General features: G+C 46.2%; 41 protein-coding genes (1 of these 41 running past the window's edge). 8 read left to right on the top strand and 33 right to left on the bottom strand.

Annotation, left to right across the window (positions count from 1 at the left end):
* The 24 genes from DFP83_RS11990 to DFP83_RS11875 form a co-directional block, all read right to left on the bottom strand.
* On the bottom strand, positions 1–1,368 hold the 5' portion of the coding sequence (locus tag DFP83_RS11990; RefSeq protein ID WP_126753160.1) for a hypothetical protein. 81 nt of this gene lie to the left of the window's left edge; only the first 1,368 of its 1,449 coding nucleotides appear in the window; the start codon lies at positions 1,366–1,368; its stop codon lies off the left edge, out of view.
* Between the two features lie 525 nt (positions 1,369–1,893).
* Positions 1,894–2,979 (bottom strand): alanine racemase, encoded by a 1,086-nt coding sequence (alr, locus tag DFP83_RS11985; RefSeq protein WP_110576052.1) that lies wholly within the window; start codon positions 2,977–2,979, stop codon positions 1,894–1,896.
* A gap of 215 nt (positions 2,980–3,194) precedes the next feature.
* The gene (locus tag DFP83_RS11980) at positions 3,195–3,428 is read right to left on the bottom strand and encodes a hypothetical protein (protein ID WP_110576051.1); all 234 of its coding nucleotides are present in this window, start codon (positions 3,426–3,428) and stop codon (positions 3,195–3,197) included.
* 135 nt (positions 3,429–3,563) lie between these two features.
* Positions 3,564–5,183, bottom strand: a complete 1,620-nt coding sequence (locus DFP83_RS11975) for a hypothetical protein (RefSeq protein ID WP_110576049.1) — start codon at positions 5,181–5,183, stop codon at positions 3,564–3,566.
* Positions 5,183–5,941, bottom strand: a complete 759-nt coding sequence (locus DFP83_RS11970; RefSeq protein ID WP_110576047.1) for a sulfotransferase family protein — start codon at positions 5,939–5,941, stop codon at positions 5,183–5,185. The genes DFP83_RS11975 and DFP83_RS11970 overlap by 1 nt, the downstream gene beginning before the upstream one ends.
* Complete coding sequence (locus DFP83_RS11965; RefSeq protein ID WP_110576044.1) at positions 5,934–7,571, bottom strand: heparinase II/III family protein; 1,638 nt, start codon at positions 7,569–7,571, stop codon at positions 5,934–5,936. The genes DFP83_RS11970 and DFP83_RS11965 overlap by 8 nt, the downstream gene beginning before the upstream one ends.
* Entirely contained in the window at positions 7,544–9,724 is a 2,181-nt protein-coding gene (locus tag DFP83_RS11960) for a glycosyltransferase family protein (protein WP_110576042.1), read from the bottom strand. The genes DFP83_RS11965 and DFP83_RS11960 overlap by 28 nt, the downstream gene beginning before the upstream one ends.
* Before the next feature lie 3 nt (positions 9,725–9,727).
* Positions 9,728–12,196, bottom strand: a complete 2,469-nt coding sequence (locus tag DFP83_RS11955; protein WP_110576040.1) for a glycosyltransferase — start codon at positions 12,194–12,196, stop codon at positions 9,728–9,730.
* Positions 12,197–12,224: 28 nt separating this feature from the next.
* Complete coding sequence (gene wecC / locus DFP83_RS11950) at positions 12,225–13,493, bottom strand: UDP-N-acetyl-D-mannosamine dehydrogenase (protein ID WP_110576038.1); 1,269 nt, start codon at positions 13,491–13,493, stop codon at positions 12,225–12,227.
* A gap of 154 nt (positions 13,494–13,647) precedes the next feature.
* The gene (gene wecB, locus DFP83_RS11945) at positions 13,648–14,763 is read right to left on the bottom strand and encodes a non-hydrolyzing UDP-N-acetylglucosamine 2-epimerase (RefSeq protein WP_110576036.1); all 1,116 of its coding nucleotides are present in this window, start codon (positions 14,761–14,763) and stop codon (positions 13,648–13,650) included.
* 26 nt (positions 14,764–14,789) lie between these two features.
* Positions 14,790–16,520: a hypothetical protein gene (locus DFP83_RS11940; protein ID WP_110576034.1), complete on the bottom strand. Its 1,731-nt coding sequence runs from the start codon at positions 16,518–16,520 to the stop codon at positions 14,790–14,792.
* A gap of 2 nt (positions 16,521–16,522) precedes the next feature.
* Entirely contained in the window at positions 16,523–18,292 is a 1,770-nt protein-coding gene (locus DFP83_RS11935; protein WP_126753161.1) for a coiled-coil domain-containing protein, read from the bottom strand.
* 227 nt (positions 18,293–18,519) lie between these two features.
* Positions 18,520–19,602, bottom strand: a complete 1,083-nt coding sequence (gene rfbB, locus DFP83_RS11930) for a dTDP-glucose 4,6-dehydratase (protein ID WP_110576030.1) — start codon at positions 19,600–19,602, stop codon at positions 18,520–18,522.
* Between the two features lie 15 nt (positions 19,603–19,617).
* Positions 19,618–20,742 (bottom strand): glycosyltransferase family 4 protein, encoded by a 1,125-nt coding sequence (locus tag DFP83_RS11925; RefSeq protein ID WP_157981566.1) that lies wholly within the window; start codon positions 20,740–20,742, stop codon positions 19,618–19,620.
* A gap of 1 nt (position 20,743) precedes the next feature.
* Positions 20,744–21,757 carry a capsular polysaccharide export protein, LipB/KpsS family gene (locus tag DFP83_RS11920; protein WP_110576098.1) on the bottom strand — a complete coding sequence of 338 codons (1,014 nt, stop codon included), beginning with the start codon at positions 21,755–21,757 and terminating at the stop codon, positions 20,744–20,746.
* 4 nt (positions 21,758–21,761) lie between these two features.
* Positions 21,762–22,847 carry a KpsE/RkpR family capsule polysaccharide export protein gene (locus tag DFP83_RS11915; protein WP_110576026.1) on the bottom strand — a complete coding sequence of 362 codons (1,086 nt, stop codon included), beginning with the start codon at positions 22,845–22,847 and terminating at the stop codon, positions 21,762–21,764.
* Between the two features lie 5 nt (positions 22,848–22,852).
* On the bottom strand, positions 22,853–23,563 hold the full coding sequence (locus DFP83_RS11910) for an ABC transporter ATP-binding protein (RefSeq protein ID WP_241971642.1): 711 nt from the start codon (positions 23,561–23,563) through the stop codon (positions 22,853–22,855).
* Positions 23,563–24,369, bottom strand: a complete 807-nt coding sequence (locus tag DFP83_RS11905; RefSeq protein ID WP_110576024.1) for an ABC transporter permease — start codon at positions 24,367–24,369, stop codon at positions 23,563–23,565. The genes DFP83_RS11910 and DFP83_RS11905 overlap by 1 nt, the downstream gene beginning before the upstream one ends.
* Positions 24,370–26,160 (bottom strand): polysaccharide biosynthesis/export family protein, encoded by a 1,791-nt coding sequence (locus DFP83_RS11900; protein ID WP_110576022.1) that lies wholly within the window; start codon positions 26,158–26,160, stop codon positions 24,370–24,372.
* A gap of 106 nt (positions 26,161–26,266) precedes the next feature.
* The gene (locus DFP83_RS11895) at positions 26,267–26,599 is read right to left on the bottom strand and encodes a hypothetical protein (RefSeq protein ID WP_110576020.1); all 333 of its coding nucleotides are present in this window, start codon (positions 26,597–26,599) and stop codon (positions 26,267–26,269) included.
* An 18-nt stretch (positions 26,600–26,617) separates the two neighbouring features.
* Positions 26,618–28,744, bottom strand: coding sequence for a YjbH domain-containing protein (locus DFP83_RS11890; RefSeq protein WP_110576018.1), 2,127 nt, complete (start codon positions 28,742–28,744; stop codon positions 26,618–26,620).
* Positions 28,741–29,574, bottom strand: a complete 834-nt coding sequence (locus tag DFP83_RS11885) for a capsule biosynthesis GfcC D2 domain-containing protein (protein ID WP_110576015.1) — start codon at positions 29,572–29,574, stop codon at positions 28,741–28,743. The genes DFP83_RS11890 and DFP83_RS11885 overlap by 4 nt, the downstream gene beginning before the upstream one ends.
* A complete protein-coding gene (locus DFP83_RS11880) occupies positions 29,574–30,314 on the bottom strand; it encodes a YjbF family lipoprotein (RefSeq protein WP_110576013.1) in 741 nt (246 codons plus the stop codon). The genes DFP83_RS11885 and DFP83_RS11880 overlap by 1 nt, the downstream gene beginning before the upstream one ends.
* Positions 30,315–30,410: 96 nt before the next feature.
* Complete coding sequence (locus DFP83_RS11875; protein WP_181416416.1) at positions 30,411–30,713, bottom strand: hypothetical protein; 303 nt, start codon at positions 30,711–30,713, stop codon at positions 30,411–30,413.
* 211 nt (positions 30,714–30,924) lie between these two features.
* Between DFP83_RS11875 and DFP83_RS11870 the strand changes: the two genes are divergently transcribed.
* On the top strand, positions 30,925–33,846 hold the full coding sequence (locus DFP83_RS11870; protein WP_110576011.1) for a zinc-dependent metalloprotease family protein: 2,922 nt from the start codon (positions 30,925–30,927) through the stop codon (positions 33,844–33,846).
* Positions 33,847–33,879: 33 nt separating this feature from the next.
* On the opposite strand, the gene DFP83_RS11865 is transcribed toward DFP83_RS11870, so the two are convergent.
* Both DFP83_RS11865 and purL read right to left on the bottom strand, forming a co-directional pair.
* Positions 33,880–34,383 carry a hypothetical protein gene (locus DFP83_RS11865; protein WP_241971643.1) on the bottom strand — a complete coding sequence of 168 codons (504 nt, stop codon included), beginning with the start codon at positions 34,381–34,383 and terminating at the stop codon, positions 33,880–33,882.
* A 138-nt stretch (positions 34,384–34,521) separates the two neighbouring features.
* The gene (gene purL / locus DFP83_RS11860) at positions 34,522–38,412 is read right to left on the bottom strand and encodes a phosphoribosylformylglycinamidine synthase (protein WP_110576090.1); all 3,891 of its coding nucleotides are present in this window, start codon (positions 38,410–38,412) and stop codon (positions 34,522–34,524) included.
* Between the two features lie 146 nt (positions 38,413–38,558).
* On the opposite strand from purL, the gene DFP83_RS13565 reads away from it, so the two are divergent.
* On the top strand, positions 38,559–38,702 hold the full coding sequence (locus DFP83_RS13565) for a hypothetical protein (protein WP_157981568.1): 144 nt from the start codon (positions 38,559–38,561) through the stop codon (positions 38,700–38,702).
* Between the two features lie 217 nt (positions 38,703–38,919).
* On the top strand, positions 38,920–39,417 hold the full coding sequence (gene rfaH, locus DFP83_RS11855) for a transcription/translation regulatory transformer protein RfaH (protein ID WP_110576009.1): 498 nt from the start codon (positions 38,920–38,922) through the stop codon (positions 39,415–39,417).
* A 5-nt stretch (positions 39,418–39,422) separates the two neighbouring features.
* On the opposite strand, the gene mltF is transcribed toward rfaH, so the two are convergent.
* Both mltF and DFP83_RS11845 read right to left on the bottom strand, forming a co-directional pair.
* Entirely contained in the window at positions 39,423–40,796 is a 1,374-nt protein-coding gene (mltF, locus tag DFP83_RS11850) for a membrane-bound lytic murein transglycosylase MltF (protein ID WP_110576007.1), read from the bottom strand.
* Positions 40,797–42,098, bottom strand: coding sequence for an amidohydrolase (locus DFP83_RS11845; RefSeq protein WP_110576005.1), 1,302 nt, complete (start codon positions 42,096–42,098; stop codon positions 40,797–40,799). It abuts the gene before it with no gap.
* A gap of 75 nt (positions 42,099–42,173) precedes the next feature.
* On the opposite strand from DFP83_RS11845, the gene tadA reads away from it, so the two are divergent.
* Positions 42,174–42,671, top strand: a complete 498-nt coding sequence (gene tadA / locus DFP83_RS11840; RefSeq protein ID WP_206750654.1) for a tRNA adenosine(34) deaminase TadA — start codon at positions 42,174–42,176, stop codon at positions 42,669–42,671.
* Here tadA and DFP83_RS11835 read toward each other — a convergent pair.
* The 3 genes from DFP83_RS11835 to DFP83_RS11825 form a co-directional block, all read right to left on the bottom strand.
* Complete coding sequence (locus DFP83_RS11835; RefSeq protein WP_110576001.1) at positions 42,630–44,021, bottom strand: Na+/H+ antiporter NhaC family protein; 1,392 nt, start codon at positions 44,019–44,021, stop codon at positions 42,630–42,632. The genes tadA and DFP83_RS11835 overlap by 42 nt on opposite strands.
* A gap of 118 nt (positions 44,022–44,139) precedes the next feature.
* The gene (locus DFP83_RS11830) at positions 44,140–47,295 is read right to left on the bottom strand and encodes a TonB-dependent receptor (protein ID WP_110575999.1); all 3,156 of its coding nucleotides are present in this window, start codon (positions 47,293–47,295) and stop codon (positions 44,140–44,142) included.
* Positions 47,296–47,424: 129 nt separating this feature from the next.
* Entirely contained in the window at positions 47,425–50,628 is a 3,204-nt protein-coding gene (locus tag DFP83_RS11825; protein WP_110575997.1) for a TonB-dependent receptor, read from the bottom strand.
* A gap of 473 nt (positions 50,629–51,101) precedes the next feature.
* On the opposite strand from DFP83_RS11825, the gene DFP83_RS11820 reads away from it, so the two are divergent.
* Positions 51,102–52,250, top strand: coding sequence for an endonuclease/exonuclease/phosphatase family protein (locus tag DFP83_RS11820; RefSeq protein WP_241971645.1), 1,149 nt, complete (start codon positions 51,102–51,104; stop codon positions 52,248–52,250).
* Positions 52,251–52,281: 31 nt separating this feature from the next.
* Here DFP83_RS11820 and DFP83_RS11815 read toward each other — a convergent pair whose 3' ends face one another.
* Together DFP83_RS11815 and DFP83_RS11810 are read right to left on the bottom strand one after the other, a co-directional pair.
* Complete coding sequence (locus DFP83_RS11815; protein WP_110575993.1) at positions 52,282–52,659, bottom strand: response regulator; 378 nt, start codon at positions 52,657–52,659, stop codon at positions 52,282–52,284.
* Positions 52,660–55,122, bottom strand: a complete 2,463-nt coding sequence (locus DFP83_RS11810) for an ATP-binding protein (protein WP_110575991.1) — start codon at positions 55,120–55,122, stop codon at positions 52,660–52,662. It lies immediately after the preceding gene.
* A 514-nt stretch (positions 55,123–55,636) separates the two neighbouring features.
* Between DFP83_RS11810 and DFP83_RS13560 the strand changes: the two genes are divergently transcribed.
* The 3 genes from DFP83_RS13560 to DFP83_RS11800 all read left to right on the top strand — a co-directional run bounded on the left by DFP83_RS13560 (position 55,637) and on the right by DFP83_RS11800 (position 57,637).
* The gene (locus DFP83_RS13560; protein ID WP_181416415.1) at positions 55,637–55,798 is read left to right on the top strand and encodes a hypothetical protein; all 162 of its coding nucleotides are present in this window, start codon (positions 55,637–55,639) and stop codon (positions 55,796–55,798) included.
* Between the two features lie 328 nt (positions 55,799–56,126).
* On the top strand, positions 56,127–57,197 hold the full coding sequence (locus DFP83_RS11805; protein WP_110575990.1) for a hypothetical protein: 1,071 nt from the start codon (positions 56,127–56,129) through the stop codon (positions 57,195–57,197).
* 2 nt (positions 57,198–57,199) lie between these two features.
* Entirely contained in the window at positions 57,200–57,637 is a 438-nt protein-coding gene (locus DFP83_RS11800; protein WP_110575988.1) for a hypothetical protein, read from the top strand.
* The last annotated feature ends 34 nt before the right edge of the window (positions 57,638–57,671 follow it).

The raw sequence follows: 57,671 nt of genomic DNA, 5'->3' as shown, positions 1-57,671 counted from the left end.
AAGCCTTTCGCTTAAATCTTGTCTTGCTATTGAATTTGGTATTTCTGCCATTAATGCCGCAACGTACTGATTTTTCTCTTCCGTCGAGCTCATGGTCTGCAGTTGTTTAACATATTGTAAGCGAGCGGCCGCAAAGTTCTCACGCAATTGAATTCGATCGTCTAGCTCGGCAATGCGCTCTAATCCCCGGCTTACTTCACTCAGATACTGTTCTTTAGCCGAATCGTAACTACGAGAAGCTTCATTGAGCTCAAAGAGCGCAACCCGAGCTTGCTTAGAGTACGACTTTGTTAAAACAATCCCCCTGAGCAGTGACCTCGCTTCATCAGTTCGGTTAAGCGACATTAGTTGTTTTGCCCTATCGAGGAGTAACGACTCCTGTAACGGTGAACTTTCAAGCAGTTTATCCGTTGCTGTTAATATAGCCTCAAGTTCTTCTCGTGTTAACACCTTGGGCACTTTCCAGTCAAAAGCATCAGGTGGAGTCCACCTTATTGGATTTAGACTTTTAGGGGGAGCAACCACGGTCGCAGACTTATGAAAAGACGGAGTTTTAGGACTGTAAAAAGAGACACTGGCATCAGCACCGCTATCACTTGCATAAGCGCGCAGTTCATCCCAGAGCGATGTGAGCTCGTTAACTAGTTTATGAGGTATCAGTTCAAGAACCCGACTACTGACGGTATTACTAAACTTCGTAGCATCGTAGCAGGTGAATGCATTGGCGGCACAACTCAAGCCAATGTTTTCTAGTTTTCGAGCGAGACATTTTGCGTCGGATAGCTGATCATGTGTTAATAAAACGACTTTATCGGGGTGCTTTTGTTTAAAGTTTAACAGCAACTCGTTATAAGTGAGCCACATCTTCGCAGCTAGTGTCGGCTGCAACCAGAAATTTAGGTGCTGACCTAAATGCCGAGATTTAATTTGTTCAGCTATGTGAAGGCTGTGTCGGGATAAAAGCGACTCCACACAGTTAGCCCAATGGCGAACCACAAAAACGTAGCGTACCTCGTCACCCAGCCTTCTCTCCCAATCCTCAAGAAACAGACAAGCTCTGGGGTCTTTTATAAGCAATGTGTCGGTCGGCCTCCGGTTTGCCATAAGGATCTCGACCAAGTGAGAGAACGCCACATCGTCAAAGCCAACGCGCTTTTCACGATACGGAAACTGCCAGGACAAATTGGCATCGGCAAGAAGTCGATCATGGAAGTTCTTTACTCGACGATCTTCAAAGTGTCCATCCGGATTTTTAATACTCGGGCCAATAAGGTCCGGGGACAAAGTGCACCCGCTCTCTCGCAATAGCTGAGTGAGCATTGACGTGCCACTACGGTGAAACCCTGCCACCATAATCATCCTTGGCATAACGTTTTCAGTTCCGTCTAGCTTTATGATTGGGTTGCTCCCCAGTTCAACTGAAAAACTTCAATTAATTTACCAAGTAGCACAATGAATTTTTGAAATTCATCTGAATTAAGTTGGCCACAAGCTTCTGAGAAACCGTTTTTATTTCCTCAGATTCCAAAGGCCTCAGTGTCTAACACGTATTCAAATTTAACGTTGTGTTGCTCCAAAACGTTGTCAGAGAAATAGTGCTGGATCACAAAATAGCCCTGAGCCTTAGAACCTTAACTCACCTTCAGTAATTAATATTAGCCTTTATTCATTAATTTCTACCTGATTGAAGACTAACGAAAAAATCTACTTTGACAGTGGGAAAGTCTTGGACATCAAGCGCTAACTTACCTTCATCTTTTACTTTTTAATTTAGATAAAAAAAATTCTCGGCCATTTCCCTTTGCACCAACCAATCTTTATGGGTGATGACCAACGCTTGCGTATCGTCATTTTTCTTTAAATCGTTCTTTTGTAGTGGCAGACTAAAATATCTCAATACAATTTAGGGACACGTTCCGTAACTCCAGTCATAAGAGTGTAGCTAATCGTGTCACAGTGGCGCGCAATTTCATCAATTGACAATGTTACACCATTATTCGCTCGGCCCCACAAGATTGCCTCACTACCTATCCGCACCCCATGCACATTTGTAACATCCACGGTTATCATATCCATAGATACCCTTCCAACAACTTCAGCCCGCTGACCATTTATTAAAATTGGAGTGCCATCTTTTGCATGTCTATCGTAGCCGTCGCCATAACCCGCAGCTACTACCGCTATAAGTACACATTTTTTGGCTTTCCAACGAACTCCGTAACCTATAGATTCACCTGGCTTAAGTTCACGAATAGCTATCACTTTAGAGCGAAGCGTCATAACTGGTTTCAAGTTGTTAGCTAGTTCATTTGGTGACTCTAATGGATCACTGCCATACAACATAACCCCCAACCGATTCCATTCTCCATGGGAAACCCGATGGTTTAATATTGCTGCTGAGTTAGCTAAACTCACCGGTGCTCCTAAGCGCTTTTTCAATTGTTTCATAATTTCCATCTGATAGCTAAAATAGCTAGAGCATACTGCGTCGGCAGTTGCGAAGTGACTCATCAAACAGACTTGTTCTATATGAGAGGAGTTACAGAACGCTGACCATACTTTTTCAGCCAGATTGGGTGAGAAACCAAGACGATGCATTCCAGAATCTACTTTTACCCAAACCTTAATCGTCCGTTTTGGCGCAAAAGATAACAGCGCAGACACTTGCCATTCGGAATGTACGGTAGTCCAAAATTGATGTTCATCGATTAGTGGTAGCTCAGAAACTTCATAAAAGCCTTCGAGCAGTAAAATCGGTGCCCTAATACCTGAATGACGTAAGTTTAAAGCCTCATCAATACACGAAACAGCAAATGCCGGAGCCATGTGTTCTAAAGCTTTTGCGCACTTTACCGCTCCGTGCCCATAAGCATCGGCTTTTATAACAGGCACGTTTTGGCTATTAGGAGCGAAGTTACACGCCAGTTGATAATTATGAAGTAAAGCATCGAGATTTATTTCTGCAACTAAGGGCCTCATAGATCCTCGATTATTTATAGAATATAGGTTGCAATAACTAACACCTTGTTTCTTTATTAAATCACACTTGGTTTATTCCGTATAAACCAATTTATCTTATCATAGAAATAAGGTAACGAACCGAATCAAGATTTATCTGATGCTTGTAGCTAACGCTTCGTCATGCAGCAAAAGGTCCACCAACTGCTTAGCCTTGGGATTTTCCTTAAATAGCTCTAGAGCTCACCAATTTTTCCTGCTGGACGCACACCATCCTTAGCATTGATCTTAGAAAACGTCTCGTAAAGCCCATTAAGACCGGGAATTTCTCTTTCTATGTCCATAACATCACTCTTCAACGAAGAATAATTAATCATAATGTCTAGTACCGACTTACCATTATTTTTAACGAGGTTATAATTATCAAAAATTATTTCTGGGTATCTAAATAAAAACTCTTTTAGTGTCATTTATCACCACAAATTCTACCAATGAATTCAATATTTAAATTCATTTAGATAAACCTCTTATATAATTATAAAAAGTTACACTGCCGACAGGCATACCGTGACTATCAACACCAGGTTAAATCTATCTACGGTTTGCTAGACTGAATCAACCAACTTTAAGAGTGTGTGCCAAGTAATGACTTCTATCGTCCCTTTTCGACCTACAGAGCTTGACCATTGTCCACTATTGTATAGCTCCCTGAAAGCGCAAGGAGTTTTATCAAATACGCCATACTCTACCAAAGAACTAAGCTCTCTTTTAATTTTCGACGGAAGGCTTTCTCCTTCGTTAATACTAAAGTTCTCTTTAATAGCCTCATTTTCATTTCCCTCTTCAATATAAACCAAATATTCTTTTTCAAGCCATTTGCTATTCTCAGAGGACGAAAAATTTAGAAAAGGTGATTTTTCAATAAACTCATTCTCAAAACTTTTATTCTTTTCATCATACGGGTGACTTATAAGATTTTTACCACCGCCAGCAAGAATGATATCACGATAAATTTCTTTACCATTCTGTCTTCCGGAAAAGTCATTTAAACCGACTAACACCTGATCTGTTAGGGGGGTAACCATATTGAACTTGAGATTCTCATAAGAGGTCCGTCCACCAATGAACCTTGACCTCAATTTGCGGTAATGGACCATCATCCCCGTTTTATCATCTTGTTCTATATTGAAATCAATAAACGAACGCCTTAATAAGTCGCAAACATCACTTTTATAACCAGATAAATACTTAGGCATTCCTTTTTCTATTTTTTTAAACCAGTCTGTTCCTGAACCATTATAGAAAGGTCTTATATTCTCCCCGCCAACGCCATTCACTTTTAATATATTTGAACAGGAATAATATAACGGGGGCGTGACAGGTAAGTTATAAAAACCGACATTACCTCTGCAATACTCCTCGTACTGGTAGTTTATCGGTAATCTTCTCCAATCGGGAGGAGAATCGGTTAGATTACAATTAAAACTCTCACACAGAGACTTAGCAACAGAAAGATCTTTTGCTTTATGGGGCTGACTGAAAAAACAAAATTTCTCCTTCACCGATGAAGTATTCACTAGCGAAAACATCATTCGAGAGTCTATCCCACCGCTCAAATCAACTGATATCATGTTATCTGAGTGAAGAGCTAGTGAAAACAATATCGAACGCCACTTAAAAAACCACTCACTTAATGCTTCTTCATAGTAAATATTTGTTTTACCAAAATCAGGAATTTTCCTTAAAGAAGCTGTTTTATCTAGCTTATTGCAACAAATATATTCATCCGGCGGTACAATACTAATTTGTGCCACTGGGGTTTGAGAAGATAGCAACTGACGGCCAATTGAACCAGATAAGAACATAGATGACATTACTTTAAAGTCTATAGTCAATGGCCAATTATTTTTCTTACAATGATTTATTAATTCTAAAAAAGAATTACTAAATGCCCAACTGTTACCATGCCTATAAAAAAATAAGGCATCTGAACCGAACCCATCAACTTTTGCTAAAATCTCATCCTTAAATGACTTTACATAAAAAAATCTTCCATCACTCAACTCTAAAAATTCAGATTTACTTAATGAGTTAGAATTAGAAAACTTTTCTAACCCCTTTTGTCCAATAACTATTGAGTCTTTTGTGATAAACATGCCTGATAGTATATCTTTGCACTGTAAGTTCTCGCTTACCAAATTGCTTATAACGTGAAAATCACTCACTATAAGACCTTTTGAATATCTGTGCTATAACCGAACTCTTCAAAATCTCCAAGGTATCTATCTATCACACGTTTAATAGTTCCTTTATCTACGAAATATTCAAGGAGTAGACTGCTTGACCCGGTTTTCATTGGAGAGGCATCTGCTTTTGTACTTTTAAGGTACCATTCCAGCCCTATTTCACCATATAGTACTTTTATTAGGTCTGCTAAATCGTTATTTATATTTTCAAGCTTTCCAACAAAATCATATTGAATATCGGTCACACATAGATCTTCTACCTGACAACGCCAATGTGCCTCTTGATCAATTGCATCCTGTGAACATATAAGCTCTACGAACTCATCGAAAGAAACATCTTCGCCACCTCTACCTCCTGTCAGACGCTTTACCGCAGCATTGGTCGCTGATCTTGGCTTTGCTACAACTCTGTGTAGGTAGCACGATAGGAGCCGAGTAAAAGGATTCCGTACAAACGTTGTTCGTTTACAGCTTTTCGAATAAAAAATACGATCCAGATCCTGAGTCGGCACTTGGTAAGGGCTTATATGTGGTGAGTAAAATTTGTTATTTACATCTATCACCTGCCATGGAGTCTTGGCGAATTCGAGAGACTGCAATGCCCACTTCACGCTACTGCTAGCTGCTTTACTTACTTGTACAAAGACGTAGTTATTTACGAGAGAAATATGTGAACTTATTTCGAAATCTTTTTTTGGCTTATTGAATAAAAAAACTTCTTCTGCACGACTAACCATCAATCTCTCCCAATCTGCACATGGATAACTTCATTCTTTGGTTTTTCCGATTACCGCCAGTGACAACTCTTACGGCTGGAATAAAATTCGAATAATTGTTTGACATTATTGCACTACCTGAGAAAGATTCATTATCCCAGCCCTTAAAAAGTTTTATGAATTGATTTTTAGCCATCTCAAACTTCAATGAAAAGCTAGGAGTGGACATGTCAAACCCTCGCTTGTTAAGCAGTACCGCATGGTCATTAAGAAACCAGTTTGAAGCAAGTGTGGACTTATCACAACTATCTTCAATTACAAGATTTCCGCTAGCTATATCAGAGTAATCAATAACCCTTGTCACATCTACTCCATAACCATTGCTGATACCTTTTACCAAGCAATTCAGTCTTTCAACCTTCAAAATTGGCTTAGCGGGGAGCTTTTCTTTATCCCTAATATACTTTCTATCTATAAGTGGAACTGAATGTGAGAGAGCAGATCTTAAGAATTTTCTTTTTGGATCTTTTTCTTGGTGTGTACCAAGCCCTCCATCACCGAGCACAACCTCTCCATCAATATAAAGAAAGAGCATTAAATCATCATCGTGCCGATGGTAATTAGATTCATGTGTATTTTTAAATAACAAAAAAATCTCTAAGCCATCGTTCGTCTGACCACGAATAATGACATATCCGGATGTTGAATAGTCAAGCACATCGATCTGTTCTTTCTGAACATAAACCAGACCTGCGTCTTCCCCACGCGTATCCCCAGTCATCGGTAAATAACCATCGGGTAACGTTATAGCGCGTAAGAAGGCTTCTGCCCTTTCAATATAACGCTCACCCATCCGAGCGACGTTCAGTTGTCCAAGAGGGCGCAATGTTCTCAACTGTTTGAGTCTGCCCAGCATCATTTTCTGATATCCGGGACTGTTTTCCTTGTGAACCCCTTCCTCGGTAAAAGCGAAAGTTATCTCATCTTTCAAGCGGTGACAATTAAGCTGACGATAGGCTTCAAATCCATCATCAGAAAACATTGAAGCAATAGTCAATGCGATCATCGCCTGATCGAAACCGTGATTAGTGTGCTGCGAATAGTGCTTATCTTGCTGAAGCCAATCTAAATGCTCTTTTATCAGCTCACCAAGCGGCTCGGCATAAAGCTCACCTAGCGAAATCTTCCTTAAGTAGCAAAAGACTAACCAGTTACTAATATTGCGCCCGCGAAAGGCTGCGGCGTGATCATGCCAAACAAGCGGAGACACACTATTTAAATTTGCTTGGTTTCCCCAGTTGCGAATACTATCCAAACACTTCGAAAAATAATGGCTTCGCTCCTCGTCATTTTGCAATGAAAAGCTGTTAACGAACCAGTTTAAGAATGGCAGAGCCTGGATTTGCCACCACCAGTTACGATCACGCTCTAAACTCCGCCAATCAAAAACTGTGATATCAAGTTCAGTATCTTCAAAGTTTTTCGCCTCGAAAAGCTGCTCATCAAAAAGTTTTTTCAGTTTTTGATAATCCGATTTGTTCTTAGTGTTGATTGTGTTCTGGATATATTCTTTGGCTCCTGCTGTAACACATGCCAATAGCTCATCTGTTGTCATTGGATTTATTAACTCTTCTGAATAACTTTTTGCCACTGCGCACTAACCTTTTGGGAGGACATCTTATCCATCAGTAAGCTGGCAGGCGTTTCGCTTCGATGGCCTTCCATAATATCTCTCTTTGCATCATTGAGGGTTTTGATTACCCAATGGTTACCCCAAATATCTGAAGCCCCTTTCCAGCTCCAGATGATAGGTCGGGCGCCTGTTAGAAACCCTTCTCCAACAGCCATGTGAAATGATTCAAAATCTGATGGCGATAGAATATAGCCTACCATTCTGAACCACTCATTCACATCATCACCCGGAGGGTCAAATATTACTTTATATCTTAATAGTTCTGAGCTGTTGATTCGCTCAAAAATTTCTTGATAGTAGCTTATTTCATCTGGCCTACGATGAAGCCAAGGGTAATCTAGAGGATTTTTTCCTTTCACACGCAAAATAAAACGTTCATCGTGCTGCAATAATGCCTCTAGAAGATCGATTGCTCTATCCAGACGTTTACTCTTCGGAGTAACTCCAACGATCCCTAATGTGTACGCCGCTTCACCTGTCTTTTTCAGAGGTTTAAATTTATCCTCATCTAATAAGTTATGGATAATCGATGTTTTCTCTAACGGGAGTTCAGGAAAGTTCTCCTTAGCTTCATCTCGTGTATGGTTGCTCACGAATGAAATATGATCAATACTTTCCCACTTAACCTCATTCATGAAATTTGCTCTGTTTTCCTGAGCATGAAAACGAGCGACTAAACGGTGATGAGCGTGCTTGTTATGGGAGTACCATTTAATGTTTCCTAGGCACCACTCGCAAAAGATCACATCCGCCCACTCAAGCAGTTTCCTACTCTGTTTCTCAGAGTGCTTATTATGGCCCTGCCACTGATCGATTTTGAATTCAAACAGACCGGTCTTCTCAAGTTTGTTTTGAAGCAAGGTGAAAAATTTTAGATCGTGCCCAGCAACTAGCACTTTTGTTTTTTTATAGCTGGCTCGAGTCGAATTTTTGCTTTCTACTTTTGTTAGCCAATCGCCGATGTCTTGCACTCGTTGGCTAAAGGTGTGCGCTTTAGCCAGTGTGATCAACTTGTCTGCTGCGATTTGCGTTTTCGCGTTGTCTGTGAGGGCGATCTTGAGTTTTTCTTTGAACTCTTCTTCACTGTTTGCGTAAAGGGGATAATCGGCTCCTAGTAAGCTTTCGTGCAGAGAGTTTCTGTTAAGGATCGCAGCACAGCCAGCTCCGCCGTACTCTAATATCTTGGTCGAATACTCAACCGTATCGTTCATGCTATCGGCACGCCAGGAAAGACCAACCTTTGCCTTTTTAAGATGGTTTTGTACCTCCTGACGCGGCAGCGCCCCTAACCATTGCAGCCCCTCTGTGTGCTCTAAAGCCTGACGCATTTTCTGTTCATAGTCAGGAATAGTCGGTTCTTGGTGAACTTTATCACCAATCATCAACAGGTTTGCTGCAGGTACATCGCGACTGACTTTTGGCCAGGAGGTTGACATCTCTAGCGTATTCCAGTCACCTTTAAATTTACCGGCGTATACTGCAATTTGTGATCGTTGTTCAATCGTTATTAAGTTGTCCTCAAAATCTGGAATAACCGGTGAGTAGATGAACACCTTACTGCTGTCCAACTTGGGCGTCGCTTTTTCCCATAGCTCAGCAAAGCCTTGGGTTTGACATAAAAGCGCCGCACAATGAGATGCTATCGTTGACATTATTAACTTTTGATCAGAGCCGAGTTCTTCAACCTTTTGCGGGATGTCTGTTAAATACATCCAGCAGCGAGCCAATACATTCAAATCACGAATTAAATGAGTGGCAATATCAAAGCCGCGAATAATGATGTGATCGTACTGGTTCTCTTTATGCAATTTTATGGTCAAATCACCCATCATTGGCATCGTCAAACGTTGCGGCTTTGAGCCTTGCCAATACTCGGGCTGAGTGCCGTCGATGATATTTATACTGCTATGATTCTGTAGTTCACTATAAAGCTCGAAGCGCTTAGGCGTGCTTTTTGCGACAAAGTCGACTTGAGCTCCCGGTATTTCCGCAAACACAAGGGCGATGGTCTGCGCCCAAATCGATGACCCATCGATATAGTTAAGGTCTGGGTTACCACAAACCAATATCTTCCGCGGATTTTGTTGCTGTGATTTCACTTGTTCGCTCATGGCTTATCCCTCAGCCTTTTTCTCGTTACACTGGTATTCATCACTGTCGATGACGAAGATATCGCTTGTGCCCGCTTGTAGACCTTCTGGCGATAAGCTCTGGAATTGCGCGTAATCGTCTTTTCTTACCATCAGCGCTGAATGCGTATACGATTTATTAAAGGCAAATTCATCTTCTGCATGGGATTTAGCCCAGCCAAAAGCTTCTGGTTTATAACGGGTGGCGTTGACTAAGTCCTGCACGAAATTGTCACCATATTGGCTACTCACATCTAGGTGAATAACAAAGTCAGCTTTTGCGTTTTTTATCGCTTCGTTAAGCGCCTTTTCGTTGTCCTCAACAATTAAGGTTGCCTTCGAGTACGTCTGTCGATTTTTAATTGCAGCGTATTCGTGCCTTCCTGCATCGCTGCTTGTGAGTGCAACAAGCGCGACAATTGGCTCTATCGAATCCGGAGCTTTAAGGCCTGCATATTCGTAGATGTCTTTCATACGATGGGCGTAGGTGTGTTTGGCAAATACTTCTCGAATGCCCAACAGGCTCCGGCGCCGCCACTCGTTGTCATCCGTCATTAGGGTCGTTAACGCCTGGTCTGCTTCCTCTGCACTGTTGATTAGCCAAACGGCGTCGCTTTCAAATAGCTCTTCGATGCCTTTAGCCGCAGTACTCACTACTGGCGTGCCGCTCGCCATTAATTCAAATACCCGTCTGCTAAACATCGTGGGCGAGTCGATAACCGAGTTCACATTGAGAAATACCCGATAATTGCGGTATTCGTCACATAGGTCTACGTAAGGTAAGCTGCCTTTAATACCCTCTGCGTACTTGTCCGGAAACGGGAAAATGCCCGTTCCGTGGTTGCGGTCATAAATTTCTAATCCGTGTTTGTGTGCGGCGTCTAACAACCAACCCATACTTTCCGCACGCGCTTTGTGACGATCCCCATACCAACTGCCGGCAAAACAAGATTTTTGTTTACGACCTTTTAGAGGAGCTGGCTTATGCAACGCGGGCTGTGCCGCAAAGGGCAATGCAAATGCCTTTTCATTACCTGTTTTTTCCTGATACGAACCGGTCATATTAGCATCTGTGGTTAGAATAACGTCCGCGAGCTTGGCAGAGCACATAAATTTTTGATGGTGGACTGGGTCTTCTTTATTCCAAAACACCATCGGAATATTATTCTGTTTGGCGTACTGAGCCATGTGGGACACTTCCTGACCGGGCTTATGCCCATAGTCAGCGACACGGTACTGCCAACTTCCAAGGTTTCCTTTCCACGCACTCTCGATAAAAATAAGCTCTGGTTTATACTTTTCGGCTAGGGCATACCAGTTATCAGGGCGAGGTTGTATCAGGTTCATTTCCTCGCTAAAGCAACCGGTTGTGAATTCATCCATAACCCCCAGAACATAAGGTTTTCCGTTCGGTGGATAATCAGGCCAACCCAATATGCTAATTTCCGCCGCTTGTTTGGAGGGAGGAATAAACGCCTCCGCGTCTTTTGGCGGTATATAGTCAATTTCTGCAGACTTAAGCTCGACAGACTCTTTTCCGTGGCAATTAAAGCTTCTAAAGCCAATTTTTATTTTTTCAGCGGTTGCCGGAACTTTAAAGCTATATAAAGCCTGCTGTTCGCCCTGTGTACAGGGCAAATACTTGAAATGAGATTTTAAGTGCTTTGAATACGCTAACCGGCCGTCCACAGAATCTAGTTGCTTTCCAGCCTTGTTAAAACACTGGACTAACACGACTGCTTTTCGGAGCTTATCTTTACAGTTGCTGTAAAATGAACTTGCACTAATGGTCACTTCGCCGTCGCCTGAAACGTCAAGGGTTTGCCATAACGGAGCTTGCGTTAAGGCAGGGCATGAGAGCGTTTTTTGTGATGCCTCCCCGATAGCTCCAGTTCTCAAAGCTTCCTTACTTGGGGCTGGGTGCGAAGCGTCGCCGGTAAAATAGTAGTCATGTTGGCTTGCAATCTGGTGCAGTCTATCTTGCAGACTCGATGGCCCCATAGAATACAGTATCTTCTGACTGTCTAAGTTCTCTTTTTCCAGAGCTGTTTTAACTGCCGACTTCGTTACCCAAACATAGTTCGCGTGTTTCAAAACACTAAGTTGTTCATCGTTGGGCATTGAAGGCACATAAACAGTTAGTGCAATATTCGCTTTAGATACCACTTTGTGAATGGCTTCTAACTCAGGGTGGCTCATATCAACAAGGAGATTACCGGGCTTGAATATTTTCAGTATCTCATCAGCTGACTGGCTAAACGTTTTTGTCAAGGATACTGTTGAGCAACTAACAAAACCTGCGATATCTTCCGGATTTTGTTTTACACTCAAACACAACACGTTGCGAGTAGTTTTATCAAGGACTTTGCTCAATGCACTATTATTGCAAAGGGCACCATCGTGTCCAACTACCAGTGTTCTTCCGTTTACGGTTAACCAACGTTGACTTTCCATTACTTCGTTATCCTTAACGTCTGTATTCTTAGATTCCGACGGCGTCAATAATACAACTGTGCTGTTTCAAGTATTCCGCTTGCTCAATAAACTGCTTATGCTTAACCAAAACCACGACTATATCGGCGTTCTCCAAGCCCTTACTGAGATCGTTCAGGCTGACATGGCTATGATCAATAGACTCTGGCAATTCATGAATATTGGGTTCAACAGCCGCTACCTGGCAGCCAATTTTCGCGATATCTTTTACGATCTGCATCGCAGGGCTTTCGCGTAAATCATCGATATCCGGTTTAAACGCCATGCCTAAACAGGCAACGGTGATATTACTAAGGTTTTTATCCGGGTTTTGGCTTTGCACGTCGGTAATGGCGGCTTTTACTTTTTCAACCACCCATTGTGGTTTGTAGTTGTTCACGTCGCGTGCCATTTTAATGATTTTTGCCTGCTCGGGGGCACTGTCAACAATGAACCATGGGTCAACGGCAATACAATGGCCGCCCACTCCTGCACCCGGCTGCAAAATGTTAACGCGAGGATGGCGGTTCGCCAGTTCAATCAATTCCCACACGTTAATATCTAGTTCATCACAAATCAGCGACAGCTCGTTAGCAAACGCAATGTTCACATCGCGAAAGCTATTTTCGGTCAGCTTTGCCATTTCGGCGGTGCGTGAATCCGTGGTAATGCACTCACCTTCAACAAAAGTTTTATAAAGTGCAATCGCCATGTCATTGGCTTTATCTGACATACCACCGATAACGCGGTCGTTACTCACTAGCTCCGTAACCACTTTGCCAGGTAGGACTCGCTCTGGGCAATGAGCGATTTGTACGTCCGCGTTGTTACCGTGGCTTTGTGGGAAGGTCAAATCGGGGCGTGCGTCTGCAAGCCATTTTGCCATTTGTTCGGTGGCACCTACGGGGCTGGTCGACTCCAGAATCACCAGATTGCCCTTTTCTAATACCGGAGCAATCGATTTAGCGGCAGATTCAATGTATTTTAAGTCCGGTACATTGCCCTCTTTGAATGGCGTTGGTACGGCAACCAGAAATGCTTCTGCCGGTTCTGGCGTTGTCGTGGCCTTTAGATAGCCCTCGGTGACGGCTGCATGTACGATCATATCTAGGTCGGGCTCAACGATGTGTATCTCGCCTTTGTTGATGGTATCTACCGCTTTTTGATTGACATCTACCCCTATCACTTTCACTTTGCGCGATGCAAAGAGTGCTGCGGTAGGCAGACCGATATAGCCGAGACCGACCATTGAGATTGTTTGAAACTTTTTGTCGTACATCAGGGGTTAACTCCGTTTACCTTTATACAGCTCGTGCCAAAGGCACGAGTTACGTGTTCTTTCTCTCGTGCCAGAGGCATGAGCTATGTGTTCTTTTTCTCGTGCCAAAGGCACGAGCTACATATCGCTGAATCTCTCGTGCCAAAAACACGAGCTACATGTTCTTTATCGCGTCTAAAATTCGTTGGCTCGCTTTGCCATCGCCATAAGGGTTGTGCGCACGTGACATCGCGTTGTAAGCAGATGGCATGTCAATCAGTGTCGCTGCCTCGTTAACAATACGTTGCGTATCGGTACCCACTAGCTTAACCGTACCTGCTTCAACGGCCTCTGGACGCTCGGTCGTGTCACGCATGACCAGCACGGGCTTACCTAAGCTAGGCGCTTCTTCTTGCACACCACCTGAATCCGTGATGATGAGGTAACAACGGTTCATCAAATAAACAAACGGCAGATAGTCTTGAGGTGCAATTAAATGCACATTAGGACGCCCCTTTAAATGGCGGTTCACAGGCTCTTGAACATTAGGGTTTAAGTGCACAGGATACAGAATTTCGACATCATCGCGTTCACTCAACTGCTTTAATGCGGCGCAAATGCGTTCAAAACCTTCACCGTGGTTTTCTCGCCTGTGGCCAGTAACCAAAATAAGCTTTTTGTTAGGGTCCAAAAAGCTAAACTGTTGTTCAAATTGTTGTCTCAGCGCTTCATTATCAAAGATCTTTGCCGATACTTCCTGCAGCGCGTCGATCACTGTATTACCGGTTACAAAGATATTTTTATCCTCGATATTCTCTTTTAACAACGCCTGTTGCGAGCGCGCGGTGGGCGCAAAGTGCAACTCAGCAATACGCCCTACGATGCTGCGATTCATCTCTTCTGGCCACGGCGAGTATTTATCTCCGGTACGCAACCCTGCTTCTACATGCCCAACTGGGATGCGCTCATAAAAGGCAGCCATCGCTGCAGCCATTGTGGTAGTGGTATCGCCGTGCACCAACAACAAATCGAACTTGTGCTCTTTTAATATTGAACGCAATCCAAGCAAAATGTTACTGGTGATGTCAGTCAGATCTTGACCTGGCTTCATTAAGTCCAAATCAAAATCGGGTTGTATCTCGAACAAATCTAACACCTGATCAAGCATTTCGCGATGCTGCGCCGTTACGCAGACTTTTGCTTCTACACCCTCAGCATTAGCTAACACGTTTACCACGGGTGCCATCTTTATTGCTTCTGGTCTTGTTCCGAATACGGTCAAAACTTTCATCTATTTCCCTTAGTAGCTTGCTAACCTTAACAATTCACTAACCAAGCAAAGCTCGGCTTATCATCAGCAATAATATGCTTTTCTAAACTCAGTCCACGTTCATCAAATAATCGAGACCAGTTCACGGCGACCTCTTTAGCACCTTTTTCGTGATAATTGTCGGTTATAAAATGTAACTCGTGTTTACTAAACGCATTTAACACCTTCGGTATTGCCGGAAAGCGGTGGCGTTCATCGCCCGCGCTATTTGGCCCACTTACCAGAATCAATAATTTCGCCTTCCGCCCCTCGAGTAATTGCTTGAGTTGCTGAATTGCATCATCACTGTCGTAATGAAGATAGTCTTCAGCGTGATAGCTGTAATCCACTAAAGGCGCGTGCTTAATACTAAAAAAGGCACTCAGCTGACGTTGATTTGCTTTTTGTTTTACGTCGTTTAACTTGTTTAAATTATGTTCAAATACACATATTTCTGCTGGTAAACTTGCATCATCCTGATGATCCGCATATTCATCTGTGTCTTTTGTAACAATTTCTTTTCGACTTTTAAAGCTTAATGAGCGATCAATATCTAATGACGTTAATTGACGTCCGGCGCTTTTTAATTTGTCTAAGACACTTGCTATAAATAGCGTGCAGTCGCTCACTCCAAACTGAATTATGACGTCATAATTTTCTTGAGACATCTTTTGTACTAGAAACTTTTTCAATCCCGCCCCTACACTATCGCCAAATCCAAGCTCGGGGTATTCGCCTGTTTGCCAAAATTGTTGCATTCCCAACGATGTTTCAAGACGTTTTGTTTGCTGTTCTTGCGACACCATTAGCCGGTCAAGTTTTTGCATCATCTGATTTTGACTATTAGCAACTGCTTTATTTAACTCTTCAACCGTTTTATTCAGGGAGCGGTTTTCATAATTCAATTCGCTTATTTTTCTCTCAAGTTGCTTCTTTGTTTCAAAAGCATGAGTAACTACTTCTTCATGGTCTTTACGTACCTTTTCAAACTCAGCTTTAGTAGCAGAAATTTTTTTCAAAGCATCATCACGCTGTATTTCGGCCTCACTCGCTCGCTCTAGGGCTTGCTGAAGTTCTTTTTTTAGCTTGGAGAATTCGGCAGCCGAATATTTATCGAAAGAATAATGAAGGACTGGGAAATCGGGGTCTTCATAAGGTTCATTCCTCGTGTGGTATCCGTTCACTTGAAAAAAGTTATCGAGCAATTCAACCGTATCGCCATCTTCAAATGCATCATTACTGGTTGTGCTTACAACAACCTGCGAAAACAACTCTTTTTTTTCTGCTCGGATCAAAGACTCAAGCAATTCCATTGCTTGCCCTGGCAAATTAATAATTAGTAAATTTCTCTGGGTACTTTTAATTTCCATTTGTTCTAGTAATGCGACTAAAGAGATAGTCGTTGCACTACGTTGGCTTCGTAGCTGTAAACCAGGGAACAAATCATTCAAGCGCTTTGCCTTTTTTAATCCACTAAATTCACTCAAGTTATAGTTGTACCACGTACGAGTCTCACCTGAAGGCGACACAATAGCCTCGTCTAAATGAAATTTATCGCAATTCGCAAGTCTCTTTACGAATTGACTCAACTTTTTTTGTTTCGTCGAATCTCCTTCAACTAGAAACCAACGCTTTGCTGTTAGTTGGTCAATCACACCACTTAGCTCTTCGCCAATACCAGCGCCTAAATAAACGACATTATCAAAAGAGATTTTTGCGAACGGGTGTAAAACAGACATAATTAAGCGTCCTTCCTAGATTTTCTATTGGCTTTAGGCTTAACACTTCGCCCCTCGGCCTCGCCATACAAAATAAAATGTATTAATGGATTCATTCCCTCTTCAGCAACATCTGGGTAAGTGCTCAGATAAAATGCACTGTCAAACTGACTGTTGGGATTTCGTCCCTCGAAACCACCAAAGCGAAGATAATGCTCAGCAGGCTGTAGCTTAGAAGTCTCTAGATCGGGATACTGCTTTAAGTACCAATCAGCATCAAACAGCGGTGACTCCTCGAGCAGTAGCACTTGTTCCCTTACCCATAGTTCTTTCTCTGCAGGCTTGCGCTTGCCAAACCGCAATCGATCTCTAAGTTTACTTAAAAATTGCTTGCTTCTATTCGAGTTTTTACTGGGGTCTGTTGCAGTGGAAGTTTCTTTTGGGGTCTCACTTTCATTGCTATGCAAAGTTGACTGTTCCCATTGCCGCCTGAGATTTTTATTCTTAATAGAGTGCGCTTTTACTTCTTCAAATGACTGTGCCAATTGAATATTTAGGTTTGCTATCTGTTCGCGAGCGCGCTCTCTCTCAAGGTTAAGTTCATTAGTTAGATGAGTCGACTTTTCGCGTTGCTCTTTGTTCAAGAGCACTAGCTGATGTGTCTCGCGCTCTAAGTCCTCGTTTCGCTGCTGGTACTGAAGGAGTTTCTCGTTTAGGTCTGACTGCCTAGACTCATGAATTCTGCACCACTTTTGAAGCTCGCGTACTTTATCTTTTGCTTTATTAAGGTCTTTTGCTTTTTCTTGGCTATCGATAAATGTGTTTTCAAGCTGAACTTGGACTTGATCGAGTTGTTGTTGCATAACTGCTAACTCATCAGTCAAATTATAATTTTGTTTGGTCGCTTCGTCGCGTTGTGTTGCTAAGCTTTCAAGCTGGAGTTGAACTTTATCAAGTTGCTCCTTAACTCGAGTTACTTCTTCATTTTTACTGTTAATGCGTGCCAAAGCTTCGTCACGTTCCCTTGTTACGCGTTCAATCTCACTTTTTAGCTTCTCTTCACGCTCTTCGTGAACCTTACACCACCCTCTTAACTCAGTAATTTTGGCTGCTTGTTCCTCATGTCCTTTTATATAGGTGGTTTCAAGCTGGCGTTGAACTTGGTCAAGCTGTTCCTTTACTCGAGTTACTTCTTCATTTTTACTGTTGACGCCTGCCAAAGCTTCGTCACGTTCCCTTGTTACGCTTTCAATCTCACTTTTTAGCTTCTCTTCACGCTCTTCGTGAACCTTACACCACCCTCTTAACTCAGTAATTTTGGCGGCTTGTTCATCAGTTTTCTGCTTGAGGGTTTGTTTTTCGACAAACAGCATTTCCAATCTATCTTGCTGTTCCTCACTAAACTCCATTGTTCTACCAATAACTGAGTTAACATTAATCTCAAACCTGTAAGGCTTGCCTGATAAATGCAGTGTGAGTGCTTCTAATCGCTCAAGACAGTTAGAGATGTCTGTAGTCTGCATCGTCAAATAATGTCCTGCTAACAACATTATTTCATCAGGTCTGGTTACCAACTCTTGAATTTGGTTAGTCGTGAATGATGCAATGTTAAAAAGCTCTTCTTGGTGCTCGATTGCCTCTTCAGTACACAACAGTCTAATTTGGCGGCGGTTTTTCTTTTGTGCTAAAAAGCACTCGTTAATTCCATTTAACCACTCTCTGCAAGCCTCTTCGCCTGAGATTCCAGCAGCCAATTTTGAAGCTATATACACACTAGGGTGACTGTAAAACACGTACACGGTGTCGTCACTGTTTTGCACTTGCTCGTTTATCTGCTTAGCAGTGGCTGGTGTTGCCGACTCGGCAACCATATGAACGCTCATTATATCTGTCATCTAGGGTGTACCTATATTTGTTAAATTAATTTTATTAGTTCAAATTATAGTCGTACATGAAGTCACTAAGTTACTTTACAGCGTTTTTAGTGATTGTACATTTAGCTTGCAGAAATAAAGGCAGCCTACAAATTTACTCCAAGCCTCTCACCTCGGTAGCTTCCGTCTAAGACACGCTGCCACCAGTCCTGATTTTCGAGGTACCACATGACGGTCTTACGTATCCCTGAGTCAAAGGTCTCGCGTGGACGCCATCCTAGCTCTCGTTCTATCTTCCCTGCATCGATTGCGTAACGAACATCATGCCCTGGGCGGTCCGTTACAAACGCAATTAAATCGCGATAGTGTTCAACGCCTTCTGGCTTTTGCGGCACGAGCTCGTGCAACAAATCGCAAATGGTTTCGACCACTGTTAGGTTGGCTTTTTCGTTATGACCACCAATATTGTATGTCTCGCCAGCTGAACCTTTCAGAACCGAGCAAATTAAAGCACGCGCATGGTCCTCGACAAAAAGCCAATCGCGTATTTGTTGTCCATCGCCGTATACTGGTAGTGGTTTGCCTTTTAGCGCATTTAAAATCATTAACGGAATCAGCTTTTCCGGAAAATGATACGGCCCATAGTTATTGGAGCAGTTGGTCACCAGTGTCGGTAATCCAAAGGTGCGATACCAGGCACGTACCAAATGATCGGAACTCGCTTTGCTCGCCGAATAAGGCGAGCTAGGCTGGTAGCGCGTGGTCTCTGTGAACAGATCGTCGGTCCCCTCTAAATCGCCATACACTTCATCCGTTGAGATATGATGGAATTTAAAATCCGATGCCTTCTGTGGCGCGACAGACTTGAGCTCACTCCAATAGGCTCGACAACACTCCAGCAACGTATAGGTGCCCATAATGTTGGTGTTAATAAACTCGGCGGGCCCATCTATAGAGCGGTCGACGTGGCTCTCGGCGGCTAGGTGCATGACGTAATCTGGTTGATATTTATTTAATACTCGCTTTATTTCACCCGCATCACAAATGTCGACCTGCTCGAAATAATAACGCTCATTCGATTCAACCGGTGCCAGAGATTCTAGGTTGCCTGCATAGGTGAGCTTATCAACGTTAACTACTCTATAATCCGTGTTAAGGATGAGTTCTCTGATGACAGCCGACCCAATAAATCCAGCTCCGCCTGTCACTAAAAACATTTTACTCGCCATTATCCGCTCACTCACCTATAGTCCGAGTACTTCGAGCATACGCTCATTCACTTCAATTACATTAAATTTTGTTTCAGCCAACTGCCGACTCGCCCGTCCCATACTAATAATTAGGTCAGGATTGTTTATCAGCTTTTCCATTGCGGCAATTAAACTATGTGTGTCATGAGGCTTCACTAAATAACCATTCACGCCGTGGTTAACCGTCTCTCTACAGCCTGGTGCATCGGTGGTTATAATAGGTCTCCCTATCGCCAATGCCTCTTGACTGCTACGCGGTAACCCTTCGCGATAATAGCTCGGTAGCACAAAGACACTACTTTTATGTAGATAACTCGTTACATTATCCACATGACCAAAGTAGTTCACAACATTCTTTTTGATATAAACGTTCAACTCACTTTTGCTGATACCGTGTAGCGCATCGGGCAAGCCTATCACCCAAAATTCCGCAGCTGGGTGCTTTCGCTTTACTTGCTCGGCAGCCTGCAAGTAATACCGTATCCCTTTTTCGTTAAGTAAGCGGCCACTAAAGATGAAGCGCACGGGCGATATCGGTGGCTCCGACACCGCGAATTTATCTAAACATACCCCGATGCCACCGAGTAAGGTTGTCTTGGGTTGTTTAGCGCCACAAATATGAGCGATTTCTTGTTGGTCATCGTGATTAAGCAGTACTAACGTGGTTGCCTTGGGTAGAATCCATTTAAACAGACGTTTTTGGAACCATTTTGCCAACACAAGGCGCATGCTTTTTTTGCCCGCCGTTTGGGTAAAGGGTCGACCTAATCCTTCGAGTTTTGCAACCCGATGGGGGATTTTTGCGAGCCAAGCGGCATAGGTGCCGTACAATGCAGGCTTGGCAAAGTAGCAGTAGCTTACCGTAATTTTGTAGAGTTTAAACGCGCGGTATAATGCCCACACCACTTTTAACTCATGCAATGGATTTAAGGTATAGCCATCGAGCTGATAACGCACGGGAATAAACCCGAGACTGCGGACATAGACCTCGGTTTCGTCGGTATAGTCTGTGGCAAATGCATAAACGAGGTGTCCACGCGCCACCATTTGCTTCATTAGCTCGCCACGAAAGCCGAGCATCACATGTACTTCTTTGCCCACGACTGCGATACGTTGCATGTTACTTCCTCCCGAACAGGCGGGCGTGTAGTTGGCGTAACACCAATTTGAGCTGTGCGCTCGGTCGCTTAGGTTGAGTGCGGCGCTTTGCCAGTAACTGTATCGTCTCTTCTGGACTGAGTTGTTTGCCAGAGTCTGGGTCAACATAACGCGCATACTCTACCAGCGCGCAATAAATCAGTGTCGCTAAATCTATTTTTCGTGTTCTTCTTGGGTTGGTGCAGGTATCTGTTGTGAGGCCCCAACCGCTGTAAAATGGTTGTCCGTAACAGGTCACTGATTTATCTCGCAGTAAGCCCTCAAACCCACATAACGATGTCATGGTATGTACTTCTTCAACTTGCTCTAACACTGTCGATATATTGATATCTGTAATATAGGCATCGCAGTAGTGCTGTGCCTGTTGCTGAATATCCTCGCTTTGCCTAAGCCCCGCTACGACATCTGGATGCGGTTTGTAAATAATATAGGCATTGGGATGTTCGCTTCTCACCCGTTTTAGCAGTGCGAGGTTGGTGGTGATGTTGGGCGAGCCTTTTTTAATACTGGCATCGGTTTCGACTTGCCCAGGCACGAGTATGGTGAGCGTGTTGCTTGGCACGGATAAGGACGCCGTTGTACCCGTGTTATATTTACTCATGTTGTTTTGTACGAGCTGGTTTTTCAACGCAATGGCGCGTACATACTCTTTTTCGCTCAGCTGTTTGGTATTGAGTAACAGCTCGAGATCGGAGGGGCGGGTCGCGTCAAAATAGATGCCTTGGCTATCAAATACCCATGAGCATGGTCGCTCTAATGCTGCGCCCAAGCCTATCGAGCGGATAAAACCATCCTCGACATGCACCACCTGCACATTTGCCTTAAAGCGTTGGGGCTCGTAATCCACCCCCCAAATGTAGGCGGTTTCTCCGCTCGGTACTTGCTCTGGCTGATCAACAAAAACTGGCTCCCGTTCCTGAAAGAACTGAAGCCATGATTTGCGCCAATAGTGGCGAGTACCAACGATATACACCATAAACCTAGTGCTTGTGATCGCGCACAATGGCTCTGCCTAAATGCACGATAGCGCCAATAAAGAGCGTAAAGATGAGCAGCACCACAAAATTATACAGCCGATCGGGCTTGGTCGAGTACTCTGGGAATAGAGGAAACTCCAGTATAGACACTTGCTTTAATTTGCGCGCTGCCTCGATACGAGTGCTTTCGAGTGCAACCATTGCGTTTGAATAAAGCTCGAGCGCGAACTCGGCACGTAACTGCAGTGTTTGGAACTCGGCCGATGTTTTGTTGAGTGCGTCACCGCTTTCGCGCGTCAGCTTTGCTTGTTCTTCGTTTATTTGCTCGTCTAGCGAGCGGATCTCTCGGGTAATTTCCATTACCTGCGGTGAGGTACGACTTTGGTAGTCAAGCAGTGCCGTCTTACGCGCGGCGAGCGCGGCGCGCTGGGCTTGCAATTGCGATACGGTGGTGAAAATAGCTTGCACGGTCTGCGAAGGAGAGACTAAACCGTTCTCGTTTTGAAACGTGAGCAAGTTGTCACGCGCCTCAAACAGGCGCTCTTCGAGCGTGGCTACTTGTTTTTCGATAAACTTAACCTGCTCTTCGGCGAGCCGTTGTCCCATACTGTTCATATGGCGCTCACCCTCTTTAAGCAACGTTTCTACAATCGCTTGCGCCATTTGTGGGTCAAAGGCTTGTACCTCAATTTTCAGCACTGCTGCGTACTCATCAAATTCGATCGACATATGGTCGAGCATGTATTGGTGAAACACTTCGATGGGTGCGTTTTTATCCTCCAAGGCGGACCACGCATCAATAAAGTCTTGTGAGTAGTGAGTCCTTAGGTCGAGATCTTGCTGTAGTGCTTTTAGCATGGTGACCGACATTAAATGTTCGCGCAAGAGCAGGAGGTCGCCTGAACCCTGAGTCCCCGACAGTAAGGAGCTAATGTTCATGGACGACATACTGACCTCGGGGCTTTCGAGAACGATTTGTGCTCGCGACACATAGCGATCGGTCGCCATGAGGCTCCAATAAATTGCACCTATCAGGATAACTGCGGCGGCTATCGCCCAGTGCGGCTGATTCTTTATAAAATTCTTCATTTATTTTACTTCGCTTTTTTTGTCTTCGGTTTATGTCCTACGCTATCGTGATAGGCATCGATAGCGTCTTTTAGATCGTCAAACCAAATGGCTTTACCTTCGTGTAACCATATGCCTGACTGACACAAATCCTCAAGTATTTTGGTTGCATGAGACACCATAATCAGACTTGACTGACCCACACGCTCTTTAAAGGCTTTCTTCGCCTTTTGTTTGAAGCTTACGTCGCCCACCGCGGTCGCTTCATCCGACAAATACACATCAAAATTAAACGCCAACGATAGACCAAATGCTAAGCGTGAGCGCATGCCGCTTGAGTATGTGTGTATCGGCTGATCAAACGCCGGTCCGATTTCGGCAAAGTCTTGAACCTCATCAATAATGCGGTCAATGTCGGCATTACCACCGTGAATGCGGGCGACAAATTTAACGTTTTGCCGTCCTGTCATGGAGCCTTGAAAACCGCCACCTAAGCCGATTGGCCAAGAAACGCGACAGCGCTCGATGATCTCGCCTTTATCGGGCGAATCCATACCGCCGATAAGGCGCAACAAGGTGGATTTACCTGCGCCGTTTTTACCGACTAAGCCGACCGAGACGCCACGAGGAATTTTAAAATCCACGCCTTTGAGCACCCAGCCGCCGCCAAACGGACCATGATAACGCTTCCAGACATCTTTTGCCTCGATCATGGCGGGTTCGTTTTGTATATCCATTAGCGCGCCACCATACGTACTTTAAACTTAACATGCAGGGCTAAACCCAGTAACACCGTACAAATAGCCCACTGGTAAACATACCACAGGCTGACCCCTTGCACGGCGTGATAACTGCTAAAAAATTCAGCACGAATCAGTTCAACCGCATGCAATAAGGGATTGTAAAGTAAGTACTCTTGGATACCGTGGGGCATAAACTGTATGGGTATCATTACCCCCGATAAGAGATAAAGAGGAAACGAAATGAGATTAACAATTTTGGACGACTCTGGAAAAAAAGTGACCATCACCGAGGTCGTTAACCCCATGCCCAAACCCAATAAGCTCATCGCTAGGAGCACCTCAACCGCTTCGAGCGGCGCATCGGGCAACATATCAAAGCCCAAGCCAGTGAACATGAATACCATGATCATCAGGACAAAGGCCTGCAGCTTTGCCTCCATTGCGCAGCGCACCAGCACCGTATCAGCAGGGTGCACTTGCCGGTAGGCAAACAAGGCTTTGTTTGCTTGAATCGCATTCATGCCCTGTATCCACAGCGTACGGAACATAATAAAGGTGGTGATGCCTATTACCAACCAAGGAATAAATTCGGCCCCTGGAATTAGTCGGCCCTTGCCGATAAAGTCACGTACCGCAACCAAAATCACCACATGCAAGATGGGTTGTAAAAACAACCACACCGGCGCGAACCTATCGGTTGTCATGCGTGAGACAAACTCACGCATGAATAGCGCTGTCCAGACGTGCCAAGCCACTTTGTAAGGGCTACGCACCGCGGTTGCTGGATTCACGTCTTTCATTTATAGGTCCAACGCCACCTTGGTCGCGACCGCAATCTGATAAATGATTTGCGTAATTGACTGCGCCACTTGAAGGTTTTTCGAGCTTACGGCGGGCAACACGAGCACCTCATCACCGGGACGCAGGTCGGTGTTGTCTGCCTCAATGACTTCACCATTTTGGCGAACGATTAAAATACGGTCATCGTTGGCACGTTGGGTGAATCCACCTGCACCGTTAATGTATTCCTCTACCGATTTTCCTTCGACAAACACGGCGGACTGCGGCACGTAGACTTCGCCACTCACCAGCACCGAGTCGGTTTTCGCCGGTAAGGTCACGACGTCACCATGCTGTAAACGAATATCAACCAGCTGATCCTCGTTACTGACGACCAAGCGACCGCTCGGCTTCACGTTACGTGCCTTTTGCACAAACTGACTGATTAACTCCGCCTCTTGTGCCCGCACTGCCGCCTCTTCGGCTGTTGACGATGGCGCCCCCAAATAGGTTTGTTCCAGTCGGTCTAAACTCTCTTCTAATGCTTTCTTTTGCCGCTCGGCAACGCTCTGACGGCGAATCGAAATGTTTTTGTAGTCGGTCTCTTGTGGATCAACGGCTACTGTATTTAGGAATTCCATCAGACGCGCATTTTTCGGTAATACAAAATACGATTGGCCTAAATACTTACCCTCAACCTGCACTACAATTTTATCGGCGCGTTTATCGGCAAAGAATGCGATTTCATCACCGTCGGCTAATCCAGTGTCTGCAAACTGATTAATGGTTAAATAATCGGCGACCGGGTTACCCATCCGCGTACCCACTACCAGCGCGTGCGAAACACCCGGGTTTAAGCGCGCTAGGGCTTCGATCCTACTGCCCTTTACGCCATCTGCGGCAAGCTCATAATGATACGCTCGCCCGACATCGCCATACACCGTGACTTGAGGGCCTCGCGCCTTGACTAACAGGGTATCTCCTTCTTGTAGTTGCGGCTGGTTGAGCTCACCATCTATCAGGAAGTCGTAAAGGTCGAAGGTTTTGATGACTTCGCCGTTACGAATTAAGTCGATATTACGAAACGAACCCAGTTTGTTATCGATGCCCGATGCCTGATCCAAGAAATACAAAATTGAATCGCTGGGTACACCCGCATACTTACCGGGACGTTCAACATAGCCGGATACCATCACGCCCACCGGCTGCACACCCTGAACGTTGGTATAGACATTAACGTTTTTGGGATAAGTTGTTTTAATCGCTGAGGTAATGACCGAGTTCAGTTGCGCCGCTGTAACGCCCTGCACTTGCACGGGACCAACCGAGGGGATGAAAACAAACCCTTGCGCATCAACGGAAAGCACTGAGTCTACTTCGGTGGCCCCCCACACGCGCAAGGTGATTTGGTCACCTGGCAAAATGCGGTACTGTGGATTAAGGCCGTCTGAGCGCTTTACACGAAAACCACCATCAAAGACTTCGGCGCCAAATGGACGAATTTGGTTACGCTCTTCGGGCGACAACATTTCTTCCATGACAGGGCCGTATGTGCCGGTACTCCAGCTGCTACGCACTTGTTGTTCAGCAAATTGGGTAGAGAGCGGCGACGTAGGGTCAACATCACCAAACACTTGGCTTTGCGACACATTCGTTGGAGGCGCTTGATTGCTATTAGCGCCATTTGATCCCATGCGTTGTTCGAGCTGCTCTCGTTGCTCGGGCGAGAGATCTGAAATACTTTGAGCCGAAGCGGTTAAGCTCACAAACGACAAAAGCAGCGCTGCGATTCCTTGTTTATTTATGTTCATTTGCCGCCCCTGTTGAACGTTCTATCTATCGTTTTCATTATTCACTCGTTAAACTTTTTTGTAGTTTACCACTAGCCTAGTGCTTTAGAAAATAGTTGAAGCGCTGCTAAAACTGTTCGAAGGCCCGACTCAAACCCCACTCGTTGCTGTAATCACAAACGACCATGGTATTGGTTTGCGTTTCTGCCTCGAGGCACTCACGACCGCTGGCGGCGAAGTACCGTTTAACAATCGTTACGTTGTAATTGCGTTGGCTACGCGTGGTTAAGCTCAGTGACTGTCCCGGCACTGCGCTGGCGATCGCATCATAATTAGGTGATAAAATATAATCGACACTTTGGTGAGTGCCCTGCCAGTCACTGTTGTTATCTTTTTCGGGTTGGCTTGCACAGCCGCTCATACCTACTACGAGCACCCCAATTAGCGCTAACTTATTCATGTGCTACCTTATTTATCCTTACCACTCATTATAAAATCGGCTACGCGCATCGGTAATACCATAAAGGTGAGCAGCGCGTTGCAACATTTGTCCACCATCACGGGTGAGCGGCGTCCATCCAATTGCGCCTCGACCCGTGCTGTGATTTATTTGTAATAGATCGAACGGAATACTGATAAAGAAGCCTTTATTGAAACTCCCCTCGCCGAACTCTTCCGCTGATATGTTTGTCTTCGCAGCAAATGCGCCGACGATAATACCTGAATCAAATTTCTTCTCAAATTTGAAGTTGACGCCCCAGTCTTTTGCAAGGAAGCGGCCTGCCGATACGGTCAACAGTGTGTTGTCAAAGAAATAATCCGTGCGCAGATAACCCGTTAAATGCCCGGTTAGCACGTCGTAATCTCTAAATCCGAGGTGGTTTTCGAAGCTACGTTGGCGTGCATAGTTTATATCGACACCCACCGCCCACGGTTTATCAAGCGGACGATAGAGCCATTCGGTCCCGATACCGCCAAACATGCGCTCAAGATACCCACCGTAAAAGGAGCTGTAAAGGTTGTCTTGCCACTCTTTGACATAGGTGCCCTGTGCACGTGTGAGTACAATGTCCGATTGCGTTGAATATTCACGCACATAGGTTCGTACGCGCGGCAGCGGTGCTTCGCCCTCTTCAACGAGGTAATTAAATTTATCGTAATTATCGACAATGGTGCCACTGATCACGCCATTGACTAAGAAGTTCTCGGCAGGCACCCAATTAAAATAGCCATCCATACGCAGCTTGTACATGTAGAATGCTTCGGGTCCGCCAAATGACTGTTCTAAGTAAGGACGAAAACCAATATCCGGCAAGCCGAGTTCACTTGCGCGTTCAAACAGTAATTGATCGTCATCTTCTTGATTGACGTTCACCAGTTCGTAGCTGTCTTTGTAGCGCGTGGTAAAGTCAGCGCGATAAAATGCTCGCTTGAATGTCGGCGCATCGACATTGACTTGTGCGATAGGCATGCCCAGCACGTCATCAACAAACTGATATTGTGTGACCGAAGCCGGTAAATAATTAGCCAACACCGCCGCTGCTCTATCTAGGCTCATGGTTTCATAACGGTAGCGACTTTGGTTACCCACCAACGTGACTTTTTTGCCGTTGTCGCTAAGGTAAAAGCGCTTCAGGTAAAAGCCACTGGCTTTACGCAACTTGCTTCGCAACTCATCGGTATCGAGCTGATCCATTGAGGTGAGCTGCGGCTCGGTGGGTGCCGGTACTGGGTCGGTACGCTTGTATTGCGTCATATCGTCAAAGTTCGTACGGAAGCTAAACCCGAACATCCAGGTATTGCCCCGTTCGTAACTCAGTTTGAGGTTGACGTTATCGTTCATCCGATAGTGCAGGCCATAGTTCCAATGAGAATCCTGAATAATAGGTGTGCGCGATGATTCACGTGAGAAGTCGTTGGCGTCATACTCGACTTTCACAATCAGCGGATCCCACGGCGTTTGGTACTCTATCCCCCCAAATACGCCCGCGTTACCGGTAAACCAGTCACCGATCTCGAATTCACCACCCTCACCGCTGAGCTCATTGGCTCTATCACAAAAACGATCGGCAATATCACATAAGGGGTTGTCGATATTGCCTGAGCGGCCTAAATAACCCCAACCGATGCCTAACGTCACATCGACAGGACCAAAACGCTTACTTGCCGCGATGAACTCGGATGCAAATTGTCCGGTTCCGGCGATATCGCGTAAGCCTAAACTGGTTTCGGGAAGCCACCGAGTCTCCTCTAATAGCCGGATTTTAACGTCCAAGCCCCGGTCTTTATAGGTTTGGTCGCCACTAAAGCCCTCGGAATCACTGTATAAGCGAGTTCTTACATCGGTATAACGAATGGTGGACTCTAGCCATGGAAACAGTTGAAGACTCAACGCCATGCGGCGATATTCATCGTTATCGTAATAGAGCACCGAAAACTCACCATCTCGGTTCATGCGTCCGGTAGGTGTTTGCATCAAGCCCGCACCACCAATATCCGATTGTGTCGGCTGATAAATGCGATCGGCACTGATATCTTGCGCCAACAGATTGGGTATATAACCTAACGCAGCCATGGCCAGCGTATATACACTCCACTTTTTCATGACTGAGCTCCGTTAGGCAGAATAAATTTCGCCAGTAACATGAGTTCGAGATCCAACTGCTTGGTTTCGTCGGTAAGCCAATGCTCTGAAAGCAAGCGCACGCTATGAATCAGGTTACCTTTAATGGCACAGCGCTCGGCTTGCTCAGCGTTGACGGTTTGCATCGGGCTTCGTTCATCGTGTTGGTAACAGGCGGCCGGCAGGCGCTGGTTATAATAAGCGACAGGCTGCTTTGCCACAGTGCCATTAGGTAACGCACGCCATAAGAAATCACTATCGACACCGGCGAGATCCTCCGGAAGGCCCAATGTCAGCGCCTTGTGAGGAAAGCTATAGAGATGCCAGTTAAAGACTCGACCATCGGCACGGGTTAACAGCGGGTTCTGTTGCAGAATCAAGCGTGTTTGATCGGGCTTTAGGTTGAAGCTGTAGGTGGCTTGCAGTGGCCAACGGCTCACCTGCGCCGCCAGACGTTTGATGCTATCAGCCACTTGTTGTTCATCTTGGCGATTCCAGTGGCGTGCTAGCTGGTCGAGCTTTTCTACCATGCGCTCACGGTGTCGCTCCAACCTTGCTTGTAAAAAGTCGCTCGATAAGCGGCTCGCTGACCAGTTAATCTGAGCCAGGTCTTCAGCATTGAGATCGTTTAAAATACGCTCATAGACGTTTGAAATACGCTCGGATTGGCTGAGTTCGTAACTCTTTTGCCATGTAACGGCACCCGGTTGTTCTGCGTTCTGATGCAAATAGACGTTCACTTTAACTTGCGCTGCTGCAAACTGACTAAAACTCACCAGTAAGATAAGAAGCAATCCAATAGATGCACGCATTAGTTCGCCCCTCTCTTAGTATGACCCTGTTTTTGTACATCTTTTTTGTAGGGTTTGAGCTCTTCAGTGACCACTCTTGGTAATGCTTTAGAGAGTTGTTGCGACGACTTCACCACCCGTCCCGTTTCGGTGGATAGCCAATAGTCATTGGTCCACGTTACACCGTTATCTTGAGATATGTGTTCGCGCCAATGCACCGTATTCATTGTACGATTCATTGGAAGCTCAAGGGATTCTGAACCGACGCGAGTAAACTGCGAGGTAATCGTTTCGGTGGATGCCTGTTGTGCGACGCCTGATTGCACTTGAGCTCGCCATGTAAGTGAGCACTGACTGCTTTGCTGTGTGTTTGTTTGCGTGAGACATTTAAGCGGGTCGTTGCTTAGGTTACTGACCCATGCCAGTTCATTTAAATCACCCGTTACGCCTTGCGTTTGCACCACGCGACCATGCCGCGTTACGACGACTTCTTGATCGCCCGATAACCACTTGTAATGGTCGTTATCATCAAACCCAAGTCCTAACGCAATACGCCGCTGTTGATTAAAACGTGCATACATCATGGGGTAACTGATTTGTGCCAGTTGTTCTGGAGTGACGGTGATATCTTGATTGCCTGACCATGCAAACGCCAGTGTCTCTTTCATCGACTCAACGCGGTTCATACACCCTGACAGCAGGAAGGCGGCTGCAAGAGCGGGCAGAAATAAGCGGCTGTGGTGCATTGTTTTTGTTGTCATTCGACGCCGAGGAATTATCTATGGGTAAACAACTATAAACGAAAAAGCCGTCCATGTTGAGGACGGCTTTGTAAACACTTAGTTAAGTGTTACCAATTACTGGCCAGTACCTGTCGTAGTACCAGTACCCGTGCCCGTACCAGTCGCAGTTTCAGTACCTGTGCCTGGAGGGTTGGTTGTACCTGGATCTTCGTCATCGCCACCGTCAGCAGCAACCGCTACTGCAACACCCGCTGCAACAGCGCCCACGCCGATAACACCAGCGCTAACGCCACCAACACCCGTTGAGGTCGCACCTGCTGGCGTTCCTGATCCTGTTTCTGTTGCATCTTGCGCAGAAACTAGGCTTGGTGCCACTGCCAAAGCAGCTGCAGCAAACAAAGCTGAAAGTTTTTTCATAATTACACCTCTGTGTACACGTTCTACAAAATTCAATCGATTGGCCAATCAATCTTGCGAATTTAAAGCGCATTCATGATTAACTGATACGTTATCAGGTTTCCCTTGGTTTGCAAATTATTTTACTGTTTTAACACAATTTTTTCACAACATTGATCATAAGGTTTAATTGGGCGAAACTAACATTAACTAAACGTTTAGAGCTAACGATATGAAACGACTACTTTTGACCTCGGCTATCGTCGCGTCACTTGGGCTTAACAGTGCGGTAGCGCAACAATCTGCGTCACAACCTACGCTTCATCAGCAATTAAAGATGCAGCAGTTTTCGCTTGGTGAATCCCTAACTCTGCCCTTTGACAACGCATCAACGCAGTTTGTTGTTGGCGAAGGCAGTCGACCTGCTCAAGGTTTTTATGCACTCGATAAAGTGTTAAGCAACGGTAAGCTGCAACGTTTTGCAGCCAGTGTTTACCACACGCCCGAGCACACCATTTACACGCTGCAAAATGCTGATGGTAATTGGGTTAAGGTTTACCAAACTGGCCACCGCAGTAAAACCGTGCTTGTCAGTAACGAATACCCAGAACCCTTGCGTATGTCCGATGCGAACAAAGCCACGGAGCCGACCCAAGCGATTAACTGGCGCACAGCACAGGGTTCACCGGTGATGGCTGCCGATGCGATTACCACGGACGTGGCTTCTGATAGCAGTATCGATACGTTGATTCTATTTGATCCACGTTTACCCGCTTATATGGCAGAAAACCAAGCGATATTTGATGAAGACATTGAGTTTGCCGACGCAGTAACTAATTTCGTGTTTGAGCAATCCGAGCTTTCTTTATCGCACCGCATTGTAGGCGCTCATCCGATTGTTTTGCCTGTTACTGAAAATGATTTTGTGGGTGCTCCCTCTGCCGATATTTTGGATGAGCTGGTGAATAGCGGAATGGCCAGTCGGTTACGCGACCAATACAACGCTGACGTTATTCATTACATTGGCGTGAGCGATGATGTGTGCGGCCAAGCCTATGTGGCTTCGGATATCGCGGCGGATAATACGTTCTTTGGTATTTCACCCGACTTTCATATTGCGTTTACCACCTACCAATGTCTTGGCACAGGTACCTTCCCTCACGAGCTGGGTCATAATATTGGCTTACTGCATGACCGCTTTACACTTGAAAATAATGAGCAGGGCTCTGGGTCGCAGATTGATAACCACATTCCGTATGGCTACGTTGACCCGGCCGGCGAGTTTTACACTATTATGGCGTACGGCTCGAGCTGCCGCGAAGCGGTGCCTGAAGGTGCGTGTAACCGCGAGGCGCTTTACTCAAGTCCAGATTTAGATGTAGCGGGTACCCCCGCGGGCAAATCTGAAGCTGAAGTTGATGCGGCCAACGCAGCCAAAGCAACGACTTTGACCACGCCGTGGACGCGTCGTTTTCAACGCTGGAATGACTATTTGAATGTTGGCGTTGCAGTTGATGGAACGAGTGTTCAACTCCAACTGCCCGATGCAGCGGTCAGTGAGTACTTGGTACTCAACCGCAATTGCCATAGCAATCGTTATTTCACTCAGCAACAGATTGAAAACGGTCAAACCATTACGGGCTCAACACTCACCGGCACAATTGAGCCGGGTAACTTGGGCATTTGTGTATTGGCTCCATCTGATGATAACGGTTACCAACTCATTGGTGAGTTTTCTGCATCGGTCGCATCAAGTGGTGGCAATGATGCGTTTATCTTTACCAACGATAACGTGTTAAACGTAGGTGCGGGTGAAGCACAATCGTTCACTGTGCTGCTGAGCGACGACAGCATGCTTAATTCAAATATTGAGCTAGCCACTTACTTTGACGAGTCGATGGGTCGCCCGAGCCTCAGTGATGGTATTGCCCAGGCGAGTGAATGGTTTGATGTATCGGTGTCGGGCAGTGGTGCTGAGCGTACCTTAACCATTACGCCTAAGCGTTCACAGGCGGCGATTGCAGCTGAGTTGACGGACAGTGACCAACGTAACCTGTTTCAGCTTCCGCTGCGCGTAGTAAACACTAACTTCTCGGAGTACAGTGTGTCGAGCATGATTTGGTGGGAGGGTCCAACGACTGCTGAGACGCCCGTTACAGGATACCTTACTGAGGGCTATGAGATTATATCTGATACCGCAGTAAGCCTGACTGCCGAATTGGTCAATGTGCCGACTGATGTCATCCCGACCTACTCAGTGAGTGGTGACGTCAACATTGATAACCTGACCGTTACGCAAACCGATCGTACGACGACCTCGCAGGGCGATGTCATTACTTTATCCATAGAGGGCGATGCGACACCTATTACAAACACGGGTACGGTGACTGTGGTTGCTGACTTGGGTGTGCAAGGTACTCCTGATGTGGAAATCCCGATTCGTGCTTATGGCAATAACCAGCCCGATATCGTGAGCTTTACGGCGAGTAGCAACTCGATTCTTGAAGATGAGCCGTTTACATTGACGGTAACCTTAAACGAGCCGAGTGACACGTCGTTTTATGACACCTTAACCGTTGAGCAACGTTTACCCGGACGCGATAACGTCGTATTCCAACCGACACGTAGCGATGCCAATGTGTTTGAGTTTGATATTCCAGGTCAGGCATCGGGGGCGTATGACTTTGTTGCATCGGTCAGCGATGCCGACGGCAATACCGTTATGGATACCATCAGTATCTCGGTTGAGGCGATTGAGCCCGTGAGTGTTGATGCGATGAACTTCTCATCGGCGACTGTTCGCGCGGGTGGTTCAACCACCGCAACGATCACGACATCAGGTAACCTCGAATTAGAGACGGCGGCGTGGTCGGTTGATGATACGTCGGTCACTATCAGTAACGAAGAACTCACCTCTGCACGGTTTAGCTTTGCTGAACAAGGCACTTTTACCCTCTCGGTAACAGTGACAGATACGGGCGGTAACTCTGATACCTTTGAAGAAACCATTGACGTGGCTGCTGCACCGACGACTACGACTGGGGGTGATTCAGGTGGTGGTAGTAGTGGCGGAAGTAGTGGTTGGTTAATGTTATTACTGCTCGCCAGCTTAGGTGGACTCAAACAAGGCTGGATAAAAAAGCGGGGCCGTTAAGCCCCGCAAACCACCTTGCTCGGAGTGGAAACCTTAAAACTTGTAGGTAATACCCACACGAAACTCGTTGTCGATATCGTCGAAGTTACCGCGAAAACCGATATCGGCAGCGAAACGTTGGTCGAAGTTATAACGCACTTTTGCGCCCACTGACGCATAACCATCTAATGCAGAATCATAGGTCGCATCAAACATAGCTGTTGCTTGTGTGCTTAAGCCGACTTCGGTACCGATACCGACATAACCACCGGTGTCATCGGTGTTACCAAAATCGTAATGGCTCATACCGCCTTTCAAGAACAATGGACTGTTGCTCAACAAATATTGACCGCCCAAACGCGTGCCAAAATCACCGATATCAAACGCCTCACCTTCAATCACCCAATGTGAATCGACTTGACGTGAGCCTTTAATGTAAAAGTCTGAATCGCCAAAATCGTTGTAACCACCACTGACATAGTTACGATCTTCTGCGTGTGCAGTCATTGCAACCGATGCGGCTAGGATACCTGTGAGTGCTAAAATACGTTTCATCATACTGCCTCCTGTTGAGTCTTAATTCTATTATGCGGTTCCTCAGATATTTGGCTAGGGCAGTCGGCGTAAAGGTTTTGAAAAGGCAAAAAAAAGAGCAAGCTCAATGGCTTGCTCTTGTGTCTAATCATTGTTCGATCGTTAGAACTGGGTACGCGCGTTACGGAACATGCGCATCCACGGGCTGTCTTCGCCCCACTCATCTGGATGCCAGCTGTTGGCTACCGTGCGGAATACACGCTCAGGGTGTGGCATCATTGCCGTGACACGTCCGTCGCGGCTAGTGACTGCGGTAATCCCATTAGGCGAGCCATTTGGGTTGGCAGGATACTGCTCTGCTACCTCACCCCAGTTATCGATATAGCGCAAGGCAACCTGTCCGGCTTGTTCCAACTGTGCTTGTTGGTCCGCTGCTGCAAACTCGGCACGCCCCTCACCGTGAGATACAGCGATAGGCATTTTCGACCCTTGCATACCCGCAAAGAACGCCGAGTTTGTCGATTGTACCTCAACCAAGCTAAAGCGTGCTTCAAAGCGCTCACTGCGGTTGGTCACAAATCGTGGCCAGTGTTCGGTGCCTGGGATCAAGGTTTTCAATGTTGATAACATCTGACAGCCATTACACACACCTAAGGCGAGTGTATTGTCGCGATTAAAGAAGGCTTCGAACTGATCACGTGCACGTTGATTAAAGAGGATGGACTTCGCCCAACCTTCACCCGCACCTAATACGTCACCGTACGAGAATCCACCACACGCGGCGAGTGCCTGCATCTCATCTAAGCTGACACGTCCGTTGAGGATATCGCTCATGTGCACATCAATGGCTTCAAAACCTGCTCGGTCAAAAGCCGCCGCCATCTCGTAGTGAGAGTTCACGCCTTGCTCGCGCAGAATCGCCACCTTAGGTGCGGCGCCTTTGGCGATATATGGAGCGGCGATGTCTTCATGCACATCAAAGGTTAAATCAGCCTGTAACCCTGGGTCATCCACGCGTTGCTTAAGCTGGAACTCTTCATCTGCACAGACAGGGTTGTCACGTAGACGTTGCATCTGGTGCGTGGTTTCGGCCCACAAAGTACGGTAATGCGTGCGCGACGAATCAATCACTGCATCACCGTTGTGAATGAGTTTAATTTCGTCACGCTCGGTAGGTTGGCCGATGACATGCACGAGATTTTCGAGGCCCGCTTTTTGGAACGCTGAGAGCACGTGTTCACGCTGATCAGCCGTGACTTGTATGACCGCACCCAGCTCCTCGCTAAACAAGGCAGCGAGTGGCTCATCACCCAACGCACTCAGATCGGCGTGGACACCACAGTGGCCCGCAAATGCCATTTCGGCGAGTGTTGTCATTAATCCGCCATCAGAGCGGTCATGGTATGCAAGAATACGTCCCTCAGAGATGAGCTGCTGAAGTGTATCGAAGAACGCTTTAAACTGTGCTGTATCGTCTAGGTCGGGTGTTTGTTCGCCCAGTTGTTTATAGACTTGTGCGAGTGCCGAACCACCTAAGCGGTTTTTACCTTGGCCTAAATCGATAGCGATAAGGTGCGTATCACCTTTATCAAGACGCAGTTGTGGTGTCACGGTGTTACGTACATCGTTCACTCGTGCAAAAGCGGTAATCACCAATGACAATGGCGCGGTTACGGCTTTGTCCTCGCCCGCTTCTTGCCACTGGGTTTTCATCGACATCGAGTCTTTACCCACCGGAATGGTAATTTCCAATGCTGGGCACAGTTCTTCACCGATCGCTTTTACTGCCTCATAGAGACCTGCATCTTCGCCGGGGTGACCAGCCGCGGCCATCCAGTTAGCTGACAATTTAACGCGTTTTAGTTCACCTACCTCGGCGGCTGCAAGGTTAGTCAATGCCTCAGCGACTGCCATGCGCGCAGAGGCGCCATAGTTTAGCAGTGCCAACGGCGTGCGTTCACCCATTGCCATTGCTTCGCCATGATAGGTGTCGTAGGAGGCTGCCGTCACCGCTACATCGGCTACTGGCACCTGCCATGGACCGACCATTTGGTCACGCGCAACCAAGCCCGTCACAGAGCGATCGCCGATGGTGATTAAGAAGGTCTTTTCAGCAATGCTCGGTAAACGCATTAAGCGTTCTGCTGCTTCGTTCGCATCGATACCCGTCAGCTTAAGCGATTCGCCCGCTGCCTGTTGGCGTTTAACATCACGGTGCATTTTAGGGGGTTTGCCCAGAAGTACATCGAGGGGGAGATCAATCGGTTGATTGTTGAACTTGGCATCGTTTAATAAGATGGTGAGCTCTTCGGTCGCTTCACCAATCACGGCATACTCGGCACGCTCGCGTTCACAAATTTGTTCAAAGCGCGCCATGTTTTCGGGGGCGATAGCAATCACGTAACGCTCTTGCGATTCGTTACACCAGATTTCTAACGGTGTCATGCCGGGCTCATCGTTTGGAATATCGCGCAGCTCAAAACGACCACCACGCCCGCCATCGCTGACGAGTTCAGGCATCGCGTTCGATAAGCCACCCGCGCCGACATCATGAATAAAGGCAATCGGGTTATCTGAGCCGAGCTGCCAACAGCGATCGATGACCTCTTGGCAACGGCGTTCCATCTCTGGGTTATCACGCTGTACCGAGGCAAAATCAAGGTCTTCTGCTGACTCACCCGAAGCCATTGACGATGCGGCACCGCCGCCTAGACCGATGTTCATCGCAGGGCCGCCCAACACGACAAGTTTTGCGCCGACTGGGATATCATCTTTTTGTACGTGCGCTTCGCGGATATTACCTAAGCCGCCGGCGATCATGATCGGTTTGTGATAACCCCGTACTTCGCGACCATTATGACTATTCACCGTTTGCTCGTAAGTACGGAAGTAACCTGTCAGCGCCGGACGACCAAATTCATTATTAAATGCGGCACCACCGAGCGGTCCCTCGAGCATGATATCGAGCGCACTCACGATGCGTGCTGGCTTACCGTAGTTTTCTTCCCACGGTTGTTTAAAGCCGGGAATATTTAAGTTTGATACACTAAACCCGACTAAGCCCGCTTTAGGCTTAGAACCAATGCCGGTTGCACCTTCATCACGAATTTCACCGCCTGACCCCGTTGCTGCACCGGCGTAAGGTGCAATTGCTGTCGGGTGGTTATGGGTCTCAACCTTCATCAAAATGTGAATCGGCTCGTGGTTATAGCTGTAAGTCGTGGATTCGGGCGCTGGATAAAAACGTCCGGCTTCGTGACCTTCCATGACCGCAGCATTGTCTTTATAGGCAGAAAGAACATAGTCTGGTGTGACTTCGAAGGTGTTCTTGATCATCTTGAATAGCGATTTCGGCTGAGCCTCACCATCGATGGTCCAGTCGGCATTAAAGATTTTGTGACGACAGTGCTCAGAGTTTGCCTGAGCAAACATATACAGTTCGATGTCGTTAGGGTTACGACCTAACTTCTTGAAGTTTTCGAGTAAGTAATCGATTTCATCATCGGCCAAGGCTAAACCAAGCGATACGTTCGCGTCCTCAAGTGCCACGCGCCCTTCGGCGAGTATATCGACACTGGATAGTGGCGCTGGCTCGGCTTGCTGGAACAGCTTTTGTGCATCACTCATGTGATAGAGCACGCTCTCGGTCATACGATCATGTAACAGCGCCGCCGCTTGTTTTTGTTCGTCGGCTGACAAATCACCCTCTACATAGTAAGCCACACCACGTTCAATGCGGTGAACTTCCTTGATATCACAGTTATGCGCGATGTTCGTTGCTTTAGATGCCCAGGGCGAGATAGTACCGAGACGCGGTACGACCAAAATAAGCGTGCTGGATTCGCTAGGTGATTGTCGTTGAGCTGTGGGGCCGTAAGTGAGAAGTTGCTTGAGTGTGTCGTGATGCGCGTCAGAGAGTGTGTTGCGGAGGTGAATAAAGTGCTGATATTCCGCATATAAACTCTTTATGGGGATCCCCGCATGTTTGAGTTGTTCAAGCTTTTTTGTAATTTTGAACGCCGATAAGGCAGGTGAACCACGAAAGATTTCCACGACAACAGTCTCCAACGCTTGTGTAAAATTTGCGCGGCGATTATATCGAAAAAACCCCTCGCCCGCCATGTTTCACTGATGCTTTTTAAGTGACAGCCTAGGAACTGATCTGCTAGGATCGAATTCCACCTGTAAAGGAGTCTTTTATGTCACAACGCCGAATTAATAAGACCGCCAATGATGCTCGCCGACGCGCTGTTGTCCGCGCACGCCGTAAACGGATTATCGAACGCCGAGAAAAATGGTTCCGCTTGGTGAAAAAGGAAGGCTCACCCAAATTAGAAAGCTAAGCATTTGCTTAGCTTTCTACGTTTTAATATGATGAAAATTATAGACTTTTCACTTTCTCTTGCCATTATTAGAATTAATGCTACATTCAGAATGCATTTTTCACGGTTTTTGACGTCAGTTTTTCACGTCAAAGAATAACTACTCTAATTTTTTGTAAATTGCCTTTACTCGGGGATAGACTCTGTTTGGTCAGATTAAGCAACCGAGGCGTCTCGTATGGACACGCAGACATTCGGTGGTTGGTATGTGCTGAAAACTAAACCGCGTCAGGAAGACCGAGCACTGGAAAATCTCAACCGCCAAGGCTTTAAATGTTTTGGACCAAGGTTAAAAGTCGAACGCATTATTCGTGGTAAGCGCAGCTTACGTACGGAGCCGCTATTTCCCGGCTATGTTTTTGTTCAATCTGAACAGCTGGCTACGCAATTTTATAAATTACGTAGTACCTATGGGGTACATTCGCTCGTGCGGTTTGGCGATCGGATCCCAAAGCTTCCGCAGTCATGGATAGACTCTCTAACAGGCAGGGATGCCTTGGCGGAGACTCGAGCGCCCGAGATCGGCGACCACGTCGAAATCGGTGAAGGCCCCTTCAAAGGCTTTATGGCAAAAGTGATTGGCTTAGATGGTGAGTCGCGTTGCTTTGTTCTGCTTGAGTGGATGCAAAAAGAGGTCAAAGCCTCATTGTCTTATCACGAGTTACATCTTCAATAGCCTCTTTATAACCGCCCTTGTTCATCTAACCATTTCAGTGTGTCATAAAAGCGTCGAATATTTCCTACATATGTGACAGGCTCGTCGCCCCGTGCGAAGCCAAATTTCGTTTGACGATAAAACTGTTTCTGACGTAATAACGGTAGGCGTTGTTTGACATCAAGCCAACGGTCGGGATTACCGCCTTGCCGCTCAGTCAACACACGTGCATCTTCTAAATGACCAAAACCAATATTATAGGCGGCTAAGGCAAACCAGGTTCTATCCGGGTTTTTAATGCGTGCGGGTATACGTTGCAGCATGCGTTCGAAATACCGCGCGCCACCGCGAATGCTTTGTTCTGGGTTGAGTCGACTTTGCACGCCCATGGCTTTAGCCGTGGGCAAGGTGAGCATCATCATACCGCGCACTCCGGTAGGCGATACGGCACGGGGGTTCCACAAAGATTCTTGGTACGAGATCGCGGCGAGCAAACGCCAATCTAGTTCTCCCGCATGCTGCTTAAACAGCGAGATATACTGTGGTAATTGTTGCTCAACAGCCTCTATAAAAAGGCTCGTTGTCACATAATTAAACTGTTTTACATGACCAAAATGCTTTTCTTTTAAATAAGCAAGACGACCGCTGTCACGTACCTCACCGAAGTACTCAATCACTGCCGCGTAAAGAGAATCATCTGAGGAGTCGTTAAGCGCCCATGCAACTTTGAGCTCTCTTTGCGCAGTAAAGGCAACGCTCAAGCCAGGATGCGCGCGACGTTGAACCTCTAATTGATTGCTGTCAGCAATGGTGTAATCAATTTCCTCGCGAGCGACCATGCGCATCAGTTCAACCGCATCATGGTCGCTTGTCGACCGCCACTTTAGCTCAGGAAACTCGTCCTCAATTGCGCGTAAAAACTCCTCGTGTGAACTACCGCGAACCACGACTATTTCACCGTCATCGACTTGCGCCCAATCTCGTGGACGTTGTCTTGAGCCTTGTTTAAAAATCAATTTATGACTGATTTCGTCATACGGGGGGCCGAATCGAAATAGCGCGCGACGTTTATTGGTTTCATCCAAGCCCGCTGCAACAATATCAATTTCGCCGCGCTGTAACAGCGTGAATAAATCCGCGACGTCAAATCGTGAGACCATGCGAAGTTCAACGCCCATCCTATCGGCAAAGCGATGAGCTAACTCGTACTCGAAGCCTTGCTCTACTTCATGGTCGTAATAAAAACTCGTGGGGCTCATTAATGTCCCCACTCTCAATACTTTCCGCTCTTTGACGATCTGCAATTGATTAGGCGTTGACTGCGGCGTACAACCTTGCAATCCCATAATCAGGATGGCTAAGACCGCCACACATCGCCATGTTACGACCACTGACTTCATCTACAGTGACTCAAGTGTCCAGTTAACGTAGAGGTTTACACCTGTTTTGAGTGCCTCTTCATCGGCATAAAAATAAGGCGAGTGGTTGCTCGGTTCAGATGCCATATCTCGGTCCTCGGGCGTCACGCCCAAGAACACGAACATACCGGGTACCTCGAGCGCATAATATGAGAAGTCCTCGGCACCTGTCACCAACGGCACTTCTTTCACGTTGTCGGCACCTGCTATCTCACGCGTGATTGGCAACATCTCTTCAATCAACTCAGGATTGTTTACCGTCACCGGGTAGCCTAAATCAATTTCAACATCAGCCTCAGCGCCATTGGCTTCGGCGACGGTTTTGGCCGTGTGCGTTAAGCGATCATGAATATCCGCGCGAATATCCATATCAAAGTTACGGATGGTGCCGATTAACGTGACGTCATCCGGAATAATATTATTGCGCACGCCACCTTCGACGATACCAAACGACAGAACAGCCGGTGCTTTGGTAATATCGGTCTGGCGACTGATGATGGTTTGTGCGCTGTTAATAATCTGCGCTGACGTTACGATGGGATCAACCCCTGCCCACGGGCGTGAACCATGGGTTTGCTTGCCCTTAACGGTAATTTCGAACTTATCCGACGAGGCCATTAATGGGCCTTTGCGATAACCAATATGGCCGCTGGGAAAGCCTGCCCATACGTGAATACCAAATACGCGCTCGGGCTTGTACCCTGGGAATATATCGCTGAATAGGCCTTGTTCTAACATCAGTTCTGCGCCCCCTTCCTCACCCTCGGGTGCGCCCTCTTCAGCGGGCTGGAAGATAAACAGCACATTACCGTTTAGCTCATCACGCATACTGGCTAATTTCTCAGCGGCGCCCATCAACATCGCAACGTGCGTATCGTGACCACAGGCATGCATGACACCGACCTCTTTACCTCGATAAGTCGATTTCACCGTCGATTTAAACGGGACATCGGTTTTTTCAGTAACAGGCAATGCATCCATATCCGCACGCAATGCGACCGTGGGACCGTCGCCATTACCTTTTAATAAACCCACCACTCCGGTATGAGCGATGTCAGTCTTAACTTCTAATCCTAATTCGCGAAGATGGTTGGCAACCATCTTTGCCGTCTCGTATTCACGGTTGCTGAGTTCAGGGTTCGCGTGAATATGACGACGCCAATCAATTACTTGCTGCTCTAGGTTACTGTCAATCATCACCGGTGATTGCTGTTGTGCCTGCGTGGGGAGTGCCCATGCGCTGATAACAGCTACCGTTGTCAGTGCAAATGCCCAGTTCTTCATTGTTGTTCTCCCTGTGATGGGGTTGGCCGCAAAATTTGGATGTCTTTAACCTTAGTCTGCGCTAAAATCGCCGCCATGACAACTGATGAAATGTATATGCGGCGCGCCCTTGAATTGGCGCAAAAAGCAGCAGACGAAGACGAAGTGCCCGTGGGTGCGGTGGTGGTCGTGAACGATGAGATTGTCGGCGAAGGCTACAACCAAGTGATTACCTTATCGGACCCAAGTGCTCATGCCGAGGCACAAGCCATTCGGGCTGCTGGCAAAAGCATCGACAACTACCGCCTTGTTGATTCGACGTTATATGTAACGTTGGAGCCTTGTGCCATGTGCGCTGGGTTGATTACCCATGCGCGTGTAAAACGTTTAGTGTTTGGTGCACCCGATCCACGCACAGGCGCGGCGGGCACGGCAATTGAAGTACTGAATCATGTATCAATGAACCACCGCGTGGCGATTACTGCAGGCGTTTTAGCTGAGCCCTGTGGCGATATCTTGCGCCAGTTTTTCAGGGCCCGTCGAAAAAAAGCCTCATCCAATGGTGGCACCGGTGATAGCAAAAGCAACGATTGATGCCCCGCCTGCCAACAATGCATAGGGCAACTGAGTGCGCACATGATCAATGTGCTCGGTGCCGGATGCCATTGACGCAATAATCGTAGTATCCGAAATCGGTGACGCGTGGTCGCCAAAAATGCCACCGGAAATCGCCGCCGCAATAAATGGAGCCAATGGCAGATCAAGCGACATCGCAATAGGAATCGCCAACGGCAACATGATGGCAAAGGTGCCCCAACTTGATCCAATAGAAAAGCCTGTCAGTGCTGCCAGCACAAATATCAACGGCAATAGCATCCATACTTGAATACTTCCGTCTAATATCGACGCCAGAAACTCACCCGTGCCCATATCGCGGGTCAGGCCTCCTAAGGTAATAGAGAGCCATAAAATAACCGCTAATGGCAAGATGTTCCATGCACCTTGCAGCGCCGCTTTTACGATGGTGAACATGCCTGTCTTACGGACCCATTGCGTACCGATAATGGCGATCGCCAGCGCGGTATAAATCGCAATAAACACACTCAAAGTACCATCACCTTTAACTAACACACCATTGCCGGTTACGAGTAGCATGGCGGGTACCATCACCACGAGGCTCAACAGTGAAGTTAATACGACGGCGGTTCCTTTACCATAGTTGGGTTTGCTTTTACCTTCATCACCCCAGTTGTGCTTTGACACCCGATCGGGCTGAGCGTTACGCTCAAACGCTTTCATCGGACCGATGTTCCAATCAAACCATGCCACGAAAAGTGCCAGCAAAACAGCGAAGATCGCGTAGAAGCTAAAGCCTAACGACTGAATAAACACCCACAACGGCTCTTCGACGCCTTGTTTAGCAATCAGCGTCAGGTTAAACGCGCCCCACGCGTTGAGTGGAATCAAAATACAAATTGCAGCACAGGTGGAATCCACGATATAGGCGAGCTTTTCGCGCGAGATGCCCAACCGATCGTAGAGTGGACGGGAGGTCGTCCCCGCGATCATGATCGTGACATTGGACTCAATAAACACCACCACGCCAAGTACCCAGGTCATCATCCGCGCTCGGCGTTTGTTTTCGACCCATTGGCGTTGCTCAAGCTTTTGCACGAACTGTTTAAAGGTACCGCCTTTTTCAAGCACGCCAAATAGCGCACCAATCCCTAACGTAAAGAACCATACCAACATATTGCTGCTATCGGTCAGGGTGCTCCAACTTGACCACCCTGTCCCCTGCGCCATACTCTCAACCGATGGCCAAAACAGAATGATATTGGCAAGTAAGATACCGCCGATTAGCGCCAGCAACACACGCCGAGTAACAATCGCAAAAATAATGGCAAGTAACGAGGGTAGTAAACTGGTCCAGCTCAGTTCCATAGTGGTGTTTATCTAATAAGTGATTGAGCGAGGTTAGCGGAATTAGCGGGATGCGGCAAGATAAGAAAATAAAAAGGCCGCTCAATTGAGCGGCCTCTTGATGGGTATATACGTCAGCCTAGAATTTGTATTCGAAGCCTACACGTACTGACCACAATGAAGGCGCACCTGCACGTGATTGAACACGTGGGTCACGGAAGCTTTCAAATACGTACTGGCCTTGGTCGTTGATGCTTACATCAGCAACCGTCACAGCACGTGGGAAGCTCGCTTCGTACAATACACCCCAGTCGTCGTTCAACAAGTTACCTAGGTTTTCAACAACGAAGAAGGCTGATGCTTCGTGGTCGCTGCTGAATGCTGGCAATTGTTGTTCCATGCGAAGGTCAACTTTAGTCCACCACTTAGAGTTGAACTCGTTACGTGGTGCGATACCGCCCGCGTAATCACCCAATCCTTGTGAATTGATAAAGTCGAAGAACGCTTGTGAATCGAATGGGTTACCATCGTCATCCATGCCAGCAACGAAGTTCGGATCGTCGATACCCGTTGGTACGTACAGTAACTGGCGACCTTGGTAAGCAGCATCACCAAATGCACCGTCAGACATCGTGAACGAGTATGGACGACCTTCGTTACGCGTTGCGAATAAGGTCATGGTGTTCTCGTAACCCATGATTTCTGAAGTGTACGTTGCACGGAACGTGAAGCGGTGTGGGATCTCGTAGTTAGAGGTCGACACGCCTGGGTTCTGTGGATTCGCTGTTGCTAAGTTAGTATAGTTAGAGAACGCCACTGAGCTGGTCATTGGGTTCACGTCTTCTGCACGGTTGTAAGCGTATGCGAAGCTCCAGTCTAAACCGAAGTCGTATGACTTGTTCAATGCCAATGATACGGTCGTTTGTGAACCAGAATCGCCTTTAACATTGGTCAACAAGAAGTCATCACCTTGGTCACGACCGTCAGTAGACAGTTCGCTGAAGATAGGACGACCATCAGGTGCTGTACCCGTTTGCTCTAAACCAAGGTTGTAGATAACCGCGGCGTCTTTCTTCTCGGTGTGTAAGAAGTCAACCAATAACACGTAGTCGTTATCGAACGTGTAAGTTGCACCCAACGCGTATTTCCACTCGTTTGGCAATTCGAAGTTAGGATCCATGGTGTTGATTGGACCTTCACCGTTCGCATTGGCCACTTCGTCAAACAGGTTTTGTGGAATGTCGTAGATTGGACGACCTTCACCTGTGTGAGGAATGTTGAATAAGGTGTTGCCGCCCGCGAAGAAGTCATCATTTAAGGAGGCTTGGTACTGAGTGACACCGTTGTTAGAGTAATTGTTAGAGATCCATACGTTCGGGTTGCCGCCTGAATACAAGCCAACGCCACCACGTACTTCTAACTGTGGACTCACAAACCAGTTGAAACCAAAGCGTGGTTGCAGTAAGTCCTGGCCGTCCATGTTTTGCTGGTTAGAGAAGCCGTAAAGGTCTTCTACCAATGGGTTGTTTACTGGGTTATCGCTGCTGGTGTACCAGTCATAACGCAAACCGTAAGTGAAGGTGATGTCCATTGGCGCGTAGTAGTACTCGTCCTGCACATACGCCGTATTTACAGCGTAAGAGAATTCTGCTGCCGCGTCCGTTGGGTTGTTGGTACCTGCTGCGCTTTCATAGATTACGAGGCTTGGTGTACCGGCTTCAAACGCATCGATAGAACCGAAGCGGTATTCACCTTGTGCTTCTTGTACAAACAAGTTGTAAACGTCGTATTTCTCTTGCTCGATACCGGCAGAGATGACGTGGTCGCCCGCAAGGTAAGTACCTTTTAATTTGAAGAACGTTGTGTCGTACTTCAATTTGTTTGCGTGACGCGAGTCATCTGCACCCAAGTATACGGTTGCATCGTTAACGCCGATTTGAACTTCACCAAACTCGGTGCCGCCTAATGGGTTAACACGTGCGTCTAACTCTGAGTAACCGACACGTACTTCGGTTGAGAAGTTATCCGTCCAGTCAGAGAAGAACTCACCGACATAGGAAGTGAACTTAGAACCACGCTCATAGAAGTGGTTTGAGAACTCAAGCTCGTCTGCATCGCCGTCTGATTCGGCAATTGAGAAGCCGTCGTTGTAGTTGTACGTGAATGATGCACGGTGCGCGTCATTGATGTACCAATCTAACTTCGCAAGGAACTTCTCATCTTCGACTGGCAAGCTCGCAGGGAATGAACCTGGATCGTAGTCGTAGTTGTTGATCGCGATTTGACGAATACGTTCTGCGTCTGCTGCAGACACACCTAATACAGGTGATGCTACACCGGTGCCTTCAGGGCCGCGGTCGAAGGTGTCAGAACCTTCAAGTTTTTCGTATGAGGTGAAGAAGAACAATTTGTCTTCTAAGATAGCGCCGCCGACATTAAAGCCGTAACGTTTTTCGTTGAATGCGCCTACGTTAATAGTATCGCCTTCAAGCTCACTACCTTGTAATGAATCGTTGGTGTAGTCAAAGAACACACCACCGAACATTTCGTTGTCACCTGATTTGGTAACAGCGTTGATGTTACATGCGGTGAAACCACCATACTGCACATCAAACGGTGCGAATTCTACTGCAACCTGTTCGATTGCATCATAAGAGAAAGGCATACGCTCTGTTGGATAACCGCTTGAGTTCAAGCCGAAGTTATCGTTCATACGCACACCGTCAACAGTCAAGCTGTTGAAACGCGGGTTTGCGCCACCACACTGGATGTCGCCTGCGTTGGTTTCGTTGATGTAGATACGTGGGTCGATACGTACTACGTCTTTTAGGTCACGGTTAGCGGCCGGGGCGTCTTGCAAATCTTCGAGGTTGAAGTTTGCCGCAGGGCTGTTGCTACCGTACAACGCGTTAGTCGGTGCTGTACCGGTCACGCTGATTGTTTCGATATCTTGCGGTTCAAGTACCACATTCACGGTCTCTGAGTCACCCAACGTGAGGTAAACGTTTTCGATGACTTGGCTTTGGCCGTTAGGACCTTTAACCATCAAAGTGTATGGACCACCGACAGGCAAACCACGTGATGAGAACGTGCCTTGTGCGTTAGTCGTTAAGGTTTTGACTGAGCCAGTGCGTTCATCACGCAACTGAATAGTTGCACCGCTAATGATGGTGCCTGATTCTGCAGTGACAACACCACGAATGCTCGATGAGGTGTCTTGTGCAAGCGCCGCGCCTGATACTGTCATTGCGATGGCAGCAGCGAGTGCAGTGCGCTTAAAAGTTGAATTAAACATGTGTGTTCATCCCCGTTTGTTCAACACTGTTGTTATGTGATTCAGTCCGTGAAGTGTAAGCCCCGATCATGTCAGTTCTGTGACATAACCAAAAAAAAGCCCCTCAACAAAATTGAGGGGCTGTGAGTCTTAGAACTCGTAGCGTACGCCGAGTTTGACAGACCATGATGATGCACCAATATCGTACTCATCGTAGTTTTGTGGCGCGTAACCATTGTGCAAACGCTCAATCTGGTAACGACCATCATCCGATAGGCCGCCGAAGTCATAAAGGTTAACCTGCGGATAACCTAAACGCTCTTCAACACCCCAATCGCTGTTCAGCAAGTTTGCGAAGTTATCGATAGTGAAATACAAAGTACCACGGTGACCTTCCGCAAAACCTGGGATCTGTTGCTTGATGCTCAAGTCAATGTCAGTGATCCAAGGCTGAGTACCGCTGTTGCGATCCATGATGTAACCGCCTGGTGCAATACCGGCACGATCAAGTACGGCACTCAACTCGTCCCACGATACTGAGTTCGCCCAATCGACATTCGCATCATCTGGACCTGAAGGGATGTATGCGAGGTAAGCTGACTGCGAGTAGAAATCAACGGTATCGCCGAAATCACCATCTTGATACATGCTCATGGTGTAGCTGAACGGACGACCTGAACGACGCTCATAGAATAAGTTGATGTTGGTTTTATAACCATCAAAGAATTCTTTCTCGTAACCTAAGGTAACTTTGAAGCTGTGCTCGATTTCGTAGTCACCACGTGCAGAGAACGGTTGATTACGTGTTTTAACTACGTAGTGCTTGTAGTTACTTTCTGCTTGTGATGAAGAACCAGGTGATACTTCTTCAACGTCTTGGTGCGTGTAGCTCATGGTCAAGTTAAGACCGTTGTCCCACTGCTTAGCCAAAGACTGAGTGAAGATGTAGCTGCGACCATGGTCTTCTGCGTTGGTCATCATGATATCGAAGTTATCTGAGCGGTTGCCGCTGTAGACGCTTTCATAGATAACACGCTCACCATCTGCTGTTGTATCAACAGGTGATAGTGCAGTGTTTAACCATACTGACTCGTCTTGCTTACGCACGTACAAGAATGACGTGGTTGCGCGGAAGTCATTACCCACCATTGGGATATCAAAGCTGTAGTCAGCCGCTAACTGTGCACGCCAGTCGCTTGGTAGCTCAAAGTTAGGGTCGATGTAGTTGGTGCTACCAGCGCCCTGCTGCAATGAGTCTTGGATCGCTTGTGGCACTTGCGTGAAGTCCGCAGGATCAGAGCTATTCGCGAAATAATCGTTGATGAAATCGCTATTAGCCGCTACGAGCGTGATGCCGTCTTTAGTGAACGGGTTACTGTACCAAACATTAGGTACGCCGCCGTAGAAACGACCCAAACCACCACGTAACGTTACGTCGTCGTTCAAGTAGTACTTGAAGCTGACACGTGGCAATACGATGTCCATACCGTCAAGGTTTTCTTGATTAGAGAAGCCATAGGTATCAACGAAGTTTTGGTTTAACGTTGGCTCGTCATCTGACGATAAACGCTCGTAACGAACACCCGCGGTTAACTCTAGGTCAGCTGTTGGGTAGAAAGTATCCTCTACATACAGCGCTGTGGTGTAACGCACTGCATCATAAGCTGCGTCTTCTGGGTTACCTGTGAACGCGTTTTGGTAAGAAAAGTCATAAGTACCGTTGTAGTTACCCACTTCACGGTTTTCGAAACCTTCAAGGCTATCGAATTCCCATGCACCTAAGCTCTCTGGTACAAACTTATTATATAAGCGAAGACGCTCATACTCTGCACCAAACGCGAGTTCGTGCTCGCCGAACAAGTAAGTTGCATCAAAGTTGAACGTTAAGTTTTGGTTCTCAACTTTATTAGCATGGCGGTATTCGTCAGCACCAAATGCGTAAGACGGACCACGGAAGTATTCCTCTACTGTTACCGCACCAAAGTCAGCGTTGGTGATTGAATCAGTAACAACATCTTTATAGGTAATACCCATCTCGGTGATGAAGTTGGCCGACCAGTCACTGTATAAGCGTGCACTGATGTTGCTCATGCGCGTGTGGTAGTCATATACACGAGAGTTTAATACGACCGTGTTACCACCGCTTGAGTGACCGCGCATATCTGAGTTGTCTTGCCACTGATAGGTTAAATCAAGACGATGATCTTGGTTTACGTTCCAGCTTAATTTGGTCAACCACTTACGGTCTTTATCTTCTGGCGCGCCAGGCAATGAATCTTGGATACCATAGGTGCTATCCAAAATGCGCAAGAATTCATCGAAGTTTTCACGTGAGGTGTAGAACTCGTTGCTTGCACCGCTACCTTGGAAACCGTATTGATAATCTAACTCACTGTTCCACTCTTCATAGTTAGTGAAGAAGAACAAGGTGTCTTCGATGATAGGACCACTGAGTGCCATACCAAAGGTTGAAGTTTTTTGAATCGGCTCAACGTCAACGGTTTCATACTCACGGAAACCTTGGTCGTTACCGTCTGATCCGGTAATACGGTTTAAGCGCTTTGAATCGCCTTTCATATCAGGTGAAGAGTATTCGTAGAAGAACTCGCCTTCAAACTCGTTAGTACCTGATTTAGTTACTGCGTTAATTGTACCGCCAGAGAAATCGCCTTTCTTACTTGAGAAAGGTGCCACGTCAACTGAGATCTGTTCAATTGAACTCAATGAAACGGGCGGTTGCTCCGTTGGGTAGCCGCCGTAGTTTAGACCGAAGTCATCGTTCTGACCGATGCCATCTACAGTAATGCTGTTTGAACGTGGGTTACCACCTGCAATCGACATTTCGCCGTTACCACGGATAGAAACCAATGGATTGATACGCGCGATGTCTTTAAGGTCACGGCTGATGCTTGGCATGTTATCGATGGTTTCTTCACCAAAGTTGCTGCTTGCGCCGCCGCTCTCGGTCATGATAACTGAACCCGATACAGAAATTCGTTCCATATCGCTATTTTTCAGTTGGCTCGTCACACGTAATGTTTCACCCAATGCGAGATACAAGTTATCAAGCTCTGCATCTTGGAATTTGTCTGAATCAATAACGACTGTGTAAGGACCACCTACGCGTAGACCTTTTGCAGTAAAGGTGCCGTCAGCGCTGGTAACAAACTCGTTTACTGTCCCTGTCGGTTCATGCGTAACGACAATTTTAGTGTTCGCTACTGGGTTTCCTTGTGGACCTGTGATCACACCGCGCATTGACGATGAGGTTTCTTGGGCCATAACACTCGTCGACATTCCTACTGCTAATGCAATGGCAGCAGAAATACGACTCACCTTGGAGTTGAATTTCATTGAGTTATCCCTGAGGTTGTAATTAAACGTACTAATGGTTTTGGTTTAGCAAGCTCACTAGCAGATGAGCTAAATTTTGAGTGCGCTGTTATAGCGTTGAAATATGACAAGTTGATTACACGAAGGCATGTGCAGAAAAAACAAGAAAAGAATGCTGGAATGTCTACTTTACAGAAACGCAGTTTAGAAATGCTTAATGCATCTGGGTACAGGCGCCGATTTAAAACGGGAAAGCTCACCGCGTGAAAGATTTCACGGCAGCGGCTCAAGGACGACTGTTTGTGAAGAGCATTTAAATTCATTAAGCTTCTGCGACATTTTCGTGTCAGATATGTGACATATTTTAGTCAATTTTTATCCGCTTGCCTAGTGTTGAGGGAACCTTTATTCTCTCGCGTTGTCGTAGCGTCCCATTTGTAGGCTTTTGTATGAATTGTATGCGTAGTATCTTTGCACTTTCACTGCTTTTAATTATGACTTATTCAACCCCTTCTTCAGCTCAAGACACCGTGCGCATAGCGACGTTTAACGTCAGTATGGACTCGAGCAACCATTTACCCAATGATGCCTTACCGAACACTCACGAATCAGTTTTGCCCAAGGTTTTACAAGAAAATAACCCTCAAATTCGTGGGATCGCAGAGATTATTCAGCGTGTACGCCCAGACATTATTCTGCTCAATGAGTTTGATTACGTCCCACGGGAACAAGGTGTTGATGTTTTTTTAAGCGACTATTTAGGTCAATCGCAAAATAATCTTGATCCTATTACGTACCCGTATGTTTACACTGCGCCCGTTAATACGGGGTCGCCCTCTGCGTTTGATCTTAACCGTGATGGTAAGGCAACCGGGCGTGGCAATGATGCGTGGGGATTTGGTTGGTATCCAGGCCAATACGGTATGGTGATTCTATCAAAATACCCCATATTAGAAGACCAAGTTCGCACCTTCCAACACTTCTTGTGGAAGGACATGCCTGGTCACCATGTACCCTATGTACATGACGAAAATGGTAAACTTACCGATGAACCTTGGTACAGTGACGAGGCCATGGCGCAATTCCCACTCAGTTCAAAATCTCACTGGGACGTGCCTGTACAAATTGGCAGTAAAATCGTTCATCTATTAGCATTACACCCTACGCCGCCAGCGTTTGATGGTCCTGAGAACCGTAATGGCATGAAGAATTACGATGAAATTCGCTTTGTCCGTGATTATTTAACACCAGGTTCTGATCACTATATATACGACGACCAAGGTCAACGCGGTGGTATCGAAGCAGAGGGTTCATTCATTGTACTCGGTGACCTCAATGCACAAGCGGGCGCCAGTGGTGTAGATGGCGCTATGACGCAGTTATTAGAGCACCCTCGTGTTAATGATGTGATGCCGATGAGCCCAGGCGGACAACACCACTCACCCGATATTGAGGGCGCACAATATCACACCGCAGCTTGGCGCAAACGTGTCGATTACGTATTACCGTCTCAAGATTTGATCGTCAAAGACGGTCGCGTGTTTTGGCCGACTCAAGGCGAAGCAGGCTATGACTTAATGAAAAAACGAGACGCGTCATCTGACCACCGCCTCGTTTGGTTAGATATCGAACTACCGCGGTAGTTCTTTGTAAGGCCAAGTCTGAGGGCTTGGCCTACAAGCGACTATCCAAGTCGCGCAGCATTCTCTCAATAATTTCGTATCTAAAGGGCTTACTAATGAAGCCCTCCATACCTAAATTCCGTGCTCTTACACGCAGATCAGAATCATCAATAGCACTGACCAAAAAGGTCGCAGGTGTTGTCTGCAACACTTTCTTTAATTCCTCGTACAGCGTTAACCCCGACATCTCGGGCATGTTTTGATCGATCAAGACACAATCGACCGGTGTCTTTTTTAAGATGTTTAATGCATAAATCGGATTAGTTTCGGCTATCACTTGCTGCACACCAATCATCTCGATCAGCTCTTTGAGAACCATGAGATTGGTGTTGTTATCATCAACAATCAGTGCGCGTTTCAAACGTTTCATTTACGAATACCTCACGGGAAACGATAGAATAAATAAACTTCCCTTTTCTTGAGGTTGATAACTGATCTCGCCTCCCATCAAGTTCATCAACTCACTACATATTGCCAATCCGATCCCGGTCCCCTCAACGGCCGTTTGTTCGCGTCCAAATCGGTTAAACGATTCAAATAGGCGATCGCGGTAAAGTGGCGGAATACCCCATCCTTCGTCTTTGACAGTTACTGTGTACACCTGTTCTGATTGGGCTTCAATAATTTTTACTTTCGAATTCTTAGGACTGTACTTGATCGCATTGGACAATAAGTTGGTTAGCACCTGTTTAAAGCGTACCGGATCGAGATCAAGCACGGGCGGTTCCGTGAGTAACTCACATTGCACCTCTGTTCCCGTTGTTTCAAGGCTCTCTCTAAACCAGTCAATAGTCTCGATAATGAGCGGATGTGGGTTAATGCGTTCGGCACTGACGCTCAGCGACTTCGACTCTAATTTTGACAGCGTCAAGATGTCATCAACCAGATGGTTTAAGTATTCTGCGGCACTGATCAGCCGACCGAGTGATTCTCGATGCCCCGAGTCGGTTGATTTGTACCTTAGAATATCCGCTATACCGAGTATCGTGGTCAGTGGCGTTTTTATCTCATGAGTGATAGACGACAATAACTTTGACTTAGCACGGTTAGCTTCATTTGCAGCATCTTTCGCAGCACGCAGGTTTTGCTCTATCGCTTTACGGTCGCTGATATCCGTTATCGTCCCGATGATTAAGTCGTGTCCCGTGGCTTCGTCACGCAACACTTGCCCTCGGCTTTGCACCCAAATATACGAGCCATCTTTGCGCTGTAAGCGATAATCGGCACTGAGCGGCTGCTGTGTTCTCTGGGCGTGTAAACGTAATGCTAAAACTTTCTCGCGGTCATCGGGGTGAATCCAATTTGAGTATTCGTCGAGTTCAAATACCTTTTCTGGACGCTGGGAAATATCGGCAAAGTTATCCGTTACCTCAACACGGTTAAGTTCAACCGATTGCGTAATGAGTGACTCACCGCTGCTCTCGAGTGCAAACCTTAAGCGAGCTTCATTCTTTCTTAAACTAAACAAGTTACTGCGCAATTGGTCGGCAACTTGGGTAATTTGCTTTGCCAGTCGATTGAGTTCTGGCGCTTCTAAATCAGGAATCGTGAGTTCAAATTCTTGCCGCCCTGTTTTCGCCAGCGCACTTGATAGTTTCTTAAGATTACGGTTTAAACGCTGGCTGAAGCGGTGCGTGCGGTTCTTTACAAACTGAAAGTACAACAGATAAAAAATCACTAAACCTGCAAGCAAGATTAAACTCAGTAGCTCAGTCTGGTGGTAAATCGTATTGGTGCGTGCCAGTAATTTGTCTTCCTCTACCAGAACAAGTACCTGCCAATCGGTCTCTGCCACCGGGTGCCATGCTGCAATATACGACATACCGCTGAGTGAGACAGTTTGCAAACTATCTGGGTTATCTTGCCAGGTAGCAAGCAGTTGTTCCGCGCCATTGATATCAGCCATGTTCGGGCTCTGAAAATCGGTTTGGTCCTGTTTCGCCTGTTTAGTCGAGTGGTTTTGTGGCACATCGACGCCCAAACGTTGTTGTGCTCGCTCGGGCAACGCGAGGATCTTGCCAGATTCACTCGCCAACAACACAAAGCCCCCCCAAGGCACCTGCGTATTGGACAAATACTCGACCAGATTGGCTATGGTAATGTCAGCGCCAGCCACACCTATCAACTCGTCGCTTTTGTATACGGGGGCAACAACCGACAACATCCAACCTTGCCCTGCCGGATCGAGATAAACAGGTGTCCATACTGGCAGACGCGCAGGGTTATGTGTTTCGTCAGCAAGGTAGAAGAAATTAAACTTGGGAATGTCAACGTCTGGCGCATACTGCGAGCTCACATCAATAAACGGATAAATTACATTTAGACTATCCTGTGTATTAAAGTAGACCTGTTGTACCCAACTATCATCCGCGACCATTTGCCGCATTACGGGTGTCAGTATGCGCAGTTGCTCAATTAGGTTGAGGTTTTGTTGCTCAGGAGGCGTTAGTGCCGAGTAAAATGCAGCAATGCCGTCCTTATCAAGTGGTGCTTGGGTATAAAACTGTCCCCCATCGCCCTTGACCCATTGAGCATGGTTTTGCCATTTAATACGTGGCTCATTGAGCACCGCAGCGATAGATTCACGATACAACGATAGCTGCTTTTCGACTGATACGAGCTGGGCATCGACAATCGCCGCTTGTCGATTGGCAATTTGTGCAGATTCGGATAAAGCCGTTTCGACGAGTTCTTGTTTGGTTTGTTGAGTAACCCACTGATTCGTGACTACATAAATCGTAATGAGCGCCAGCTCAACCATAATCATGGGTAACAGTGCATAGCGCCTAAACGCTTGCCAAAGACTCTGACTTAACGAACGGTTTCGATCCATGCCCTGCCGCTTGCAACAACAAATGATAATAAAGGGTACTATGCCGACTTTCTACCACTTAGGCAACGGCATAAAAAAGCCCGCGAATTGCGGGCTGAGTTGACTGTGTTATTCCCACTCGAATATCAACGGGCACAAAATACATCGAAATAACAGCTATTTAGAAATACCACCTTTCCCGATACCACCATCTATACCATGCACAGAATTTTTTTGATTTTGTGCTGCTCGTCGACGTTTTAGTTCGGCTTTGGCCCAAGCGGAGGATTCTTGCATATCGCGACGAAGCTCTTGTATCTCCTCAACACTAAGCCATCACGGACCCGAGGTAAACCTATCCATCTTGTGCCTCCAACTTGTCCCAGTACATTTTAAAACGCATCAAAACATGAGTTACGGGCAAGAAACCTTAAGCGTATTTTTAGATTATTTTTCATACACATCTTGAAAGCCATTAGCATTGACCAAATAGTGTACAGTGAGGAATGACCTCATCATAAACAAAGATAAAATTATGGGTTTGAAACCAGGACCGAAGCCAATAGCCAAGTCGACCGGCAAGCCAGATCAACGTCCACGTGATAACAAAAAAACGCCAAGCAACACTCCAGGCCTACCCTATATTTTTGATGCATTCCGGTTGCTCGCAAAACCGACAATCCAACTTCAACAGTAACTTATCGAACTGTTTACTTACCCAAAACTGCTATATTTTAAAAAGTAAAGCAGACCAGCATTTACCATAAAAAATAATTAAATCAATACGTTACAACCAAATTTAACATGAAAAAATAAAGTAACTCATATGCGTTATTAACATCTACCAAATAGTAACTTATCAATGATTCCAAAAACAAAAGACCCCATAAAAAAACCACCAAATAACAAGATTAGTTACAATTAAAAGCATAAAAAACAACAACTTAAAATATACAAAGCAAAAAATGAGATTTAGTAATTCATATGCGTTACAATCGAACCTACTGTATGTTCTCGGAGGAAAAATGGTGGATTTAGAATCAAGGTTAAACGACTATCTAAAACAGTACTTCCACGTTAGTCTCTTTGCTCTCAATGAAGACGTACCACCTGTTCCTATGCAGTTCAAAAATAAAGTTAAAATCGTGCTAGGAAAACTAAGTGGACTCACGTTTCATGTAGTCTATACCTACGACGACATAATCTTTGCTCCAACTAATGGTTACCTGTTTGACAAACTGCTGAAGAGGCTAGATGAGTATCCAGTGATGTTTGTTGCTGATGAGTTGAAACGCTCAACAATTCTTCAACTTACTGATAAAAGAGTTGCTCATGTAATTCCCTTTGAACGCTCTTACATACCAGAGCTGCTACTTCATCAAGAGAAACCTCCAAAAGAAAACATCAAAACATTTCCTAAAGAAAGACTTGGAATCTTACCTACAAATATAATTGCTAGATATTTAGATGGGTTTATACCTCGTACATTTGCTACTTCAGACATACAGCTGAATGTCTCGAAAACTTCTATATCTAGAAGTATCAAAGAGCTAAAAGATTGTGGGCTGATAGAAGCAGAGAAAATTGGTCGCTCTTATAAAATGAAATTTTTGTATAATAGGCAAAAAATTTGGGAGGCAAGGGACTATCTATTAGCTGACTTGGCATCAGATGTATATCAAGTGCCGAGAAACTTCATAGAAGGGCCGAATGTGCTGGCTGGAGAGTCAGCACTATCAAAATACACATTGCTGAGTCCACCGAAAGTTCCCTGCTATGCGATTGTGATGGACAATGATTCAAGAAGATCATTTGCCATTACGTCCAATACAATCAATAAGATATCTGAGTACTTCTTAAAAGAGCGACGGCAAGACTGGGAAAAATGTCAAGAACATATTGAGTTACAAGTCTTCCCATATGAACCGACTACAGAACAACGCAGGGATGGCAATATGATTTCAGCGATAATGCTCTCATTAAGCGGATACAAAAATAAAGAACCAAGAATTAGAACCAGTTTTGAAGAACTAGATGACATCATCTACGAAAAATTAGCTCGTTTAGATCTACAAGATTTGATTAGGGAGCAATAACAATGGATGAAAAGCTAAGGCATTTTAGTCAGGCCCTACAAGCCCATCAAGACAAGTATATTCTTATTGGCGGTAACGCCTGCGGACTTGTGTTCGAAAGCAAAGGACAAGAGTTTCGTCAAACACAAGACCTAGATATTGTTCTTGTGATTGAAGAATTTACTGAACAGTTTTCCAAAGACCTATGGGCTTACTTGCATGCCGGCAAGTACCAAGGGAAGAAGTTTCATCAAAGCGGCACTTCTGGGAATGTGTACCGATTTGTAATCCCAAATGATGAAGAAACACTAGATACGTATCCAAAACAAATCGAACTTTTCTCTAAAAAGCCAGATGATGTGGATTTGTTCGAAAAGGAGTACCGTACACCAATCGAAACGGTAGTGTTCATAATTCTGTGTCATTTCGTTAAACTAAGCAAAAAAAGAGATGACATATGACCAAAACCAATTTCGACATGGATGCCGCTTTAAA

Origin of the sequence: Idiomarina fontislapidosi, assembly GCF_003226255.1 — a bacterium.
GTDB lineage: Bacteria > Pseudomonadota > Gammaproteobacteria > Enterobacterales > Alteromonadaceae > Idiomarina > Idiomarina fontislapidosi.
The sequence above is the reverse complement of the archived record's forward strand: the minus strand, read 5'-3'. Positions and strand labels throughout refer to the sequence as shown.

Bases quoted from the DNA above. Each gene is read 5' to 3' on its own strand.
- alr (WP_110576052.1), bottom strand. From the start codon at position 2,979: ATGAGGCCCTTAGTTGCAGAAATAAATCTCGATGCTTTACTTCATAAT.
- DFP83_RS11980 (WP_110576051.1), bottom strand. From the start codon at position 3,428: ATGACACTAAAAGAGTTTTTATTTAGATACCCAGAAATAATTTTTGAT.
- DFP83_RS11970 (WP_110576047.1), bottom strand. From the start codon at position 5,941: ATGGTTAGTCGTGCAGAAGAAGTTTTTTTATTCAATAAGCCAAAAAAA.
- DFP83_RS11960 (WP_110576042.1), bottom strand. From the start codon at position 9,724: ATGAGCGAACAAGTGAAATCACAGCAACAAAATCCGCGGAAGATATTG.
- DFP83_RS11955 (WP_110576040.1), bottom strand. From the start codon at position 12,196: ATGGAAAGTCAACGTTGGTTAACCGTAAACGGAAGAACACTGGTAGTT.
- wecC (WP_110576038.1), bottom strand. From the start codon at position 13,493: ATGTACGACAAAAAGTTTCAAACAATCTCAATGGTCGGTCTCGGCTAT.
- wecB (WP_110576036.1), bottom strand. From the start codon at position 14,763: ATGAAAGTTTTGACCGTATTCGGAACAAGACCAGAAGCAATAAAGATG.
- DFP83_RS11940 (WP_110576034.1), bottom strand. From the start codon at position 16,520: ATGTCTGTTTTACACCCGTTCGCAAAAATCTCTTTTGATAATGTCGTT.
- rfbB (WP_110576030.1), bottom strand. From the start codon at position 19,602: ATGGCGAGTAAAATGTTTTTAGTGACAGGCGGAGCTGGATTTATTGGG.
- DFP83_RS11925 (WP_157981566.1), bottom strand. From the start codon at position 20,742: ATGCAACGTATCGCAGTCGTGGGCAAAGAAGTACATGTGATGCTCGGC.
- DFP83_RS11920 (WP_110576098.1), bottom strand. From the start codon at position 21,757: ATGGTGTATATCGTTGGTACTCGCCACTATTGGCGCAAATCATGGCTT.
- DFP83_RS11915 (WP_110576026.1), bottom strand. From the start codon at position 22,847: ATGAAGAATTTTATAAAGAATCAGCCGCACTGGGCGATAGCCGCCGCA.
- DFP83_RS11910 (WP_241971642.1), bottom strand. From the start codon at position 23,563: ATGGATATACAAAACGAACCCGCCATGATCGAGGCAAAAGATGTCTGG.
- DFP83_RS11905 (WP_110576024.1), bottom strand. From the start codon at position 24,369: ATGAAAGACGTGAATCCAGCAACCGCGGTGCGTAGCCCTTACAAAGTG.
- DFP83_RS11900 (WP_110576022.1), bottom strand. From the start codon at position 26,160: ATGAACATAAATAAACAAGGAATCGCAGCGCTGCTTTTGTCGTTTGTG.
- DFP83_RS11895 (WP_110576020.1), bottom strand. From the start codon at position 26,599: ATGAATAAGTTAGCGCTAATTGGGGTGCTCGTAGTAGGTATGAGCGGC.
- DFP83_RS11890 (WP_110576018.1), bottom strand. From the start codon at position 28,744: ATGAAAAAGTGGAGTGTATATACGCTGGCCATGGCTGCGTTAGGTTAT.
- DFP83_RS11885 (WP_110576015.1), bottom strand. From the start codon at position 29,574: ATGCGTGCATCTATTGGATTGCTTCTTATCTTACTGGTGAGTTTTAGT.
- DFP83_RS11880 (WP_110576013.1), bottom strand. From the start codon at position 30,314: ATGACAACAAAAACAATGCACCACAGCCGCTTATTTCTGCCCGCTCTT.
- DFP83_RS11875 (WP_181416416.1), bottom strand. From the start codon at position 30,713: ATGAAAAAACTTTCAGCTTTGTTTGCTGCAGCTGCTTTGGCAGTGGCA.
- DFP83_RS11870 (WP_110576011.1), top strand. From the start codon at position 30,925: ATGAAACGACTACTTTTGACCTCGGCTATCGTCGCGTCACTTGGGCTT.
- DFP83_RS11865 (WP_241971643.1), bottom strand. From the start codon at position 34,383: ATGATGAAACGTATTTTAGCACTCACAGGTATCCTAGCCGCATCGGTT.
- DFP83_RS13565 (WP_157981568.1), top strand. From the start codon at position 38,559: ATGTCACAACGCCGAATTAATAAGACCGCCAATGATGCTCGCCGACGC.
- rfaH (WP_110576009.1), top strand. From the start codon at position 38,920: ATGGACACGCAGACATTCGGTGGTTGGTATGTGCTGAAAACTAAACCG.
- mltF (WP_110576007.1), bottom strand. From the start codon at position 40,796: ATGAAGTCAGTGGTCGTAACATGGCGATGTGTGGCGGTCTTAGCCATC.
- DFP83_RS11845 (WP_110576005.1), bottom strand. From the start codon at position 42,098: ATGAAGAACTGGGCATTTGCACTGACAACGGTAGCTGTTATCAGCGCA.
- tadA (WP_206750654.1), top strand. From the start codon at position 42,174: ATGACAACTGATGAAATGTATATGCGGCGCGCCCTTGAATTGGCGCAA.
- DFP83_RS11835 (WP_110576001.1), bottom strand. From the start codon at position 44,021: ATGGAACTGAGCTGGACCAGTTTACTACCCTCGTTACTTGCCATTATT.
- DFP83_RS11830 (WP_110575999.1), bottom strand. From the start codon at position 47,295: ATGTTTAATTCAACTTTTAAGCGCACTGCACTCGCTGCTGCCATCGCA.
- DFP83_RS11825 (WP_110575997.1), bottom strand. From the start codon at position 50,628: ATGAAATTCAACTCCAAGGTGAGTCGTATTTCTGCTGCCATTGCATTA.
- DFP83_RS11820 (WP_241971645.1), top strand. From the start codon at position 51,102: ATGACTTATTCAACCCCTTCTTCAGCTCAAGACACCGTGCGCATAGCG.
- DFP83_RS11815 (WP_110575993.1), bottom strand. From the start codon at position 52,659: ATGAAACGTTTGAAACGCGCACTGATTGTTGATGATAACAACACCAAT.
- DFP83_RS11810 (WP_110575991.1), bottom strand. From the start codon at position 55,122: ATGGATCGAAACCGTTCGTTAAGTCAGAGTCTTTGGCAAGCGTTTAGG.
- DFP83_RS13560 (WP_181416415.1), top strand. From the start codon at position 55,637: ATGGGTTTGAAACCAGGACCGAAGCCAATAGCCAAGTCGACCGGCAAG.
- DFP83_RS11805 (WP_110575990.1), top strand. From the start codon at position 56,127: ATGGTGGATTTAGAATCAAGGTTAAACGACTATCTAAAACAGTACTTC.
- DFP83_RS11800 (WP_110575988.1), top strand. From the start codon at position 57,200: ATGGATGAAAAGCTAAGGCATTTTAGTCAGGCCCTACAAGCCCATCAA.